This window comes from Petralouisia sp. (genome assembly GCF_056822245.1).
The window spans coordinates 1-57,499 of the sequence record NZ_JBQIOP010000010.1 but is presented as its reverse complement, the minus strand read 5'-3'; the positions used below and the strand labels follow the sequence as shown (position 1 = coordinate 57,499).

The window sequence follows — 57,499 nt, the reverse complement described above, 5'->3', positions numbered from 1 at the left end:
TTTCATAACCGTCTGCCGTAATCTTTTCTCTTTAACACTACTTTCTTAATATAGCGGAAGGTGTAATCTTCTCCATGTTCCGCCAACATACGCAGCAGCCTTTCCAACAGGATTCTGGTATCGGGATGGAGCATATGGTATGCTTTTCCATTCTCGTAATATTCCAGAGGGCTGCTGTCTGTATAATTCTCTTTCTGATAATTCTTAGAGGCGGACATCCGATCAATGAACATTTCCACCACATACCGGATGGGCATTTTCATGCCTGTCATGCCCTTCTTCTCTCCCACTCCATAATCGATCCAGTATTCCATGTGATGCTTGTTTCTTCCCTTGTGGTGCAGCCAGGCGGAGGAATAACCCCGCTCTTTCCGTTCCATATTATTAGGGCTTAAATTGCCCTGGAAATATTTGCAGCCCACCAAAAACTCCGTAGGCGTATATTTTGATAAATCATGCAGCAGCCCCTGCCGATACAAACCAATCTTAAAACAGCCTTTCATTACCAGCATCTTATGATGATTGATGGTTTTGAAATGCTCCCATGCCTTCATTTCTTCACGCTCCTGTCCAATTATTAATACATGATTTTACATATCAGCCAGAGAATCAGCAAATGCAGGGGATAAAACACATAAAAGAAATATTTCATGGACGGCCCCCGCGTTCCGTTGTAAAGCAGCATGGGCAGCGCCGCCAGTCCTGCATAAGCCTGCACTCCTGTTCCATACATCAAGAAATTGGCTGCCGCAAAGACAGCCTGCTTTCCCACCTTATACTGATATAAAAGATAAAATAACAGAACAAAAATGATTCCAACTGCGCCGTAATCTGTATTTAAAACTTCCGCAGCCGCCATTGCTGTTAGAAAAATTAAAAAAGAACTTAATTTCTCTCTGCGCTTCTGGTACTGTTCCACCACCAAAAGCCCCAGAAACAGTGTAAAAAATACGTTCTGGTGCCGAAAATCTATCCTGGTATAAAAGGCCAGATCAAAGGGAAGTTCTGACACCAGCGCAAACAGCAAAAGACGCAGTTCATATTTGCGGATATTGCCGGTATGCACGGCCCCCTCCACCAGAAGAAAACAGTAGATGGGAAAAGCCAGTCTCCCGATCATACGCAGTTGGATATATTGAGGGAACAGCACGGCTCCGGCATGATCAATCAGCATACTGATCATGGCAATCCATTTCAGGGCAAACCCGCTGAGCCCGAATTTCCCTTCTGTTATTTCTTCTGTCATTGTTTCTCTCCTTTGACACTGTCTGCAGATTCCTCTGGTTTTCTTCTCCTTTTCCGGGGTTTCTTCTCTGAAAACACTTCTCCCATCAGCAGGCAGACCGACTGTTCCTCAGCCTGAAATTCCCGGATATGTCCAAGTTCTCCCGGCTGCTCCAATACAGCCGGCTCCGCAGCCGTATTCAGTAAAAGTTTCCACTTCATTCCTCCCGGAAGGGCAAACTTCTGAGGAACCGTCTGAAAGTTCCAGGCTATATACAGGTTTTCCTTCTGCCCTGTATAGGCTCCGAAATAAAACATGCCCAAAAATCCCCGGTTCATACCAAAATCCATTTTCCATGCCCCGTCACTGTGATAGGACAGATCCGGGCAGCCCTTATTGTTATAATCCTGAAGATGGAAGGGATGGGCGCTGCGCAGCATGGGATATTCCCTCCTGAGCCCGGACAGCCTCTCCACATAGGAAATAAGCTGACGGCTTGCAGCCGTCCGTTTCCAGTCCTTCCAGCCGATTTCATTATCCTGGCAGTATGCGTTGTTATTCCCTCTCTGGCTGTTGCCGCATTCATCTCCCATCCAGAGCATGGGAATTCCCTGAGCCAGAAAAATAACGGCCAGGGCGTTTTTCACCTGCCTCCTGCGCAGCTCATTGACCTGCCGCCTGCGGCTGATCCCTTCCTGTCCGCAGTTGGCGCTGCAGTTCCAGTCAGTTCCGTCCCTGTTTTCTTCCAGATTCTGATCATTGTGCTTGTGCTCATAGGAAAACACATCCCAAAGGGTAAATCCATTGTTTTCTGCGATAAAATTCACATAGCCCTGGCACTCCTGCTGTCTCCGCATCTGACAGGCAAATTCGTATATGCTGCCTCCCTGGCGGTTCAGCATCTTCCGCGTCTCATAGAGAAATTCCTCATTATAAGTAAACAGACTTGGACCGAACCGCTGACGATCCTGAGCCAGATCCTCCGAAAAGCCCTCAAAAAACAGCTTGCAGCCGCTCAGCCTGCTGTCCTGGGCCAATAATTCCGCCACGGCGGGGCAGCCCAACACCCGAAATCCATCTACATGATATTCCCTGTTCCAATAACGCAATACATCAATAATTAAATGTGGATTTATCTTTCTTGGGAAATAAAACTCCAGAATGCACTCCATTTGCTTCTCATGCATCTTCTGAATCAGCCGTTTCAGATTATCCGGATTGTTTCCTTTTCCCAGATAGGAAGCTTTCGGTGCAAAGTAGCTTCCCACTGTATACCCCCAGCAGTTGATCAAATCCTTCCTCTGGGTCTGCTGTTTGCTTTTGTCCAGCAAAAGGAGCTCTTCAAATTCATACATCGGCATAAACAAAAGCGTTGTAATCCCCAGCTCCTTAAAATAATCCAGTTTCCGCTCTACGGCTTCCACCGTTCCCCGCCGGCTGCCATTTCCCGGCATCCCCATGGAAAATCCTCGGACATGGAGCTTATAAATTACCATGTCCTCCTTCTTAACGCCTTCATACACCTTATCTTTCCATTTAAAATCCGAAAAGTAAAATGAGCTTTTAACTTTTTCTGCATGATTCTCTTCTTTCTGCCTCTTCTCTGCCAGAATACTCTTCCCCTGAAGCTGCTCCATCTTCCGCTTTTCTTTCTGCGGTATAAACGGTTCGCTTTTTAACTCTTTGGGCCTGCGGGCTTCGTCCCCCCAGACTTCTCTCCCGGTAATTTTACGGGCATAAAGATCCGTTACTTCTTCCCCGTTTATTTCAAAATTGTAATCATAATTCTTCCAGTCTAATCCCTGAATTCCAACTGTGTACACCGTATCACAATTCCCCTGGGTTTTCATAGGAATCTTCAGAGCCGGACTGTTATCTTTGGGATATAGCAGCAGATAGCAGATAGAATTTCTCGCCGCCTGTTTGGAAAATGAAATGATGTCCTTCTTCTTAGTTACGCCTGCTTCTTCGTGATTTCCGGAACAGATTTGAAAATTCATATATGCCTCCCTTGATGTCTCTTCCTCTTTCTGTAACGTCCTGTCTCTTCCCTGTTCCGTATGAGAATTGACTCTACGGAACAGGTTCATGAACAATTTCTATGCTTCTTTTTCATTATAGCAACTTCTAAGGGTTTTGGAAAGATATTTTTCCAGGAGTTTTATATTTTTACAAAAATTGTGAGAATTCTTTCATGATTTCAGACACATGTTCCATTTTTTCTGCCCGCCATGCGTTGGCGCCGCAGAACACCAGGCCATGATCTGTATTTCCTTTGACTGCATGAATTAATGCATCTGTGATACAATAAGGAATTTCTTTTGGATTGCATTTTTCCAGGCATTGATGGCAGTTCCATTCCCTGGCTTCCTCCAAAGGCCTTCCATGCTCCAACAGGGATGCTCCTGCCGCCTGTTCCTCTGTTTTTTTGATAAATGCATTGCGGATGGCCCGTCCCGGCATACCCACAGGACTTTTTACAATCTGAATATCATCTTTCCCGGCCTTCAGATATGCGTCTTTGTAGGGCTGACTGGCGTCGCATTCCCAGGTAGTTACAAAACGGGTAGCCACCTGCACGCCGTCTGCGCCCAGTTCCAGGATACGCTTCATATCCTCCCCGTCATAAATCCCTCCGGCCACCACCACCGGAATATGGTACTGATATTTTTCACTGTACTGACCAACCAGTTCCAGGATTTGTTTGATTTCTGATTCATAGTCCTCTGGCTGAATATGCTCTAATTCATCCAGGGAAAATCCCAGGTGCCCTCCTGCTTTCGGCCCTTCAATGACCACAAGATCCGGGCACCGCCTGTATTTCCGATCCCACATCTTACAGATCACTGACGCCGATTTCCGGGAAGATACGATAGGGGCTATCTTTGTCTGAAAGGGTTCCACAAGAGCGGGAAGCTCCGCAGGCAGACCTGCGCCGGAAATAATCAAATCCGCTCCGGCTTCTGCAGCAGCGCGGACATAATCCCCGTACCGCCTGGTGGCCACCATAATATTTACGCCCACAATCCCGCCTTCTGCAATTTCCTTTGCACGGCTGATTTGGGTTTTGATTGCTTTTAAGTTGGTCTCGATGGGATGCCTGTCAAATTCCGGCTCCTGATAACCAATCTGGGCCGTGGAAATAACTCCTATCCCGCCGCATTTTGCCACAGCTCCGGCCAGGCCGGCCAGGCTGACTCCCACGCCCATACCTCCCTGTATAACAGGAAGCTCTGCCTTTAAATCTCTGATTACCAATGGTCTGCTCATGATTTCCTCCTGTAGCTTTGGGCATGTTACATATTCCGGAACCTTTCATACCGCTGTTTGGCCAGTTTCTCTCCCTCCATGGGCAGATACTGATGGAGAAATCTGCGGATTTCCTCCTGCATGGTTTCTGCAATTTTTGCCGCATTCTGGGAATTTGCCGGCTGAGGCTCCGGAATCACCTTTTCAATAATTCCAAGTTCCTTTAAATCTTCCGCTGTTACGCGCATCTGTTCCGCCGCCTCCGGCGCTCTGGAAGCATCCTTCCACATAATGGAGGCAAATCCTTCCGGTGAAAGAATGGTGTAGGTGGAATTCTCCATCATCCACACCTCATTTCCCACTGCAAGAGCAAGAGCTCCGCCGCTGCCTCCTTCTCCGATGACAATGCTTAAAACAGGAACCTTCAGATCAGACATTTCAAAAAGATTTCTTGCAATGGCTTCTCCCTGTCCCCGTTCCTCTGCTTCCATGCCGCAGAAAGCGCCCGGCGTGTCCACAAAACAAATAATGGGACGGCGGAATTTTTCTGCCTGCTTCATCAGGCGCAGCGCTTTCCGGTATCCTTCCGGAGAGGGCATTCCGAAATTCCTGGTAATGTTTTCTCTGGTAGTTTTGCCCTTCTGCTGTCCGATTACGGTTACCGGACAGCCGTCCAGGTATCCGATCCCGCCTACCACGGCTCCGTCGTCCGCAAAGTGGCGATCTCCGTGAAGCTCTGTAAAATCTGTGAAAATCTCCTGTATATACTCCAATGCTCCCGGTCTGTCCTGGGCTCTGGCGCGCAGAACACGTTCCCAGGCTGATACTCTGTCATAGCGTCTGGAGCCGTCTGCTTCCCTGGCATGTTTTCTGCGGTTTGGAATCAGCGCCTCTTTCGGCTCTACCCGCCGGTGCATCACAATCAGCTTCACCAGCGTTTCTTTCAAATCTTCCCGTTCTACCACATTGTCAATCAGTCCATGCTCTAACAGAAATTCTGCCCGCTGAAATCCTTCCGGCAGTTTCTGGCGTATGGTCTGTTCAATTACCCTTGGGCCTGCAAATCCCACCAATGCCCCCGGTTCCGCCAGAATAATATCTCCCAGCATGGCAAAACTGGCGGTAACGCCTCCGGTGGTGGGATCGGTCAGGACAGAAACGTAAAGAAGCCCCGCTTCAGAATGACGTTTCAGCGCAGCAGAGGTCTTGGCCATCTGCATCAGGGAAACCATTCCCTCCTGCATTCTGGCTCCGCCGGAACAGGTGAAAATAATCACCGGCAGGTATTCTTCGGTGGCGCGTTCCACTGCCCTGGTAATCTTTTCCCCCACCACATAGCCCATGCTGCCCATCAAAAACCGTCCGTCGCAGACACACACCACAGCCTGTTCTCCGTGAATGGTGCATTTACCGCAGGTAACAGCCTCGTCAATCCGGTAACGCTCTTTCAGGGAAGCTGTTTTCTCCTGATATTCCGGATATTCCAGGGGATCTTTATTTTCGATTCCTTCGTCCCATTTCTCGTAAGTGCCTTTATCCGCCACCATACGCAGACGTTTCTTGGTGCTGACGCGGAAATATTTTCCGCATTTATAACAAACATAATGATTCTGCCTTACATCCTCTTTGTAGAGAAGTTCTCCGCAGCCCTCGCATTTGATCCATAACCCTTCGGGTACGGTTGGCTCTTTTGCAGAAGTAAACACAGAACCGGTCTTTTTAAACTTCAGCATCTATTTCCCTACTTTCCTGTGATTCATAATATTCCGGAATAAAATGTGTGGTGATATTTCCTGACAAAAATACCGGATGGTCTAACATATCGTACTGAAAGTCCAGATTTGTGGTGATTCCGTCCACCACCACTTCCCCCAGCGCGCTGCGCATTTTCCGGATGGCGTCTGCCCTGTTCTCTCCATGGACAATCACTTTGGCCACCATGGAATCGTAAAAAGGCGGAATAGTATATCCGTTATACAGAGCGGATTCAATGCGGACGCCGTTTCCTCCCGGAAAATGCAGATCTTTCACAGTTCCCGGACAGGGCATGAAATTCCGCTCCGGATCTTCTGCATTAATCCTGCATTCAATGGCATGGCCTTTCAGCACAATGTCCTCCTGACGCAGATGCAGAGGCTCTCCCGCCGCAATCCGAATCTGTTCTTTCACCAAATCAATTCCTGTCACCATCTCTGTCACCGGATGCTCCACCTGAATTCTGGTATTCATCTCCATAAAATAGAAATTCATGTGCTTATCCAGCAAAAATTCTATGGTTCCTGCATTTTCATAATGGGCGGCTTTCGCTGCCAGGGCCGCTGTCTCACCCATGCGCTGACGCAGATCATCTGTCATAATGGCGCAGGGGGACTCTTCTATCATTTTCTGATGGCGTCTCTGAATGGAGCAGTCCCGTTCCCCTAACCAGAGTACGTTTCCGAATTTATCCGCAAGGATCTGTATCTCAATATGCCTGGGTTCTTCGATGTATTTCTCAATATACATGGTATTGTCCCCAAAAGCATTGATGGATTCCTGCTGCGCCAGGCGGAAATGATTCTCAAATTCCGAAAGGTCTGCGGCAATCCGCATTCCCTTTCCGCCGCCTCCGGAGGAAGCCTTGATCATCACCGGAAATCCTATCTCTTTTGCAAGCTCCAGGCCCCGTTCCCATTCATACACCGGCTCTTTCGTTCCAGGTACCACCGGAACCCCTGCTTCCATCATGGTCAGCCTTGCCTGTGATTTATTGCCCATCTTTCCGATGATGTCGCCGGAAGGGCCGATAAATGCAATGCCGCAGCTTTCACACATGGCTGCAAAATGTTCGTTTTCTGACAAAAATCCAAATCCCGGATGAATCGCCTGGGCTTTGGTGGCAATGGCTGCGCTTAAGACACGCTCCATATTTAAATAGCTGTCTGCCACCGGAGCTTTCCCGATGCAGACTGCTTCGTCTGCAAGCTGTGTATGCAGCGATTCCCGGTCTGCCTCTGAATATACTGCAACCGAAAGGATTCCCATTTCCCTGCAGGCACGGATAATCCGCACAGCAATTTCTCCCCGGTTGGCAATTAATATTTTCTGAAACATATAAAATGCTCCTTTAACTTTAAAAAAAGGCTTTCGTTTTCTGTTCTAATTTACAGCGAAGGTAAGTTCTGCAGCGACGGCAACTTTCCCGTTTACCGTGGCTTTCGCGCTTCCCACGCCTACCGGCCCTTTTTGCTTTACAATTTCCAGTTCCAGTGTCAGCACATCCCCCGGAACTACCTTCTGTTTGAACCGGGCATTGTTGATAGCTCCGAAATAAGCTGTTTTCCCCTTGAACTCCGGCTGGCTTAAAATGGCAACCGCTCCGGTCTGAGCCAGAGCCTCCACAATCAGCACTCCCGGCATTACCGGTTCTCCTGGAAAATGACCTGCAAAAAACGGCTCATTATAGGTGACGCATTTTTTCCCCACTGCCCGTTTTCCCGGTTCTAACTCCTCTATCGTATCGATCAGTAAAAACGGCTGACGGTGCGGAATAATTTCCATAATCTCCTTTGTTCCCATCAGTGACATAACAGTCCCTCCTGACAATTTAATATCATCCAAATTTCATATCATCTGAATTTCATTGATTGCATTTATGCTGAAATTATGGTTTACCCAATGACAAATAACGGCTGGCCATATTCAATGACGTCCTCATTGGAAACCAGGATCTGCCTGACAATGCCGTCGTAATCACTTTCAATTTCATTCATCAGCTTCATGGCCTCCACAATGCCGAGCACCTGGCCTTTGGACACGGGATCTCCCACCTTCACAAAGGGCTCTGCTTCCGGTCCCGGCGCGCTGTAGAAGGTTCCCACCAACGGAGATTTTACCACATTTCCCTCTGTCTGCGGGGCTGCATTTTGACCTGCCGGCATTTCCGCCGCCGTAAGAACCGGCGCCCCGCTTCCTGCCGTCTCCGCCACATTATTGATGGTGACCAGCTTCTGCTTCTTATCCTTTTTCATGGAAATGGACACCCCGTTTTCTTCATAGGAGAACCGGGTCAGCTCTGATTCGGAAACTGCCTGAATCAATTTCACAAGATTATCAAATTCCATATCTTTACTCCTGTTCTTCAAACTTTTTCACCAGAAGGCTGGCATTATGTCCTCCAAAGCCCAGTGAATTTGTTAAAGCATAATGAAACTTTTTGTCTATTCCGCTGCCTTTCATATAATCCAGATCTAATTCTTCCTCTGATTCCTGCAATCCCACGGTTGCATGGATATACTCATGCTGCATTTGCAGAATACACGCAATTACTTCCACTGCGCCGGCCGCTCCAAGCAGATGCCCAATCATGGATTTGGTAGAGTTAATTTTCATCTGATATGCATGTTCTCCAAAAACCTGTTTGATGGCTCTTGTCTCAAACAAATCGTTGTGATGGGTACTGGTGCCGTGGGCATTGATATATTCAATCTCTTCCGGCGACGCGCCTGCATCTCTTATGGCATACTGCATTGCCATGGCAGCTCCCATGCCGTCCTCTGCCGGAGAAGTGATATGATAAGCGTCACTGGTGGCTCCGTATCCTGCAAGTTCCGCCAGAATATGGGCGCCGCGCTTTTTGGCATGTTCTAATTCTTCCAAAACTACAACCCCGGCTCCTTCTCCCATGACAAATCCGCTGCGGTCTTTGTCAAAAGGAATGGAGCACCGGTTCACATCATTACTGGAGGATAATGCTGTCAGCGCTGTAAATCCGCCTATTCCAATGGGTGTAATGGCGCTCTCTGTTCCTCCGGCCACCATCACGTCTGCGTCTCCTGCCTGGATGGTGCGGAATGCCTCTCCGATGGAGTGGGTGCCGGTGGCGCAGGCAGTTACCACATTCAGGCTTTTTCCTTTTAATCCAAACTGGATAGAAACATTTCCTGCCGCCATATTGGTAATCATCAGAGGAACCAGAAGCGGATTGATTCTGCCCGGCCCCCGTTCCAGCATTTTCTTATGCTCCCGTTCCATGGCCTGCAGACTTCCCACGCCGGAACCGATGGCGCAGCCTACCCGGTAAGGATCTTCCTGTTCCATCTGAATGCCGGACTGTTCCAAAGCCTCTTTTGCAGCCGCAACTGCATACTGGCAGAACAATTCCATACGCTTGGCAGATTTCACATCCATATAGTTCTTTCCTTCAAAGCCTTTGACGCTTGCCGCCACCTTTACTTTGAAATCTGTTGTATCAAACTGGGTGATCTCGCTGAATCCGGTTTTCCCTTCTCTCAGACCTTCCCAAAATTCTTCTGTATTTAATCCGATGGGCGTAACAGCGCCCATACCGGTAACTACAACTCTTCTCATTCCTGCTCCTTCCTTACATTCCCATGCCGCCGTCTGCCTGCAAAACCTGACCGGTAATATAAGAGGCTTCCTCAGAGACTAAAAAGCAAACTGCATTGGCCACCTCTTCGGCTCTGCCGAAACGTCCGAAAGGAATCTGGGCTTTACCGGCCTCAACCGCCGATTCCGGCAGCTTCTCTGTCATTTCTGTTTCAATAAATCCAGGGGCTACGGCATTGACGCGGATCTCCCGGGAAGCAAGCTCCCTGGCCAATGATTTGGTGAACCCAATGACTCCTGCCTTAGAAGCGGCATAATTGGTCTGTCCCGGATTGCCCAGAATGCCGGAAATGGAAGAAATATTTACAATACATCCTGATTTCTGCTTTAACATCTGCCTTGCCGCATGTTTGCAGGTATGGAATACCCCCTTTAAATTCGTATCAAGAACTGCGTCAAATTCCTCTTCTTTCATCTTAAGAATCAGGTTGTCTCTGGCAATTCCTGCATTATTCACCAGGATATCCAAACGTTTCTGCTCTGAAATAATCTGCTTCATCATAGCTTCCACCGCCTGGGGATCAGACACGCTGCAGCCGAAGCTTACCGCTTTTCCTCCATGCTCCAGAATTTCAGCCACCACCTGTTCTGCCGCCTCCCTGGAACCGTTATAATTTACGATTACCATGGCGCCTTCTGCTGCCAGCTTCAGGGCAATGGCCCTGCCGATTCCCCGGGAAGCTCCGGTAACCAGAGCTGTTTTTCCTTCTAATCTCATATTAATTCCAGCCTTCCTATTTTGCATCTGTTTTCAGTATTTCCAGAAGCTTTTCCATATCTTCCACGGTCTCCACATGGTAGCTTTCGAGCTGCGGCACAATCTTTTTCAGAAAACCGGACAACGTTTTCTTGGGGCCGATTTCAATAAAGGTATTTACCCCTTCCGCCGCCATCAGTTCCACGCTCTGCTGCCAGCGCACAGGAGAAGAAATCTGCCGCTTTAGCAATCCTTTTACCTCTTCCCGATCCAGTACGTATTCCGCTGTCACATTGGAAATATAAGGAGCTGTAAGCTCTCCCACTGTCACATGCTCCAGTTCTTCTGCCAGTTTCTTTCCGGCTTCCTCAAGCATACTGGTATGGAACGGCCCGCTGACCTTTAAGGGCATGCACCGTTTTGCACCGGCTTCCTTCATCTTTTCCGCTGCCTGATTTACCGCTTTTTCTTCTCCGCTGATAACAATCTGTCCCGGACAGTTGTAATTCGCCACAGATACGATTCCTTTTGTTTCTTCACAGATTTTTTCCACTGCATCTGCCTCCAGGCCCAGCACTGCCGTCATTGCGCCGCCGGTGGGAACTGCCTCCTGCATAAATTCTCCCCGTTTTACCACCAGCTCTAAGGCGTCGCGGATACTCAGGCCGCCGGACGCTGTCAGCGCGGCATATTCTCCTAAACTTAAACCTGCATTTACAAAAGAGGTTACGCCTTTTTCTTCCAATACTCTTAAAATCGCAAGCTCCACCGTCAGCATTGCAATCTGCGTATATTTTGTAATATGAAGATCTTCATTTTCCCGGAAAATCAGTTCTTCCATGGATCTTCCTGATACTTTTCCTGCAATGGCAAATACTTCTTTTGCCCTGTCAAAATTCTCGTAAAAATCCCTTCCCATGCCGGTGTACTGCGCACCCTGGCCCGGAAAAATAAAAGCAATTTTTCTCATATCATACTCCTCGCATCAAAGCCTGTGCTTCCTTCACAATTTCTTCTACAATCTCCTGGCAGGTCTGTTCTTTTTTGATCATTCCTGCAATCTGTCCTGCCATTACAGTTCCATGCTTCACATCCCCCTCCATCACTGCATTGCGCAGGGAGCCTACAGTTAAAAGCTCCAGTTCTTCAAAGGGAACCCCTTCCTGTTCTTTCTGTATGTATTCTTTGGTCATCTGGTTGCGAAGCTGACGGATGGGATGTCCATGGCTTCTTCCCGTTACTGCGGAATCAATATCCTTCGCCTTGATAATCCGTTCCTTATAATTGGGATGGCAGATGGATTCCTCTGCAACTACAAACCGGGTTCCAAGCTGCACTGCCTCTGCCCCAAGCATAAAGGCCGCCGCCATTCCTCTCCCGTCTCCGATTCCGCCTGCGGCTATCACAGGCACTGTTACTGCATCCACAACCTGGGGCACCAGTGTCATGGTGGTGGCTGCTCCGATGTGTCCGCCGGATTCTGTCCCTTCTGCGATAACTGCGTCTGCACCGCCCCGCTCCATCATCCTTGCCAATGCCACGCTTGCCACAACCGGTATTACCTTTGCGCCGGCTGCTTTCCACATTTCCATATATTTTCCCGGATTTCCTGCTCCGGTGGTAATTACCGGCACTTTTTCATCCACAAGCACCTGCGCCACTTCATCTGCATAGGGGCTTAAAAGCATTACATTTACGCCGATTGGTTTATCTGTCAATTCTCTTGCCTTACGGATTTCATCTCTTACCCAGTCTGCCGGAGCGTTGGCGGCGCCGATAATTCCAAGACCGCCGGCGGCAGATACCGCGGCAGCCAGATGGTGCTCTGCCACCCATGCCATTCCGCCCTGAATCACAGGAACTTCTATCTGCAGCAGATCTGTAATTCTTGTTTTAAACTGCGACATCTCTTATTCCACACCTTTTTCTTTCAAATATTCTACCACATCTCCCACAGTTGCCAGTTTCTCCAAATCTTCTGAAGGAATTTCCACAGAGTACTCATCCTCCAGCGCCATTACCAGCTCAAATAAATCCAGAGAATCTGCGCCCAGGTCATCCTTAAAGGAAGTTTCCAGGGTAATTCCATCTGCTTCTGTGCTCAGCTGCTCTGCAATAATTTCTTTCATTCTTTCAAACATTTCTATAATCTCCTTTTAATCTTCAAATATTTTGATAATCAAAGTATATCATAAAATAAACCTTTGTCAATCAAAATTTATGAATTTTTTCATATGACAGTAGAAATTTTTCTCAGCATATGATATGCTAGTTTTATTGAGATCATATGACAGAGCTCTTCAAACGGGAATCTGCTGCTGTCACAATAAAGGGGGAACCATAATGATAAAAACAGCCACAAAAGATCTGTCCGCAGGAATGGTGACTGCCGAACCTGTGTACAGTAAAACAGGGCAGCTTCTCTTCCCTGCAAACACCATACTGACCTCCCAGCAAATTACTTATCTGGAATTCTATGGTGTGGAAAGCATCAAGATTATTCCGGAACAGGATATCAACGATGCTTCACTGGACACCGGAGCTTCTGCGTTGGAGGCAGAGCAGGAAACTTATGCCCAGAAAGTAAAGAAAAGCCGGAAATTCCATGAATTTAAAGTGGACTACAACAAGAAAGCAACTATGCTGAAGGATTGTTACCAGCAATTAATCGATAAGAAAGAACCTTTGGATTCTGACGCACTTCTGGATCAGGTCAGCAGTCTCTATTCCAATCATCTGACGTCTCTTTCTGTTTTTGATATGCTGCACAATATGCGCCAGATTGACGACACCACCTATGCCCATTGTATTAATGTTGCAATTATTTCCCGGATGATGGGAGAATGGCTGAATATTACCGGCGAAGATCTGGAAGATCTGACCCTTGCAGGGCTCCTCCACGATATCGGAAAATGTCTGGTTGATCCGGAACTCCTGAACAAACCCTCATTGACAGATGAAGAATTCCGGTATGTGAAGGAGCATCCCAATCTGGGACTGAAGATTCTCACTGACAGCAACAGCCAGATAGACAAACGGATTCGCTCTGCCGTCCTTATGCACCATGAGCGCTGCGACGGTTCGGGTTATCCTTCCGGACGAAAAGGGGACACGATTACAGATTTTGCCAAAATTGTTGCCATCGCCGATGTGTACGACGCAATGACCAGCAAACGCTGCTATCGGAAAGGCATCTGTCCCTTTGAAGTAATCGCCACTTTTGAACGGAAAGGATTTGAGCGGTACGAAACCAAATATCTGCTGCCTTTCCTCCACCATATTATTGATACCTACATCGGCAATTCCGTGCTGTTAAACGACGGCTCCACCGGGAAAATTATTATGATTAACCGGCAGTTTCTCTCCCGTCCTGTGGTCAGCACTGCCACTGTTACCTATTTGGATTTATCCAAGCATTTTGAACTCTATATACAGGCTATTATATAGGAAAGGAGACACCCGCAATGAGCAACAAGCCAAATACACGGCCGGAACAGGAAGCCCTGGAAGCAGATGAGGACGACGAGGAAATCCGCGTCACATTATCCATGGACGACGACTCTGAGGTAGAGTGCCGTATCCTGACAATCTTTGAAATGGAGGAGCAGGATTACATTGTACTGCTTCCGTTAGATGAAGAGGGCAACGACAACGAAGAGGGAGAAGTCTTTATTTATCGTTATCAGGAAGATGAGGACGGCAATCCTTCTCTGGAAAATATTGAAGATGAAGAAGAATTCGAGGCGGTTTCTGACTGCTTTGACGAGCTTTTGGATGAGGCGGAATGGGATGCCTTACTGGAAGATGATGACTAATTAGAATTGCCGTTTGTTTTCAAAGACATTGGAATTTGGGGACGAACGGCAGTTTTGCATTTCTTCTACAAACCGGGAAACATCCACTTCTCTCCCATTGTATTTCTTTACGCTGTGAATATACAGATTTTCTTTTGCCCTGGTAATGCCTACGTAAAACATTCTGCGCTCCTCCTGCAAATCTGCGTCCAGAACGGCTTTTTTATAGGGCATCAGCTCCTCATTCACATCCAGAATATGCACGTTTTTATATTCCAGTCCTTTTGCGCTGTGAAGAGTGGCAAGGGAGACGCACTCTGTCATGGTTTCCTGCTGCTTTTTCTGCCGTTTCAATTCCCCGGTATATTCTTCCATATGCGCAAACCATTCTTCATAGGTGCGGAATGCCCGGGCCCCGTCCTGCAGTTCATCCAGCACCTCTATCAGATTATCTTCGCTGATTCTCCGATACCCGGCATACTCTCTCAGATATTCCTCGTATCCGATTCCCATGCGGATATAATTGATGGCGGCATAGGGACCTGTTCTGCTCAATACCCGCAAGTCTCCTTCCAGCTGTTCAATCCGCTCTGCCACCCAATGCTGTTTTTTCTCATAGAAAAAATCTGCCCATACATCAAAGGCAATGGTGTCAGCTTCCAGGCTCTCTCTGGTAATATAGCGGTTGGGGCGGTTCATAATCTGCAGAATATCTCTTCTGCTGCGGCTCCCCTCAGACAGCCGTATGTAGGTTAAAATATCCCTGGCAATCCAATGTTCGTAGATATTGGGAATGTTGTCTTTGGTGCGGAAAGGAATATTATAGGCCATAAGCTGAGACATAAACAGCCTGGGCTGAGTATTGGTGCGAAACAGTACCGCACAGTCATTATAACTGCCTCCTGCCCTGCAGTCTTTCAGAATCTGTTCAATAATTGCTTTTCCTTCCTGCTGCTGATTCTCCCAGAGAAAATATTCCGTTCCCTGCTTCGGTTCCCGGTCATCTCTGTCCCGCCGGGGCCGTATCTTTTTTTCAAACCGCTTTTGATTATGGGAAATCAGCCGCAGAGAGGCTTCCACCACAGAGGGGCAGGAACGGTAATTGATATCCAACAGCACCCGCGCGGCTTTGGGGTATGCTTTTTCAAATCCAAGCATCAGCTCCGGCTTTGCGCCCCGGAACCGGTAAATGGATTGATCGTCGTCCCCCACCACAAACAGATTATTTTCCGGCAATGCCAGCATCTTTACAATATCAAACTGCAGGCGGTTAATGTCCTGAAACTCGTCAATCAGGATATACTGATACTTGTTCTGCCAGGCCGAGAGAATATCTTTGCGCTGATCAAACAGCTCATAACAGTACACCAGCATATCGTCAAAATCAATCAGACGATGCTGCTTCATCCTGCTGTCATAGCCTCGGTAAATCTGTTCGAAAATCTCCTTACCGCAGTTTTTGGGATAATAATGCTCCAGGGAAACCCCTGTGTTTTTCATCAGAGAGATCTCTCCCAGCAAGTCCCCGGCAAATTCATTCTCATCTTCATATTCCAGGCGCATGTTCTGAATCATCTCTTTCATAAACTGAAATCTCTGTTCTTCCCGGATGATGTTGCCCCCATGGAATCCATAAGCATGCTTCAGGATTTGAAAAAACACGGCATGAAACGTGCCGAAGGTAACCGGAACCTTCTTTTGGCCCATCAGGCGGTGAAAACGCTCTTTCATCTCTGATGCGGCCGCTTTGGTAAATGTTATTACAAGAATATGGGACGGAGCAATCCCCTGACTGGAAATCAAGCGTCTGGTTCGCTCTGTGATGACCGTGGTTTTCCCAGACCCCGGGCCCGCTAATACAAGCATAGGCCCGTTGACATGGTTTACCGCCTCCGTCTGAGATTTGTTTAAACTCATAAATTACAGTTCCCTCTCCAGTTTTGCGATGGCTGCTTTCAGTCTTGCCACAGATTCCTCTTTGCCAAGGACTTCCATCAGCTCTGTAGCTCCGCCCGGCGTCATCTGTTTGCCGGAAACTGCTGTACGCACCGGCCACATGGCATAACCGTTCTTACAGCCTTTTTCTTTGACGTAGCTGCAGAGCGTCTCATAAAGCGCGTCGTTGGAATAATCTTCCTGGGCTTCAAAGATCGGAAGAAGCTCCCGCAGCGTTTCAAGGGAAGATTCCGGCGTAGTTTTCATTTTCTTATGGGCGTACATGGAAATCTCATATTCAGGCACAGCCTCAAAGAAATCCACATGTTCCGCAATATCAGGGAAAATCTCAATTCTGGTCTTTACCATGGCCGCAATCTTTTTCAGGTCGTATGCTTTTTTCACGGATTCCTTCAGATAAGGCTCCGCCATCTCATAAAACCGGTCAAAGTCCATGGCCTTTAAATATTCTCCATTCATCCATTTTAACTTCACCATATCAAATACGGCAGGGGATTTGCTGATTCTGCGATAGTCAAATTCCTGTATCAGTTCTTCCAGAGAGAAAATCTCCCTGTTTTCCTCCGGACTCCAGCCCAAAAGGGCGATAAAATTCACCACTGCTTCTGTAACAAATCCCTGGTCAAGCAAATCTTCAAAGGAAGCATGTCCGCTCCGCTTTGAAAGCTTCTTATGGTTTTCGTCGGTAATCAGGGGCAGATGGATATAGACCGGAGATTCCCATCCAAAAGCATCATAGAGACGCTGATATTTGGGAGATGAAGAAAGGTATTCGTTTCCCCGGACTACATGGGTGATATTCATGGTATGGTCATCCACCACATTTGCAAAATTATAAGTGGGATATCCGTCGGATTTGATCAGGATCATATCGTCCAGTTCTGCGTTTTCCACGGTGATATCTCCGTACAATTCATCATGGAAGGTGGTAGTGCCTTCCTTTGGAATATTCTGACGGATCACAAAAGGCTTACCAGCCGCCAGATTTGCTTCCACTTCTTCTTTGGATAAGGACAGGCAATGCTTGTCATACATCATGATTTCCTTGCCTTCCACAACCTCCGTTTTCAGAGATTCCAGTCTTTCCTTATCACAGAAGCAGTAATATGCCTCTCCTTTTTCCACTAATTCTCTGGCATATTTCATATAAATCCCTGTCTGCATCCGTTCACTCTGCACATAGGGGCCGAACCCTCCGTCCCGGTCCGGGCCTTCGTCATGTTTTAATCCGGCCTGATCCAGCGTGCGGTAAATAATCTCTGTGGCCCCCTCCACAAAACGCTCCTGATCCGTATCCTCAATCCGAAGCATGAAATCCCCGCCGTCATGTTTCGCAATCAAAAATTCATACAGCGCGGAACGCAGGTTGCCCACATGCATTTTTCCTGTGGGGCTTGGCGCATATCTTGTTCTGACTTTACTCATCTATTTTCTCCTTTACCGGGAATCCCCTTTATGACTTTAAATTTCAACATTAAAAAAATCCAGCATATATGTTATCTCAGACAAACTGATGGCGGCATCATGAATGGCGCTTAAATCTTTTTGCTGAAAGCCATCCTCTAATTGCCGTCTGGAAACTTCAAACATTTCCCTCAGATCCTCTTCTTTGATATCCATATCCATGATCAAGCTCTCCTTTCTTCTGCCTGCTGCACAGAACTTTTCGCTACAATTCTTTATTATACAACGATTCTCCCATAATAAAAAGAGTTTCCTGCAAGAAAAATAAAAAAATCCCGGTTTTGTCCTTAAGAGCAAAACCAGGATTTTCCTGAACAATCTTATTCTTAGTTTTTTCACAGATTTGAGACTAAATCTGCGGCGGGCAATTTATTTAATTGGAATGTACTTTCTGTCCTCCACCGCCGCAATCTCTTTCTTGGGAACGGTAAGTTTCAGAATGCCGTTTTCAAAGCTGGCATGAATGTCCTCCTGCCGCACGTCTTTTCCAACGAAAAAGCTTCTCTGACAGCTTCCCATGTAACGCTCCCGACGTACAAATTTCCCTTTTTCATCTTTCTCTTCTTTATTGATATTGCGCTCCGCTGAAATCGTCAGATAGCCGTCCTTCAAATCTGCTTTCAAATCTTTCTTCTCATACCCCGGCAATTCCACTTCCAACTGGTATTTATCTCCCAGATCCTGGATATCTGTGGACATATAAGAAGCGCTGTTCATGCTGCCGAAGGGTGAACGGAATGCATCCCGGAACATATGGTCAAAAGAATCGTTGAAAAAGTCGTTGCTTAAATTGGAATTAAAAATACTTGGTACTAACATAGGGCCTTCCTCCTTACAAATGGTTCTATCTTTATTATTTGTTATTATAATAATTTTATCCCCGTTGGCAGCGGGTCAGGCTGCCGCGGAGCTTTTGGAGCCAAAGCAAAATCCATTAGGTGAATGTCTTTTGTTTTGTTCTAGTTGTAATATAGCACTTATTGTTAGCACTGTCAATAGGTGAGTGCTAATATTAGATGGAAATTTTATGAAGTGGTGATAAAATGGGCATTTGTAATGTATAACCAATTTTAAACATCTATATTTTCTACCTTTTCTGTGACTTTTTTTGAAAAATCCTGCTGCACGTAGCATTTTATAGCAGATGCAGCAGGCAAATATCATTTACCCAATCTTCATATTCTCTTGTACTTTTTCCATTTTCTTCTGAACCATTGTAAAATCCGCCAAGAAAAGCTGATAGGACAAGGCACATTGATCGCCTTAAAAAATGGAACTGGCGGACTTGACAGCAAAACCATATCACGGCTTTGTGAATTTCTTAACTGTCAGCCGGGGGATTTAATGGCGTACGTGCCGGATAATAAAATGGAATAAGGCAGCAGGTGGCATGACTGTATTTTCCCCCATTTGTGGACGAATATTAACGGAACATCCTGCTGCCAGTCTGTATACTTTCCTGAAATCCGCATATAATATCTACGTAAAATACGTATATTTTTTATGTTTTTCTCTTTATAATACGTAAAATACGTGTTATTATATAATTGTAAGGAGGAAACATACATGAGATTCAGAGAAGCTGACCGAATGCTAAAGGATGATGGATGGTACGTGTCAGACATAAGCGGCTCACATTACCAATACAAGCACCCAACAAAGCCCGGAAAAGTAAGCGTTCCGAATCATCCCGGTGACATCCCGAAAAGTATTGTTAAATCCATACGCAATCAGGCGGGGCTGAAATAAGCCCTGCCCCTTGCAAATAATATAGATTACACGGAAAGGAGCAATGATTTATGAATTATGTATACCCGGCTGTTTTCTATGAGGAAGAGGGCAAAATATCAGTCCTTTTCCCCGACTTAGGGAATCTTGCAACTTTTGGGGATAATGTGGCGGACGCTATGCGCATGGCGGGGGATGCCTGCGGTCTGTATCTGTTTACCGCCCTGCGTGACGGTGAATCCCTCCCGGCTCCCAGTGCATTAAGCGAAATCAATCCTGCTGCCGTCCTGAAAGATTTTGAAATGGAATCCGCTTCGGATAGTGCTTTCGTCAATATGGTACTGGTGGATATGACCGAATACGCAAAGCAGCACAGTGACAAGGCAGTAAAAAAGACTTTAAGTATCCCCATGTGGCTGAATACTCTTTGTGAGGAAAAAAGCATCAACTTTTCAAAAGTATTGCAGGATGCTTTATTGGCAAAAGTACAGTCGCTTTGACTGGCAGCAGTCCAAAACAGAATATGCTTTACTTGATAAGAAAACCGCCCTGACACTCGCCAAAGTACAAAGGGCGGTTTTCTTCTGTCTATTCATGTTTTAAAGCCTATTTCCGCCCTTTATCCCCCTGTAAACCGCTGTGTAGGATTTATCTTTATCCACGCAACCGGGATATGGGCGCACAAGCTGCCGTCCTGATTTTCCGCCACAATCACACACTCCTCCGGGCGTTCTGCTGCCAGTTTCTTAATACGGCTCTTATAGCGCCCCTGACAGAAAATGACTGCTGCCCTCCCGCTGTCCTTTATGAACTCAATCACATTTGCCACATTGCCAGTGATTTCCGCCAGCAAAATTTCCCCATGCCGCGTTATCGTGTCCACTAATTTTATTCTGGCCCGGTCAATCAAGGTTTTTTGCTTCCTGCGCATATCGTGTAAAGAAATTCCTTTTTTGTTTGTATTTTTGTGCATTTCCCTCGCACATATATCGTGTCTACAAACTCCCTCATGCCCTATTGATACGTCTGAACCTTTTACTGAAAAGGAAAAGGCCATCAAGCAAGCCAAGAAACTAAAGTGCGCCATTTATGGGCTGTCCTCTGCTTTCTTTCACAGTATAATTTCTATAAATCCTTACACAACAAAACCCCCGTTCCTTCAGGAACCGGGGCCTTCATCTGCCGCTGACTGGCTGCTTGGTCATTCAATTAAAAGTTCTTCCCATTCCAACCCCATTTGCTGACTTCCTCATACTTCACATAAATGCGGTCTTTCTTAATCTGAAGTTCTTCCTCATAAAGCCCGCAGATAGCTGCTGTCATCTTATTTGCAGCCTCGTCTGAAAAGCCTCCGAACACCTTCACCTCAAGAAAAGCCGCGGGCTGATCTCCTGTACCCTGAAAGTACAATTCGCAGTTATCTGCAAACTCAATCATCAGCCAGTCCTCAGTCTTGCCGGGAATCAGGGAAATGGCCTGTCCCAGCTTTTCTTTCAGGGATTCTTTCTGTCCCTGGGACATGGATACGCTTACTCTGGAATTAATAAACGGCATAATTTTTCTCCTTTTCAAATGCAGTGTTTTTCTTCTCTATCCTATCAGAAAAACACTGCATTTGCAACTAATACCAGCGAATCCGGCAGTTCAGGCCAGAATTTCCGCTATCTCTTCTGCCAGAGCCTCCGCAAGCTGATGGTGCCCCTCCTCTGTGAGATGCATAAAATCCACATCGTTGGGCGGCGCGGTGATTACCTTATTTCCATCCAGATAGCGGCAGCCTGTAAGCTCTGCAATTTTCCGGAATTCTTCTGCAAGCATCTCTGATTTTTCTGCGCATCCCCGGCCCATGGTAGGCCCTACATCCGTGCCCTGGTATTTGGGGTCAATATTCTGAGGGGTTACAATCAGGATATTGACCTTGCCGCCTGCCCAGCAATCCCTGGTGGCGGCGGCTTTATCCACTAACTGCTTCAGCCCCAGGGCAATGCACTGCGCTGAAGCAGAAAATCGTTCCTTGGTGTCATTGGTGCCAAGCATAATCACCAATAAATCCACCGGTTCATGGCTCATCAGGCAGGAATAAATCACATCCATGCCGGAACGCTCTTCAAAGATGGGATCGGAAAAACAAGTAGTCCGCCCGCTCAGCCCTTCCTCCAGAATAAGATAGTCATCGCCTAATTTTTTCTGCAAAAGACAGGTCCAGCGCTGTTCTTCATCAAAACGCCCTCCGGTTTTTGCACAATATCCATGGGTATTGGAATCCCCAAAACAAACAATATGTTTTTTCATAACTTACCTGCCCTCTACTGCTTTCATAAAACGCTGGGCAATTTCCAGGGGCCTTGTGATGGCTCCGCCCACTACTACCGCAAAAGCTCCTGTTTCCAACATTTTCACTGCCTGCTCCGGGCTGTGGACTCTGCCTTCTCCAATCACCGGAACGTCTATGGTTTCTGATAATTTCCGCACCAGCTCATAGTCCGGGCCGTCTGTTTTTTGCGTATATCCGGTATAGCCGCTCATGGTGGTTCCTACCAGATCCATTCCCAGCTTCCAGGCATTTACGCCTTCCTCATAAGTGGAAATATCAGCCATAAGAATTGCCTCCGGATATTTTTCACGGACCTCTGTGATAAATTCACTGACCGTTTTTCCATCCCCCCGCTTCTGGTTGGTACAGTCCAGGGCAATAATGTCTGAGCCTGCCTCCACCAAATCATCCACTTCTTTCATGGTTGGTGTAATGTAGCTCTCAAATCCTTCGTACTGAACCTTAACCAGCCCAATAACCGGAAGCCCTGTTTCTTCTTTAATGGCAACCACATCACGGATGCTGCTGGTACGGATCGCCGGAGTTCCCGCCTGCTTCGCAGCCCGCGCCATCAGATACATAATGGATTTCTCCTCCACATACAGAGGTTCCCCCGGCACTGCCTGGCAGGATACGATAATTTTCCCCTTGATTTTTTGAAATAATTCTTCTTTCTTCATGTCTGCCTCCTTATAAAATTATTTTCATATTGTAAAAAGCGGCCGTTTCTGCAGCCGCTTTTTACAATGGTATTATGACTTACTCAAATCAGCAAAACTCTTTCATTGCTTTATCAATCATAGCTGCACATTTTTCTACCTGTTCCATATCCTCCGGAATCAATGCCGGAAGAGGTTTTCTTACGCCGCCCAAATCAAGCCCTTCTCTGATTTTCAGAATTGCTTTTATGACGCCGTACAGATTCCCATGGCAGGCGCACATTGCATAAATGATTTCATTGGCTGCATACTGGATTTTTCCGGCTTCTTCCATATTGCCTGCTTTTACCAGTTCTTCAATCTTCAGGTAAAGCTCCGGCATTACGCCATAAGTTCCGCCGATTCCTCCGTCTGCCCCAATGGCAAGGCCCGATACTAACTGCTCGTCCGGGCCGTTGAATACAATAAAGTCTTCCCCGCCCTCTGCCTTAAACATCTGAATATCCTGTGTGGGCATGGAACTGTTCTTTACCGCAGCCACCCGGGGATTTTTCTTCATCTCCCGAAACAGCGGCATGGTCAGCGCAACCCCTGCAAGCTGAGGAATATTATAAATAACAAAATCCGTGTTGGGAGCCGCTGAGGAAATATCATTCCAGTATTCTGCAATGGCATATTCCGGCAAATGGAAATAAATGGGCGGAATTGCTGCAATCGCATCCACTCCAAGGCTTTCTGCATGGGCAGCCAGTTCTTTGCTCTCTGCTGTGTTATTGCAGGCCACATGGGCAATCACAGTCAGTTTTCCCTCTGCCGCCTTCATCACATGTTCCAGGGTCAGCTTCCGATCAGCAACTGTCTGATAAATGCATTCTCCGGAAGAACCGCCCACATAAACGCCCTTGACGCCTTTTTTCAGCATATATTTTGTTAAAAGCTCCACACGTTCGCCGTCAACTTCTCCGTGCTCATTGTAGCACGCATAAAATGCGGGAATAATTCCCTGATATTTGTCTTTTTTATTCATCGTTTTCCCTTCTTTCCTTTTGCTCCATAACAATGCTCCATTAACAGTAATACTCCCCGTACATTATACCACATTTTTTACCGGCGAGTCTGTGAAACTGCTGAAACCTGCTTCTCTTTCCCGGAATTTCACAGCGGCTTTCACTTTATCAGAAACTCCCACCATTCCTTCTTCCGCCGCTGCCATAAATTCCGTATACCTTCCAGAAACCTGAAAAAAGCAGAACCAGCTGAAACGCCCGCGCTTTATGCTTAGCCCTTTACTGCGCCCATGGTAATTCCCTTTGTAAAATACTTCTGGAAAATCAGGAAAATGACAATAATCGGGATTGCAGCCAGGGACGCGCCTGCCATAATCAAACCGAAATCTGTTGCATTCTCCGCCTGCAGTTTTGCAATACCAAGGGATATAGTAAGGGTGTCCGTGCTGCTCAACATAATCAACTGCATGAAGTAATCATTCCATGAATTGATAAATGTAAAGATTGCCAGCGCACCAATCCCCGGTTTAATCAACGGAAGGGCAATGGTATAAAATGTTTTCCATTCTCCCGCGCCGTCAATTCTTGCTGCTTCCATCATTTCTCCCGGAATTCCCTCTGCAAACTGCTTCATCAGAAATACGCCGAAGGGCCATCCCACAATTGGAAAAATAACTGCCCATATCGTATTATACAGCTCTAAGGATGACATTTCACGCAGCAATGGAATTAAAATCACCTGTTTCGGAAGCGCCATCGCGCAGACAATCAGAGAAAACATCACGGTACGTCCGATGAAGCGTTTCTTTGCAAGGGCATAACCTGCCATAGCTGCGGTAATACAGGTAAGAATCATAGATGCCACTGCCATAAACACAGTGTTAACCAGCCAGCGCATTGCAGCCGGCATTTCCGGTCCTGCAAAAGAAACATCCGTAAATGGAACATGTATCTCCCAAAGGGGAGCAACCTGTCTGCTGAACAGTTTCTGATAATTATCCATTACCCACTCTGTCGGCCACCACTGGGGCGTTGTTGAATTGATAGCTGCAGGCGTCTTAAAGGAGCCTGTAATAATCCAGTACAGAGGAAACGCAAACAGAAATGCAAAAATAGCGATTGCTGCAACGGATACCATTTTATATGCGGTAGAACGGTTAAAATTTGTATTCTTCATATCTGCTTCCTCCTCTCCTATTCTGACTTGGCCATCTTAAACTGCACTGCAGAAAGAACTGCAATAATAATTGCCAGAACCACGCCCATGGCATTTCCATAACCATAGCGATACAGTTTAAACGCATTGTAATAAATGTAAAACATAATTGTATCGGTACTGTGGTTTGGCCCGCCGCTGGTTAACAGCTGAATCAGCGCAAAGCACTGGAAACTGTTAATGGTGGTAATCACCAGTATGTACAGAGTAGTGGGCATAATCTGCGGCCATTTAATCTTCCAGAAACACTGCATCTTTGTTGCGCCGTCCACTTCTGCCGCTTCCACCAGGGACTGATCTACATTATTCAATGCAGACACGTACAGCACGATGGGCTGGCCCACAGAGGTTGTGAGAAGAATCAGAATAATACATCCCAGAGCAAACCTCTCGTCTCCCAGCCAGTTGATATTCTGATCCAGGATACCGGCTTTATTCCCAACATAGTTGAAAATGCCATAATAGTTATTGAACATCCACTTCCATACTACCGTAACCGCAACGGAACCTGTTACCACCGGAAGATAAAAGATACATCTGAATGCAGAGCATACCGGCCCTTTCAAATCATAGATAACAGAACTTACCCACAATGAGAAAATACATACCACTGGCACGGATACTACTACGATGATAACCGTATTCCATAACGCTCCGCGGAAAATAGGATCCTGAAACAGCTCTTTATAATTATCCAACCCTATAAAAATATCTTCACGGTTCATGGTTGAATCAAAAAAGCTTGTAAATACACACTGTACCATGGGATAAATAACAAATCCCAGAAAGAAAATCAAACTTGGCAGCATAAATGCATAGCCTGCGATGGTTTCCCGGCGCACTAACGCCCTGCTCATGGGATTCTTCTTCGTCATAAGATTTCCCCCTTCCTGTCCTTTCCTAATCCATAATTATTCATAAATTACTCTGTAAGATTACATAAAACGCCCCTTCCCGCATACCTCGGGAAGGGGCGCAGGTTTCAGGCCTATCACTTAATTCGGCTCTGGTTCCTAGTTAGCTGCTGCGGCTGCCGCATTTGCGGTAGTCACAAACTCCTCTACTGCTGTCTTTACATCTGTTCCTGTTCCAATCTGCTGCAGCATATTCCACCATGCGGTACGCGCTTCTGCCCATCCGCCTACTACCTGATAGTAGTCGCCCATAAATGGGATAAATTTGGAATATTCAGTCATCAGTTCATCGCCTTCATAGATATTGCCCAGGTCTTTTACCGGCCAGTAGCTGGAAGCTTTTACGCTTTCTACTACCTGTGTTTCATCATTTGCCATAAAGTCGATAAATGTCTTAGCTGCTTCAATCTTAGCTGCATCGCCGTTATCAAAGATACCGAATCCCCAGATACCGCCGCAAAGCTTAGGATCGCCGCTTTCTGTCGGAAACGCCATAGGCAGAACGTCAAAACCGATGGTTTCTGCATTGTTCTTCTCCTGGGATACGTTCCAGCAGAATGCCATTGCCAATGTGCCGTTGCTGAACAGGTTCACTTCATCTCCGCCCTGGATAGACGCGTCGAAGCTGATTCCTTCCATTCCCTTTAACAGTTCAAGCGCTTTAACGTTCTCTTCACTGCTTGCTGTATATTCTGTATGTTCCGGATTGGTGAAAGTTCCGCCGTACAGGTTGTTGATCAGGGCGCGTGTTCCCTGGTCTCCGCCCTGGCCGCCGCAGTACACTGCTCCAACCTGAGCCTGGCCGGAAGCTGCAACAGCTTCTACTGCCTTCTGGAATCCTTCCGTTGTCCAGGTTCCTTTTTCTTCATCCAAATATTGAAGTGCGTCTGCCGCTTCAAATACGTCTCTGTTGATTGCCATGGTATGCGCTGTCATACATAATGGATATTCATAGAATACGCCTTCGTTGTTCTGGCATGCGCTCTCTACAGAATCGTAAATTGCTTCTTTCGCTTCATCTGTCCATAAATCAGAAAGATCTACCATAAGTCCTTTTGCACCCCAGTTTGCAACCAGTCTTTCCGGGCCTTCCATAACCAGGTCCGGCGCTTTTCCGCCTTCAATGGCTGTGTTGATCTGATCATCGCCGTTGGTGTAATCCAGATATTCCACACTTACATTGATATTGGGATTTGCTGCAGTAAAGCTGGAAATCAGACCGTCTACCGTAGCAGAATCTCCCCAATTGCCAATGGGATAAGTCCACAGTGTAATGTCTGTCATCTCTCCGGAAGCTTCAGGAGCTTCCTCACCATCTGCAGCGTCGCTGCCTTCCTCTTCGGCATTGGCGTCTCCGGCATTGTCCTGTTCTGTCTTGGTATCTTCTTTCTGTTCTTCCTTCCCGCCGGAATTGCCGCAGGCTGCAACAGAAAATGCCATTACACAGCTCAATGCCAGTGCTAAGATTTTGCGATACTTCATAGATTCATCCTCCTTCTTTATACATGCTCTTTTTCTTATGTGCACATGTATGTATTTTGTAGTTTTATAATATATTTGATATGGTTATTTGTCAATAGATTTTTGAAAATATTTTTCAAGTTATTTTATTTTTGAAAATTTCTAACATAATGATTGAAAGAACTTCTGTTTTATGATACTATTTTTATATAGCTGCTTTAAAACAATTTTTTAAATTTAAGGAGGTTTCTATGAAAATCTACAGAACAAAAGACTACGACGCCATGAGCCGCAAAGCTGCCGGCATTATTTCTTCCCAGGTTATTCTCAAGCCCAACTGCGTATTGGGCCTTGCCACCGGCTCCAGCCCCATCGGCACTTACAAAAACCTGGTGGAATGGTATCAGCAGGGAGATCTTGATTTTTCAGAAGTTACTACCGTGAACTTAGATGAATACAAAGGACTTCCTCGGGACAACGATCAGAGTTACTATTATTTTATGAATGAGCATCTGTTCAGCAAAGTGAATATCAACAAAGACCGGACATTCCTGCCGGATGGAACAGAAACCGACAGCGATGCTGCCTGCAGAAAATACAACGAAACCATCCATTCCGCAGGCGGCGTGGATCTGCAGCTTCTGGGTCTTGGCCACAACGGCCACATCGGCTTCAATGAGCCTGCTGACACCTTTGAAAAAGAAACCCACTGCGTTACCTTATCCGAACGCACCATCCAGGCCAATACCAGATTCTTTGCTTCTGAAAAAGATGTTCCCCGTCAGGCATACACCATGGGCATCAAGACCATCATGTCCGCCCGCAAAATTCTCGTAGTAGTCTCCGGCGAAGATAAAGCTGACGCTGTCAAAGCCGCATTTTTCGGCCCGGTAACCCCTCAGGTTCCAGGTTCCATCCTGCAGTTCCACAAAGATGTTGTTTTAGTGGCGGATGAAGCTGCTTTATCAAAATGTTCCGAGCTCCTAGCGCAGAAAGGCGGGATCGCATGACACATAAGCGCCGAATTATCCACGGACTAATTTTTCAGGAACAGGGAGAGTTCGTCCCGGGAACTGTCTATCTCTGTAATGACAGAATCGTATCAGAAGCCGCTTACCAGAATACGGAAGGAGAAGAATCTGTCACAGACGCCCGGGACCAGTATGTAATTCCCGGACTGACCGACATTCATTTCCATGGCTGTATGGGCAGCGACTGCTGCGACGGCACACAGGAAGCTTTCCGCACCATTGCGGAATACCAGTTAAAACAGGGGGTCACTTCCATTACCCCTGCTACCATGACAATGCCGGAAGAAACTTTATCAGAAATCTGCCGCGCAGCCAGAGATTTTGACTGCCCCAATGGAGCAGATTTCTGCGGCCTGTACATGGAAGGGCCTTTTATCAGCCCTGCTAAAAAAGGCGCGCAGAATGAATCTTACATCCATCCGGCGGACACTGCCATGTTAAAACGCCTGCAGGAAATATCCGGCGGCAAAATCCGCACGGTGGTAATAGCGCCGGAAACTGAGGGCGCCATGGAGTTTATTCAGGAAAACCGGGATACCATCAATATTTCCCTGGCACACACCACTGCAGACTATGACACTGCAAAGAAAGCCCTTTCCCTGGGCGCTTCCCAGTTAACCCATATGTACAATGCCATGCCGCCCTTCAGCCACCGGGCTCCCGGCCCCATTGGAGCTGCCGCTGAAGATAAGCATTGTATGGCAGAATTGATTTGCGACGGCGTCCATATCCACCCTTCCGTGGTACGGGCGTCCCTGCAGCTGTTTGGTGACGACAGAATTATCTTTATCAGCGACAGTATGCGTGCCGCCGGCATGGAGGACGGAACATATGACCTGGGCGGACAGGCGGTGACAGTAACGGGCAATCTGGCTGTTCTTTCCGACGGCACCATTGCAGGCTCTGCCACCAATCTGATGGAATGCATGCGCACTGCCGTTTTAAAGATGGATATTCCTCTGGCCAGCGCTGTCAAATGCGCCGCTGTCAATCCGGTAAAGGCCATCGGGCTTTGGGAGGATTACGGCAGCCTGACCCCGGGCAAATATGCGAATATTGTAATTTTAAATAAAGATCTGGGGCTTGAGACTGTATTTCACCGGGGAACCCCCATCGGGTAAAGGAGGATTATTATGGCAACTATGGTACTTGACATTGGCGGAACCGCCATTAAATCAGGGCTTTATGACAACGGAGCTTTGTCTGAAATCAGAGAAACCGCCACAGAAGCCAGTCAGGGCGGCCCCCATGTGGTAGCCAAAGCCAAAGAGATTATTGCCGGTTACAGGACCTTCTGCTCCTTTGAAAAAATCGGCATCAGCACCGCCGGACAGGTAGATCCTGCCCGCGGCTGCATCATTTACGCCAATGAAAATATTCCGGGCTATACGGGAACCATGTTAAAGGAAATTATGGAACAGGAATTTCAGGTTCCTGCTGCTGTGCAGAACGATGTCAATGCAGCAGCCATTGGAGAGTCTGTATTCGGAGCCGGCAGGGATCAGAAGGATTTTGTCTGCCTGACTTATGGAACCGGCGTGGGAGGCGCAGTGTTTACCGGTGGGAAGCTATACTCAGGAAGCAGTTTTTCTGCCGGTGAATTCGGAGGCGTGATTGTGCACCCTGAACACCGGAATTTAAAAGAGGACATGTTTTCCGGCTGTTATGAGCGGTATGCTTCCACCACCGCTCTTGTTCAGAGCGCCAGGGCAATGAATCCTGCCCTGTCCAACGGCAGGATTTTGTTTGAACATATGCAGGAACCGGAAGTAAAGCAACTGATTGACCAGTGGATTATGGAAATCGTATACGGGCTGATAACCATTATTCACATGATGAATCCCGCCTGCGCTATCTTAGGCGGCGGAATTATGGAACAGCCTTATGTTATTGAACAGATACAGGAGCAGCTTTATCCCAACCTGATTCCCAGTTTCCGGCATGTGAAGATCAAAAAGGCAGAACTGGGCAATCAGGCCGGCATGTTAGGCGCCGCAGTGTTAGACAAACTCTCAGTTTAAACATCCGGGGCCCAAATCACACATAATTCAAGAAAGGTGGAGATATTTTGAACGGCAATATTTTAGAATACATCACGGAACAATATCATTCCCTCACCCGCTCCGGAAAAAAACTGGCAGACTATATTTTTGCCAATACTTCCACAACCCAGTACTTATCTATTTCTTCACTGGCAGAACGAAGCGGCGTTTCCGAGGCTTCCATTACGAGGTTCTGCCACGGACTGGGCCTGTCGGGGTATAATGATTTCAAACTGGCGCTGGCAAAAGCAGATTATGTCACTGATTTGGGCGATCCCTCCTACGCTCCGGAAACCATCACCTCAGACGATACCTTAAGCAGCATTTTCCAAAAGCTCCATGCTTCCAATATTCTATCATTAAACGAAACACTGGAGCTTCTGGACGAACAAAACGTGGAAAAAGCCGTAGATCTGCTTTCCTCTGCGAACCGTGTCTTTTGCTTCGGCCAGGGCGGAAGCATGGTGATGGCAATGGAGGCATGGGCCCGTTTCTCCACTGCTTCTTCCCGCTTTATCCATATTGAGGATTCCCATATGCAGGCCATGAGCGTTTCATTGGCAACTTCTCAGGATGTGATTTTGTTTTTCTCCTATTCCGGTTCCACCAAGGATATGGAGGACATTATGAATATTGCCAAAAAACAGGGCATTCCCATTATACTGATCACCCACTTTTCCAAGTCACGGGCTGCGGAATTCGCTGATGTGATTCTTCTTTGCGGCTACAACGAAAGCCCGCTCCAGTCCGGCTCTGTGGCCGCCAAAGTGGGACAGCTTTTTCTCATCGAATGCCTGTTTTATGTGTTCTGCAAACGCAATCCGGAGCTGTTTGCAGCAGCCCGCTCCGCTACGGCAGAAGCTATTGCCCAGAAGCTGCTGTAGACGTACTAGTACATCGAACATTAAATAACTGCTATATTCACGCTGGCTCTGCTTTCGATGGTACAGACAAGTGAAAATAGCAGTTATTAATGATTCCATGTACCAGAACCTTTCCAAACGGGAAGTTATTAGATATATTTAACTCCCCCTATGCTTTCTTATGCAGCTTTGCACCAATACAATTCTCTCATCGTTATAATCACAGGTCCTCAAAATATCACAGGCCAACACCCTGTTGATAAATTTCTGAAAGCGTTCCATTTCGGATACCTTCTTAAAAGTCTCGATTTGAATATAGATTTTCAGAGAGCAAAAACGAACACAGCAAAATTAACGTAGCAACAGCAATCATACCGCCATTTACTAAAAGCACATTTGTACTGGCATATTCCAGCGCATTGAAAAGCAAATATTCATTTCCTGGCAAAGATGAAACAATCACCCACGCACAATACAGCGCTGCAAAAAGAGCGTTCGGCACAAGCATTCCCCAAAACTTTCCTTTACTATAACCCATCTTAAATAAGATTGGAAACATACACAGATTGAAAATTGAAAACAGCAGATAGCTTATGGTCACAACAGGTAAAAACCATCCAATTGGACCATAATAATGCGATAGGGAAAAGCGGTCTGCAAGAATAGCCAGAGGGATGCCCGTAACTAATCCAGCTACTCCCATGCAAATGGATAAAACATATCTGCCGGCCACTACGGCGGAACGCTTGACAGGGAGTGTTAAATACAGCTTATTCAAATCTCCTTTTTCTTCTACCGCAAAAGTATTGACCGAAAAAAACAGAAACATAAAAACATTGGTAGGGACAACCAATAGCGCCGAGATAAAACCGGCAGCCAACGAAATGATAGGGATCAGAAAGAGCCGCAGATGAAAGCACTTCATCGCATTCCAATCAAACATTGCCATTCGCTTCATCAAACTTCAACCTCCTTGCTCATTCGTACCATAATATCATCAAGAGAAACCATTTCTGTAATTACACTTCCTGGAAAGCCTGCAATATCTTTTATTTCAATCATACCATCGAAGCCGCCGGGATACTCACGCAATCCAATCACCTGTTTACGTTTTGACTTTGGTAAATCCCCAGTTCCACCTTTAACTAAACAATATTTTTCAATTAATTCATCCATTAGTCCACTGTGCAAAATTTTGCCGTTTTGGATGTAGGTAATATAGTCGGCAATCTTTTCAAGGTCACTGGTTATGTGGGTAGAAAAGAATATTGTTCTATCTTCTTCAACCATATAATCACGGAGAATTTCAAGCATTTCTTCACGGCCAACGGGATCAAGGCCCGAAGTCGGTTCATCAAGCAATAACAACTTTGCATCATGGGCCAACGTGACTGCCATGCCTAATTTCATTTTCATACCCCGCGACATTGTTTTATACTTCTGCTTAGGGTCAAGAGAAAATCGTTCCAGGTGTTGATGAAAGGCTTTGCTGCTCCATTTCTTGTAGAAAAGACGCATAGATTTTTCTACATCAATGGGTGTCCAGTCCTCTTGATAATAAGGCTGTTCAAACAAAACACCTATATCTTCTTTCAGGGAAACATCATCCGCAGTTTTGCCGAATAACTTAATGCTGCCGCCAGCTTTTCTAACCATGCCTAAGATCAGCTTTAAGGTGGTAGTTTTTCCTGCGCCGTTTTCACCGATAAAGCCGCAGACAAAACCACCGGGAACGGAAAAGCTGATATTATCCAGCAAAAAATTTTTATATTCTTTTCTAAGGTTCAATACTTCAATTACATTGTTCATTTTATTGTCCTTTCAATGGTATCCAGCATTTCATGCAGGTCATTTACTGATAAACCAGCCAATTTTCCCCGCTGGACAGCAGTAGTTAAGGCAGCTTCAGCCTCCTTCAAGTATTTATTACGAACAAAAGCATCATTGATTTTCTTTACATACACGCCTTTTCCAGGCATTGTCTGGACGAACCCTTCCAGCTCTAATTCACTGTATGCTCTGGCAGTAGTGACCAAACTTACCTGCAAATCACGGGCAAGCTGACGAAGTGAAGGAAGCGGCGCGTTTTCAGATAATTCACCTGTCAAAATAGATATTTTGATTTGTTCTTTGATTTGCTCATAAATCGGTATTCCCGTTTGGTTGGATATAACAATATTCATTACTTGTGTTCCTTCTCCCAGTGTATTCCTTCCGTCGTCCCGCGTCTTACTGTTATTGTACGGTAAGTACAGTATAGTATAAAAAGTGTTTTCTGTCAATCGTAATCTACGCAAAAAGAAACTGTCAGTATCATTTCGTCCTCACTTATGGTGCGGCTGTCCATAACATGTCTAAGTGCGTAAATTGCTTAAAAATGAATCTTTTTGACATATTATCATCTCGCATAAATGTGAAATGCAATAAGGCAGAACATTTTGGTATGTTCTGCCTGTTACTTTCTCTCTTAACTAATATGATATTCCTCATAAAGCTCCTGACGGTATTCCTCATCCTGTGATACTCTGATGATATCTGATAACCGACCGTCTTCATTTAATAATATTATCAGTTTAGCCATCTTTTTTTCTCCAATTTTTTGATTCTCCTGGTCACGCATTAACAACATCATATATTCATGAGGCCATTCCCTATCTTTTTTTGCTTCCTTTACTGCTTCTTTCGGTTTCTCCACATTGGAACCTTTTATTTTATCCTTATGTGTTTTCAAAGCATAATCATAATAAAATTTTGCGTCATCTTTATCAAAATGAAATTTATCCTGTATCTTTGATATAATAGTATCATCATCTGCGTTTATCTTTTTCAAATCTGATATTATTTCACACAGGCTTTTTATAAAAACACTATACTTGTCTATTTCTTTTATAGCTTCTTCTGCTTCCTCAAGATACCTCTTGGCACTTTCTTCAGATAATTTCTTTTTTTCCTGCAATATTTTCATAATGCTTTCTTCTGAAAAATTGTTTTTCCTACACACCTTAATAATGCCATATATTTCTCCAATTTTTTGATTCTCTCTATCCCGCATTTCTAATGTCATAATATTCGGCTCCTATCACATTCCATTTTTATTGAATTATCCGCATTACAAATTTTAAGGCAAAACATTTTGAAATGCTTTGCCTGCGACTTTCTCCTCTAACTAATATGATATTCCTCATAAAGCTCCTGACGGTATTCTTTATCCTGTGATACTCTGAGAATATCAGATAACCGTCCGTCTTCATTTAATAACATTATCAGTTTAGCCATCTTATCTTCTCCAATTTCCTGATTCTCCTGGTCTCTCATTAACAACGTCATATATTCATGTCTCCATTCCCTGTTTCTTTTTGCTTCTTTTACCGCTTCTTCCAGTTTTTTTACATAAGAATCCTCTGTATCATCCGACTTCCTCCCCGCCACATAATCCAGAAATGCCATTAACTTTTCACTGACATCATCCAGTGTCCCTTCCGTGTTGAGGAATATTTTTACCGCTTCATCCCCCATGAAAACACTTTTATCCTCTTTACAGATATTTTCAAAAGTATAGATATGCCGCCCTTTATCGTATAAATCAAACGGACAGATAAATATGATGTAGCTCCGGTTCAGCCTTTTATAATGCTGTTTCTTATCAATGAGCTGTAAATCTATCATGCTCTGATAATATCTGCTCCTTTTGGGAAGCTCCTTTGTATTGCTTACCTGCATTTCTATGTCATAAACTGTTTCTTTATCATCCTTTACATACACATCCAGCCTTACTCCGTGGGCGTCCCTGTCCTGCTCAATGCTTTTCTGCAACTCCGGATATTCCACATGGTCAATATCCAAATCCGGCAGAATCCTCTGCAGTAATTCTTTACACAGTTCCGGGTTCTGCATGACTTTCCCAAACAGGAAATCATTGGATATGCCTAATTCTTCCCAGCTTCTTTGTCTGTCTTCCATACTTTCCATCTGCTCTTTTTCATTGCCATTCATTTTATTTTAACCTGCTTTCCTTTATGATTCTATTATACACAGTCCCCAGCTAAATTACAATCATCTATGCCTTTGCTTTTATGGTTTTTATTCTTTCAAAATAACCAGCTTATTGGGGAAGCACTCCACACGCATACTGCACCCCGCTTCAAATCCCCACTTCTTTACCCAGTTTCCCAGAAGCATAATCTGCGGCACAATTTTCCCACTTCCTGTTGTGGCTGCACATGCCTTTACTCTGCGTGTAATGGCGGTATAGTCCGTATCTTCCGCCAGCCATTCATCCATATGGAACTTTTCCATGACCTGGAACATCTGGGACAGCATGGTGTCTTTCCCAATCCTGCTGATTTCCGTAAAATCCGGTTTCTTTCGGTATTCTGTGCCTCTCTGTGTTTCCTGAAATAAAACGTGTTTCCTGAAATAAAACCTGCTGGTTCTGGGGGATAAATTCTGACAGCATCCAAAGGTTATTCAGCTCATAAAGCGTGTCAATTACGGAATAAAATTCCCGGCGCATAAAAGCAGACGGCGCACCGTCTGGTGGCATGCCGCCATTGTTCTGTAAAAACCGGATAATTTCTGGCTGATTAAAACTCTTATTCCCTTTTTTGTCTGAACTTCCGTTCCCTTTCGTCCTCACTTGTGGTATGGCTGCTTCGAAAGAATCCGGCAGCTTCGATAAATCTGTTCCAGCAGAATCACCCTCATCAGCTGATGAGGAAACGTCATCTTTGAAAAACTCAGCAAATAATCCGTCCGCTTCAATACCTGCTCCGCCAGCCCCAGGGAACCGCCGATGACAAATATGATATGGCTGGTTCCGGACACTCCCAGGCTTTCTATCTTTTCAGAAAGCTCCACAGAATCCAGCATTTTTCCGTTGATTGCCAGGGCGCAGATCCAGGCGTCGTCACGGACATGTTTCAAAAGCCTCTGCCCTTCTTTTTCTTTAATCAGCAATTCTTCTGCTTCACTGGCATGATCCGGCGTTTTCTCATCTGCAACTTCAACAATTTCCAGTTTACAATAACGGCTGAGGCGTTTTTCAAACTCTTCTATGGCCTGCCGGTAGAATTTTTCCTTTATTTTTCCGACTGCTAATATGGTAATCTTCATAAATCTCCCTTCAATAGATATTGTAATGTGATTCCTTTTCCTTTATAATAATAGCAGTGAGTTAAATTTTAGTCAAACCAATCCCAGAGGTGAATCATCCATGAAATTATTAGAAGAAAAAATCAGACAGGACGGCAATGCCGTAAATGAACATATTCTGAAAGTAGACAGCTTTATCAACCATCAGGTAGACCCCGCATTGATGCAGGAAATGGGGAAAGAAATTGCCGAGCATTTCCGGGGCAGGGGAATCACCAAAGTCGCCACCATTGAAAGCTCCGGCATCTCTCCCGCATTGATGACGGCTCTTGCTTTAGAGGTTCCCATGGTAATTTTAAAAAAACAGCCCTCCAAGATTTTGAACCAGGATTTGTACCAGACTGTGGTCACATCTTTTACAAAAGAAACAAACTACGAACTGACCCTCTCCAAAAAATTCATGACTGCAGAGGATCATGTTCTTCTGGTGGACGATTTTCTGGCAAACGGGGAAGCCGCTACCGCCGCAATCCGGCTGATACGCATGTCCCATGCCACTATTGCAGGCCTCGGCGTTTTAATTGAGAAATCTTTTCAGCCCGGACGGGAAAAACTGAAATCCCAGGGCATTGAAGTCTATGCCCTGGCCCGGATTGGAAAGATGGAAGAAAATTATATTGAATTTATAGACTGAAATTCCTGTATTGGGGACAAACAGCAGTTTTAAGCTGCCCTCTTTCACTTTCAAACCGCCTGTGCCGCAATATACACAAAAGAGGATATCGGAAAATGGCAGAGTTCCGCAATATATGGCTGCTGTATCGCAGCCATATATTGTGTGTAAATCTCATTTTCTGATATCCCCTTTTCATTACATCGAATAAATTATTTCTTTTTCCCGCCGATTAAACTTTTCAGCTTCAGCGCTTTATCAATATTTCCTTCCACCTTCAGCTTCTTTAAGGTTACGGCCAGAATCGGATCTAATTTTCCATTGGCAATCTTCATCAGATTCTCGGCGGAGCAGGTGAACATGGCGTCTCTGTCATGATAGTCATACGGCTCCACATAGAGTTTTCCTTCTTTTACCTCCACATAGAAAATGCCCTCTGCCTCTCCGGTAATGTTAAACTGATACGCAAGATGTTCTGTCATCCCGCTGACATCCGCGTCTGCAAACGCTTCTTTCACCTTTTTAAAAAATTCTTCGTACGTCATAATTCCCATCCTCTCTTTCCCAAAAATATGCGGCAGTCTGTATCTGTCCTCATCTTATGCTCTTTAGAATCTCCGGCACAAGTCTGCACAGGATGCTTTACAGATACAATACTGCTATTAACATACCACTTTTCCCACTTGCGGTCAACCCAGCTTAAAAATCAAACAGCGAAAGCTGATTGGATTCAGGCAGATTTCCCAGAATTCCCAAATCTCCCATCAGATCAATAACAGATTTAGACACTTTCGTCCGCTGGCGGAAATCATCCTTTGACAGAAAAGGTCCGTCTTTTGCCGCCTCTACCACGGCCTCTGCCGCCTTGTCTCCCAATCCCTCAATGCTGTCCAACGAGGGCATAAGCTTTCCTTCCACAATCTGAAAAGCATGCGCCTGAGCAGAAAACAAATCCATGGGCAGAAATTCAAAGCCCCGGGCGTACATTTCCTGTACGATTTTCATATCTTTTACGGTATCCTGCTCTTTTTTGGTTAAGGAATCTTTTCTGCGCTCATAATCCGCCATAAAATACTCCAGTTTTTCCTTGCCCTGGCACATCAGCTCATAGCTGAAAGAAGTGGCGCGGATACTGAAAAACGCCGCATAATAAGCCAGGGGATAGAAAATTTTGCAGTAGGCAATCCGCCATGCCATCATCACATATGCCGCAGCGTGGGCTTTCGGGAACATATATTTAATTTTCTTGCAGGACCAGATATACCAGTCCGGTACGTTATGGCTGGTCATCGCTTCTTCCCAGTCCGGTTTTAAGCCCTTGCCCTTTCTGACGCTTTCCATAATGGTAAAGCTCAATTCACTTTCCATCCCCATACTAATGAGATACGTCATAATATCGTCACGGGTGCAGATTGCCGTGGAAATGGTGGCCTTTCCCTCCTGAATCAAGGTCTGGGCATTTCCAAGCCACACATCCGTCCCATGAGACAAGCCGGAGATACGCACCAAATCAGAAAAAGACTGAGGATTGGTGTCAATCAGCATCTGAATTACGAATTCTGTCCCAAATTCCGGAATTCCAAGAGAACCCAGCTTACATCCGCCGATATCCTCCGGTTCAATTCCAAGGGCTTTCGTACTTTGGAACAGGGACATCACATCTTTATCGTCCAGAGGAATTTCACGGGCATCAATTCCCGTTAAATCCTCCAGCATACGGATCATGGTAGGATCGTCGTGCCCCAGTATATCCAACTTCAGCAGATTGTGATCAATGGAGTGATAATCAAAATGGGTAGTGACAATATCTGTGCTCATATCATTAGCCGGATGCTGAATCGGGGTGAAGGAATGGATCTCCTCTCCTAAAGGAAGCACAATAATTCCCCCCGGATGCTGCCCGGTAGTCCGCCGGATGCCCACACACCCCTGGACAATCCGCTCAATTTCACAATTCCGTTTCCGAACGCCCCGCTCTTCGTAGTAATTCCGAATATATCCGAAGGCCGTCTTATCGGCCAGAGTGCCGATGGTTCCGGCACGGTAAGTCTGCCCATATCCGAAAATCACTTCGCAGTAGGCATGAGCCTTACTCTGATATTCTCCGGAAAAATTCAAATCAATATCCGGTTCTTTGTTCCCCTTAAATCCCAGAAACGTTTCAAAGGGGATGTCAAATCCTTCTTTCCGCAGCGGCTCCCCGCACACCGGACAATTTTTGTCCTGCATATCACAGCCGGCCCGGCCGGCGTCTGCATAGGCTTTAACCTCCTCCGATTCAAAGTCACAATAATGGCATTTGCTGCAGTAATAATGGGGTACTAAAGGATTCACCTCGGTAATTCCCGCCATGGTGGCCACAAAGGAAGAGCCTACCGACCCTCTGGAGCCTACCAGATAGCCGTCCTCATTGGATTTCCACACCAGTTTCTGGGCAATAATATACATCACCGCATAGCCGTTGCTGATAATGGAGTTCAGTTCCCGCTCCAAACGCTCGTAAACAACCCTGGGAAGCTCCTCACCGTATATTTCATGGGCCTTATTGTAGCAGATATCCCGAAGCATCTGATCCGAATTTTCAATGACAGGAGGGCACTTATCCGGCCGCACCGGAGAAATTTTCTCACACATATCAGCAATTTTGCCCGGATTTACAATGACCACTTCCTCAGCTTTTTCACTGCCCAGATATTGGAATTCCTCCAGCATTTCCTCTGTGGTGCGCAAATAAAGGGGCGCCTGGTTGTCCGCGTCCTTAAAGCCTTTTCCTGCCATAATAATCCGGCGGTACACTTCATCCTCTGGATCAAGAAAATGCACGTCGCAGGTTGCCACCACCGGCTTGTGGAATTCTTCTCCCAGACGAACAATCCTGCGGTTGATTTTTTTCAGCTCTTCCCAGGAAGCAGCGGCCGGATTATCTCCCCGGAGCATAAATTCATTATTTCCCAAAGGCTGAATTTCCAGATAATCATAAAAACGCGCCAATCTTGCAATCTCTTCCTCTGAATTGCCCCGCAAAATCGCCTGATACAGCTCTCCTGCCTCACAGGCGGAGCCTATCAGCAATCCTTCCCGGTGCTTGATAAATTCACTTTTGGGAATCCTGGGCTGCCTGTGGAAATAAGTCAGATGGGAATCTGACACCAGACGGTAGAGATTAATTCTTCCCGTATCATTGGCTGCAAGAATAATGGCATGGTGACTGGGCAGTTTTCTGATATTTTCCACAGAAGTATTTCCCAGTTCATTGGCCCCATCCAGATCCCGGATGCCCCGCTCTTTTAGCATCTCTATGAATTTTACAAAAATTTCTGCCGTACAGGCCGCATCATCCACTGCCCGGTGGTGATTTTCCAGAGAAATTTTCAGCGCTTTTGCCACCGTATCCAGTTTAAAACGGTTTAACTGGGGCATCAGCACCCGGGCCAGGGCGACTGTGTCAACCACAGTATATTCACAGGGAAGTCCCTGCCGCTCACAGTTTTTGCTGATAAAGCTCATATCAAAGCCAGCGTTGTGAGCCACCATAATGGCCCCGCTGCAGAATTCCAGGAACTCCGGCAGTGCATCTTCAATCAGCGGCGCATCTAAAACCATATCATCCCGAATATTGGTCAGCTCCTCAATTTTATAAGGAATAGGCACCTGCGGATTTACAAAGGTGGAAAAACGGTCTGTAATTTTCCCCTGGCACACCTTTACCGCGCCGATTTCGATAATCCGGTTATTTACCGGAGAAAAACCTGTGGTCTCCAAATCAAACACCACATATGTGTCATCCAGGCTCTGGCCTCTGGGATTTTCAATTACCTGTTTCAAATCATCCACCAAATAAGCTTCCACCCCGTAAATCACCTTAAAATCATCCTCGGGAGAAACTGCGTGGTTGGCGTCGGGGAATGACTGGACATCCCCGTGATCCGTTATAGCTATAGCCTTATGTCCCCATTTCATGGCCCGTTTGATAATATCCTTTACTTCGGAAACTCCGTCCATGTCGCTCATCTTGGTATGGCAGTGGAGTTCCACCCGTTTTTCCGGGCTGTTGTCCATCCTTGTGGTGGTAAAATCCGGGATTTTCTTCATGCCGGTGACAGAACCTATCGTAAGCTCCCCGTCAAACCGGTCGATGGTGGTAATCCCTTTGATTTTCAGAAAAGCCCCTTTTTTCACATTGGAAGTAATCTCAGGAACATTTTCATTTTTGGCGAACATTTTAATCATAATGGTATCTGTAAAATCCGTCACGCTGAACATAATAATGGTTTTCTCATTGCGGATTTCCCTGGTATCCAGGCTCAGCACTTTGCCCCGGATTACCACCTCGCCGATTTCTCCTGCAATCTGCTCCATGGAAATGGGCTCTTCCTCAAAATCCCGCCCGTATACCACATCCGGATTGTCCGATTTCTTAATACCGCCGTAGGATTGACCCCGCCTGTTTCCATAACCTCTTGGGGAAAATTCTCCTTTTTTGCCGCCGTAAGATTGGCCCGATTGCTTTTTGCCCCGCCCTGGATTTCCGGACTGGCCGGCGGCCATATTTTGAGAAATTCCGGCGTCTCCTGCAGGCTGCGCCGCTGCTGAATCGTCCGAATTCCAGGGTACGCCGGTCTCTCCCGGATTCTGGGGCATGGCTCCCGATTCCAGGTTCCAGGGCGCTCCGGTCTCTCCCGGATTCTGATTCATAGCTCCCGGTTCCGGATTCCAGGGCGCTCCGGTCTCTCCCGGATTCTGATTCATAGCTCCTGATTCCGGATTCCAGGGAACCTGCCCTTCGCCTGATTCTCCGAAAACCTGCCCTCCTTTACGGGCTCCTGCAGACGACTGGCTGATAATATTATGTATCTCATTCTGTAACTGGATATCGCTGTTCTTCTTATGTTTGTTCTCTTTCGGCTCCTGATAATCTACCTGAATCTTCACATTCAGGCCGCAGCGTTCACAGATAATTTTTTCTAAAATCTGCACCACCTCTTCTGATTTCTGTCTGGCAATGACTGAATCTTCAAAAGTGAGATGCATCCTGTCCTCCTCTGGAAATTCCATCTGAGCCATGCGAAGTACATTGTATTCCAACAGACTGTAGGAGCGGAATTCTTCCAACACACTGTCTTTGTAGACATCCATCAGCTTTCTGGGATTATACTGGCCGGAAAGCTGAAATTTCTCAATGATTTTGACGGAAATGTCATGATTGGGAAAAAGCTGTTTTCGAATGTCCGATTCCAGACGGTAAATATTCCCCTTATTAATCAGCCGGCTGCTTAAAAGATACACCCGGAGGTGATCCCTTCTGCGGTTGGAGGAAACTTTGGTCACCTCCACCTCTGTCATCAGATTTTCTAACCCGGAAGCAACTTTTAAATCCGGGAACACCTCAAAAAACAGCTTGTTCATATTTATTCACTCCAATGCAGCAGTTCATACCGAAGGGCCTCTAACAGCTCTTCTTCTTTTACTTTTTTATAGATTTCACCGCGCTTGATAATCAGTCCTTCCCCGATTCCGCCGGCAATGCCGATGTCTGCTTCTTTCGCCTCTCCCGGCCCGTTGACCACGCAGCCCATCACTGCAACCTTGAGATCCAGGGGAATTGCGCTTACCATAGTTTCCACCTGATTGGCCAGTCCAATCAAATCAATCTGGGTTCTTCCGCAGGTGGGGCAGGACACCACTTCAATGCCGCCTGTTCTAAGGCCCAGCGTTCTTAATATAATCTTTGCGGATTTGATTTCTTCCAGGGGATCTCCCGTCAAAGACACCCGGATGGTATCTCCGATGCCCTGGCCTAAAATCATACCCAGCCCCATCGCCGACTTGATATTTCCGCTGGTAACAGTTCCGGATTCTGTAATTCCCACATGCAGCGGATAATCAGTCTGAGCTGCAATCAGTTCATGGGCTTTGACGCACATCAGCACATCCGAAGATTTAATGCTGATCACCAGATTGTCATATCCCAGTTCTTCAATCAGATGCACCTTATCCATGGCGCTTTCCACAATTCCTTCTGCAGTGACGCCCTGATATTTTTCCACCAGTTCCTTTTCCAGAGAACCGCTGTTGACGCCTACCCGAATGGGGATATTCCTCTCCCTGGCTACGTCAATCACCGCCTGAATTCTATCTTTTGTCCCAATATTTCCCGGATTGATCCGGATTTTATCGGCTCCGTGCTCCATAGCCGCAATGGCAAGGCGGTAATCAAAATGAATATCCGCCACTAGCGGAATGGTAATTCCTTTCTTAATCTCAGAAAGGGCTTCAGCCGCCTCCATAGTGGGAACTGCGCACCGGATAATTTCACAGCCTGCATCTGTCAGCTTTTGAATCTGCGCGATGGTTCCTTTGATGTCCTCCGTTCTGGTATTGGTCATGGACTGAATCAGGATGGGGTGAAAAGCGCCGATGACTTTGTTTCCAATGCGGACTTCTCTTGTTTTTTTGCGAATGATTTTCTCTTCCATAAGTTAGATCTCCAATCTGATTTTAGGGATTAAAAATGAATCGATAGATATCGGGATACGGACGGCAATTCAAAATGGTCTTTCCCCACATAAACCGGGCTGCGTTCCGGCAAACTAATTGCTAACGGAATCTGTGAAAGTCAGGAGAACCTTCCTTTCTAAGATTCCGTAAGCAATGGATTTTGCCTTCACTAAGAACGCCCGTGAACTGTTTACTTTGGGGAAAGACCGTTCTGAATTGCCTGGGTATCACTCTATCTACTTTTAATAAACACAACACTACAGCGAACCATTAATATTTCGATACACAGGAACTACCGGATTGCCCTTTGGCTAAACAAACAATTCAGGGGCGCCCTTAGCACAGGCGAAATCCACTGCTTACGCAGACTTAGGAAGGAAGGCTATCCTGACTTCCCTAGTCGAAGTTGGCGGTTAGTTCGCCGGAGCGTTGCCCCGTTTGTGTGTCAAAGGGCTATCCGGTAGTTCCGTCCGTATCCAAATATTCAACTTTCCCTGCAGCGTTGCCCCGTTTGTGTGCCAAAGGACTATCCAGTAGTTCCGTCCGTATCCAAATATTTAACCTTCCCTGCAGCGTTGCCCCGTTTGTGTGCCAAAGGGCTATCCGGTAGTTCCGTCCGTATCCAAATATTCAACTTTCCCTGCAGCGTTGCCCCGTTTGTGTGCCAAAGGGCTATCCAGTAGTTCCGTCCGTATCCAAATATTCAACCTTCTCTGTAATACTTAAAAAAAATCTCTCCTAAAAAATATTCCTAATATCATTGAACATTACAAAAACCATCAACGCCATCAATGCCATCAGCCCCACAAAATGCACCATGCCCTCTTTTTCCGGCGAAATCCTTTTCCGGCGGACTGCCTCAATGAGAAGAAACACCAGCCTTCCGCCGTCTAAGGCAGGAATAGGCAGCAGGTTCATGATGCCCAGATTGGCGGACAGGAAAATAGAGAAATTCACCATACTTAAAATTGCGCTTGCCGTACCGCCTATGGACTGGCTGTTGTCATAGGTATCTCCCATAATCTTTACAAGACCCACCGGGCCGGACAAATCCTGAACGCCCACTTTTCCTGTTACCAGCATTTTTAAACTTTCGATGGTATTTACAATCCAGTACCGGACTTCATAGACGCTGTTGACAAGCACCTGGCCGGCATTGCCTTTTTCCCGGTCAAGGGGCCGTCCCATCAGTCCAAGCATTTCTCTGCCGGATTCTTCATCCATTTTTGGGGTCAATTTCACCTTATGGCGCTCTCCCCCTCTTTTATACACCAGTTCCACATCCTCACCCGGATGAAAAAGGGAATAGCTGCTGACTTCCCGATAAAAATGGGTGCGGTAGCCGTTCATGGAAATAATTTCATCTCCTGCCATAAGCCCCGCTTCCTCTGCCGGAAATCCCTCTGTCACGCCAGATAACACCGGGCGGTCATAACCGGTAATTCCAACCACAATCAGCGCAAAAATCCAGGCCATAATAAAATTAAAGACAGGGCCGGCAGCCACCACGCTGATCCGCGCCCAGACGGATTTGCTGTTAAAAGACCGGGCGTCGCTGCTGTCTGCGTCCTCGCCCTCCATCATGCAGGCGCCGCCAAAGGGCAAAAGCTTCACGGAATATTTTGTCTCGCCTTTGGTAAAGCCAATCAACGTGGGCCCCATGCCCAGACAGAATTCATTTACTTTGATTCCATTCCATTTTGCCAGAAGAAAATGACCCAGTTCATGAAATAAAATAATAATACTAAAAATAATAATTGCGATTATAATATTCAATTTACCACCTGCTCTCTATCAGTGCATACACTTCCGCTTCCGTCTCAAGGATCTCTGAAACATCCGGTTCATTTACAAACTTACATTGTTCCATACATGTATTTATGATTTCCGGAATCTCCAGAAATGATATTTTTCTATTCAAAAACAGGGACACCGCCTTCTCATTGGCCGCATTATAAGCCGTTGGAATATTCCCGCCCCGCTCCATGGCGCGAAACGCCAGCTTTAAACCAAAAAAAGTCTCAAGATCCGGCTCTTCAAAAGTCAGGCTGGAAAGCTGGTAAAAATCAAGCCTTTTTCCGGACAGATTCCGCCGATTGGGATAATAAAGGGCATACTGGATGGGCAGGCGCATATCCGGCGTGCCAAGCTGCGCCAGTACCGCTCCGTCCTCATATTCCACCATGGAATGGATCACGCTCTGGGGATGCACCACCACCTGAATCTGCTCCGGCGCAACCTCAAACAGCCATTTTGCTTCCATCACCTCCAGGCCCTTATTTACCATGGTTGCAGAATCAATGGTAATCTTCCTGCCCATGGACCAGTTGGGATGCTTTAAAGCGTCCTCCACCTGAACCTGAACCAATTCCTCTCTTTTCTTTCCCCGGAAAGGCCCGCCGGAAGCAGTCAGCAGAATCTTCTGAATCCGGTTTCCCCGTTCCCCGTGAAGAGACTGAAAAATTGCACTGTGCTCACTGTCCACAGGCAGAATGGACACCTGCTTCTCTTTTGCCATAGGCATAATAATGTGGCCGGCAGTCACCAGCGTCTCTTTATTGGCAAGGGCAATGGTTTTCCCCGCTTCAATGGCAGCGATGGTAGGACGGATTCCAAGCATGCCTACAATGGCCGTCACCAGAATTTCTGTTTCTTCCATTCGGGCAATCTCCAACAGCCCTTCCATTCCGGACACAATCCGCACCGGCAGATCCCTGACCCGCTGCCGCAGAGAACAGGCTGATTTTTCCTCCCAAAGAGCCGCCAGTTTGGGCCGAAACTCCCGAATCTGGGCTTCCAGCAGCGTTTCATTGCTGCCCGCCGCTAAAGCTGTAATTTCAATGTCCTTCTGCTCCCGTACAATCTCAAGAGTCTGAGTTCCAATGGAGCCGGTGGAACCCAGTACCGCAATTTTCTTCATAACTTATCCTCTTATAATATATAGTGGGCCAGATAGTAAATAATCGGCGCCGTAAAAATCACACTGTCAAACCGATCCAGAATCCCTCCGTGGCCCGGAATCAGTCTGCCGTAATCTTTGATTTCATAATTGCGCTTAATGGCGGAAGCCGCCAGATCCCCAATCATGGAAATCAATCCTCCCGCAGCGGTAATCCCTGCCAGGATGAAAATTTCCTCTCTGGTAATCTGCATCTGTTTCTGAAAGGCAAAGCTGTAGAGAATTGTAAGCAGTATTGTGCCCAAAATACCGCCCGCCGCCCCTTCCACTGATTTCTTAGGGCTTAATTTCGGCGCCATTTTATGCTTTCCCAGCAGCACTCCCACACAGTAGGCGCAGGTGTCGCATCCCCAGGAACAGAGAAAAATCAGCCAGACAATATATGCGCCTCCAAAAAGCATTCTGGTCTGGTAAACGCAGGAAAGCATCACCGCCACGTAAAAGACGCCCAAAAATCCGGCAAAAACCTGTTCTGCCCTGTATTTTGGAAAAGACAGCACATAAACTGCCATCAGAAGAATCAGCAGTCCAAGTACAAATACTTCAAAATCCGGAATAAAAGAAAATTTCAGATTCAGATAATACACCGCCGCTCCCAGATAGCCTCCGCAGCCCAACAGAGATTTTTCCATCTGAAACACCCGGTACAGCTCGAACAGTCCAATGACAGAAACCGCCAAAAGGCCGGATAAAAGGATATCTCCCCCGGCAATGATAAGGACAAGGGCTGCAATTACCAGTACAATTCCGCTTAACAACCGTGTCTTGAACACCTCTAAGCCTCCTCTAATTCTGCAGAATCTCTGACTCCGCCAAATCGTCTGTCTCTTTTATTATAGTCCCGGACAGCTTTTTCTAATTCCTCTTTTGTAAAATCAGGCCAGGCCACATCTGTAAAATAAAGTTCGCTATACGCAAGCTGCCAGAGCAGATAATTGGACAGCCTTTGTTCCCCGCTGGTCCGAATCAGTAAATCCGGCGCGGGAATATCCCTGGTATCCAGATAGCTTTCAAACTTCCGCTCGTTTAATTCCTCCAGAGAAAATTTATCCGCTTTGTAATCGGCAAGCATCTGCTTCATTCCCCGAAGCATTTCATCCCTGCTGCCGTAATTGATTGCAATCTGAAAGTTGAGCCCGTCCTGATCTTTGGAAAATTCTTCCAGCCGCCGGATACTCTCCTGTATGTCAGAATCCAGTTTAGAAGTATCTCCGATCACTCTGACTCTCATATGGTTCTTCTCTGCCGTCTTAATACAGTTTTTCATATAATTGCGCAGCAATTTCATCAGGGCGCTGACTTCCTCCCTGGGACGGCTCCAGTTTTCTGTAGAAAAAGCGTAGACAGTCAGATATTTGATCCCCATATTCCAGGCTTCCCGGCAGATTGTCTCTACATTTTTCGCCCCCTGGGTATGACCGTAATTCCTGGGCATTTTATGCTGTTTGGCCCACCTTCCGTTTCCGTCCAAAATAATTGCTACATGCTGTGGAATATTCATAAAATCCTCCAATGATATGAAGAAAAGGACAGACGCTGACGCCATGCCCCTTTCAAACATTAGATATTAAACCGTAAGAATTTCTTTTGATTTTTCTTCTACTGCTTTATCTACTTTTTTGATGTACTGATCTGTTAATTTCTGTACCTGATCTTCCAATTCTTTCACTTCGTCCTCAGAAACGTCGCTGTTTTTGCCCAGCTTCTTGAACGAGTCGTTGGCGTCTCTGCGGATATTGCGGACTGCAACTTTGGCTGCCTCGCCCTTTTTCTTCACTTCCTTGGCCAGCTCTTTTCTGCGCTCCTCAGTCAATTCCGGGAAAGACAGACGGATGACTTTGCCGTCGTTGGTGGGATTGATCCCCAAATCAGAAGTGAGAATCGCTTTCTCAATCTCACGTACCATTTTAGCCTCCCAGGGCTGAATCAAAAGCATCCTGGGCTCCGGAACAGAAATATTTGCCACCTGCTGCAAACCGGTAGGCGTTCCGTAATAGTCTACTTTTATTTTATCCAGTACATGGGGATTTGCCCGCCCTGCACGGATAGAGCCAAATTCTTCTAACAGATTTTCGAATGATTTCTGCATCTTATTGTCATACTTCTGCAATCTTTCATCCATACTAAAACCCTCCCATTTTTATCAAATTCCCCAAGGCGTTCAGGGAAAGACCTTTGTTCCGGAAAAGTCTCCGCCGACTGCCCTCACAATGCTTTTTTCTTCATTCAGGCCAAACACATACATGGGCATTTTATTTTCCATACACAGAATAGACGCCGTCAGGTCAATCACTGCAAGCTTCCGGGCAATGACTTCCTGAATGGAAATTTCATCATATTTCACGGCAGAGGGATTCAGCTTCGGATCGCTGTCGTATACGCCGTCAATGGCTTTCGCCAGGAAGATTCCTTCCGCCTCAATCTCAACCGCCCGCAGCACGGTCGCCGTATCTGTGGAAAAATAGGGATGCCCGGTTCCTCCGGCAAAGAAACACACCATGCCTTTGGAAAAATATTTATTTGCCCTGTCTTTGGAAAAAAGTTTTGTAAAAGCTCCGCAGGTAAAGGGGGTCAGAATCTGAGTTTTCATTCCAACGGAACGGAAAATCTCAGAAACATAAATACAGTTCATTACCGTGGCAAGCATTCCAATCTGATCTGCCCTGGTACGGTCAATTGTCTCACTGGTTCTTCCCCGCCAGAAATTGCCGCCGCCAATGACGATTCCCACTTCCACTCCGTCCTCTGTAAGCCTTTTCACCTGTTCGGCCACCCGGGTGACGGTAGGTTCGTCAAATCCGGTGTGCTTTTCTCCTGCCAGCGCCTCTCCGCTTAACTTTAATAATATTCTTTTCATTGAATGCCTTTCTTATTTATCAAAAAAAGTCTCCATATCCACATCTGCATAACACTGGGAGCAGAAGCCTTCGATCACTGCGCCGTTGTTAATCTGTACGGAACGTGATTTGATATTGCCCATTACTACTGCGGAGGTGTCTACCACAACCGGCCCCTGTACGTCAATATCTCCCTTGATAGCGCCTGCGATTACTGCGCTGGTTGCGGTGATATTTCCAACCACTACAGAGCCAAGGCCAATCTTAACGGTTCCGCTGGTGGAAATTTCTCCCTCCACCTTAGCAGCGTCTGCAAAAAATTCAGATGCTTCCGCATTGCCGTGGATGCTTCCGGTAATGGTTACCTTGCCGTTGCAGCGTACATTTCCTTCGATTTTTCCTCTTAACTCAAAAGAACCGGTGGATTCCAAATCACCCTTCAGAGAAGTTCCTTCTGTAATCACCGTCACTTCGTCTGAAATTTCAGCGGAAAGACCTGCAATAATCTTAGCCTCTGCGGTTTTCTCTGCATCTGCGTTTACTTCCTCATTGGTAATATTTTCCTCATTTACAACAGCTTTTGTAGTCACAATCGTTTCCTCCTTATGCTCCGGCTCTTTTACCGGGATTTCTTCTGTTCTGATTTCTTTTTTAACTTCTTTTCTGGGTTCTGGAATTGCTCTTTCTATGGGTTTCTCCGGCTCAGCCTTCACCTTTGGTTCTTCCGGCGTCAGAACAATCGGTTTCTCTGACTGCTTAGCCGCCACTTCATCCACTTTTTCAAACAATCCTTCTAATTTCTTCAACTCAGACTGCACGTCCACTTCCTGCTCCAGAGTGTTTACAACCAGTTCCGGACGCTCCGGCGCGGCTGCTTTCAGCTCTTCTTCTCCAGGAAGCAGCTCGTTCACTGCCTGAGATAAATCTTCTTTGAAATCTTTAAAAAAGCTCATATATGTACCTCCATAAATTATTTGCTTTTTACCTGGGCTGCCATAAGACAGCCTTTGTTCATTGAACACTCTCCGCCGGAATCTGCTGAATCGGCGTTGTATTTTCATCAATTGGCAGCAGCTCAGCTCCCAACTCCTGTAATTTGTCAATCATTACAGGAAGCGCTTCCACTGTTCCTGATTTGTTGGAAGCATCGTGCATCAATACAATGGATGTCTCATATCTTCCCACGTCATTCATTACATTCTGCACCAGTTCATCCGGCGTGTAAGCCTGGCTTGTAGCGTCTCCGCTTGCCACATTCCAGTCATAGTAGGTGATCCCTTTCTCCTTCAGAAAACGAATAAATTCTGTCATATCTGTGTTGCTGACCTGGTTGCTGCTGCCGCCGGGAAACCGGAGAATCTCGGGAGTCACCCCCGTTACCTCCGACAAATACGCCTGTAAATGGGCCATATCTTCTGAAAATGATTCCAAAGACTGATAAATCACGCTGTATTTATGTGAAAAAGAATGCATTCCAAGTGTGTGCCCCTCAGCCACAATTCTCTGATACAATTCTTTGGATTCCTCATCTTCCTGCCCGATGACAAAAAAGGTGGCTTTTACATTTTTTTCTTTTAAAATATCCAGAATCTTGGCCGTATTCTCGCTTGGACCGTCGTCAAAGGTCAGATATACCTTCCGGCTCTCTCCTTCTTCCAGTGCATTTTCCAAAATGGTGCCGTTCTTGACCGAATCTGACGTCTTGGCCGTTCCGTCCGGAGAAGCTGCGCTTTTCTCATTCACATTCTCCACCACCTGCTCCACAGAAATCACAGACTCTGCCAGCTTGTCCAGCCGCTCTTCCAGATGAAGAAGCTTGACCAAAAGTGTGACAGACAGAACGCTTGTCCCTAAAATCCAGATTGCCACGCCTGCAACAATGGTTGATTTTATCTTTCTGATCCGTTTGCGCCTTAACTGCTGCTCACGTAATCCACTGGTTGTATTATCTTCCATATACGGACCTCCCCAGTATTTATACCCGTGAGCCAAATGATTTGCCAGCCGAACCCTGCTCTTTTTAAGAAGAACTGCAAATCGTCCGACAGATCAGTATGCTCTCAAGTATAAGCATCACTCTAGATTATTGTAACACATTTTTTTAAAATTACATTAAAAATATGTGAAAAAATAGTGGTATTTTTTCACATATTTTATTTTATTTTCCATATTTTTATATTTTTTGACTTATATTATCAGAAAATTTACGGTTTTTTCTGATGATTTGAAAATCAGTTTTCTTCTTCAGCGGATCTGTTCCAGGCTGTCAGCCACTTTCGCATGGTTTCCATCAGAAGCTGAATATCCAGCGGCTTGGCCAGATGTCCGTCCATGCCTGCCTCTTTGGACATCTGAATGTCCTCCAGAAAAGCGTTGGCCGTCACTGCCACCACAGGCACCCTTCTCTTCCTTGTATGTTCCAGTTTCCTTATGTTCCGGGCCGCCTCATGGCCGTTCATCACCGGCATCTGAATATCCATAAAAATCAAATCATAATATCCTTCCGGCACATGTTCAAACATTTCCACCGCTTCCTGACCGTTTTCAGCAGTCTCAATAACAACGCCGGTAGAACCGATAATTTCCATTGCAATCTCCCGGTTTAATTCATTGTCCTCCACAAGCAGAATCCGCTTTCCCTCAAAGGAAGGAATCTCGTCTTTTGGCTCATCTGCCGGAACGTTTTCTTCTTCCTGCTCTTTTACCGAAGAGTCCTCCGGCTCCGGAAGCTTCAGGAAAACCGTCACTGTAACGCAGGTGCCCTGGTTCAGCCCGCTTTCCACATGTATGGTTCCGTTCATCATCTGTACAATATTCTGGGTGATTGTCATTCCAAGGCCGGTTCCCTGAACTTTGCTGACTCTGGAATCCTCTGCCCGCTCAAAAGGTTCAAACATTCTGGGAATAAATTCCGGCTCCATTCCTATCCCGGTATCCTCAAAAACAAATTCATAACAGCCGGCCCGATCTACCGTTGTCTGTTTCTCACAGACACGCAGTGTAATTTTCCCGCCGTTGGGCGTATATTTGATGGCGTTGGAAAGCAGGTTTAAAAATATTTGCTGCAGCCGCAGCGGGTCTCCAAGCACATCCTCATGCTGCAGTATTCCAAAATCTGTCTGCAGCTCCAGGGATTTCAGGGCAAGCTCCGGCTTTATCTGCTCCAGAACACTGTAAACCGCATCCGGCAGATGAATTTCTTCCTCATTCAGTGAAATATTTCCGTTTTCTACTTTTGACATATCCAGAACCTCATTAATCAGGTTCAGCAGCAGTTTGCCGGAGGAAGAAATCTTTTCCAGGCATTCTCTGATCCGGGCCGGTTCTTCCAGGTGCGCCCCGGCGATGGCCGTCATTCCGATAATTGCGTTCAGCGGCGTTCTGATATCATGAGACATTCTGGACAGAAACAGGCTTTTTGCTTCATTGGCCCGGTTGGCCGCCTGATATGCCTCTGTGATGGCTTCCCGGTTTTTCTGCTCCCTCTCCAGATTTTCCAGTTCCCTCCGTTTACGGGCGTCCACGTTTTTCTCAAACACCAGCACTCTTTTTCCCTCGCCGCGTACAACCGAACGCAGGATAAAAGAAATCCATTCATAGTCCCCTTCTTGTGTTTTCATCAGAAATTCGCAGTATTCTTCTCCCAGACGGTTCTCATGTTCCAACCGGCGCAGCCGCTCCAGATCAATCTGTTCCATATATTCTTTTCTGGAATCCGGATGAATACTTTTTTCCAGATTTGCCAGAACAATCTCTGAAAAACTTTTGGAATATTTTTTCCGCGAAATCTGTTTCCCATCAAACATCACCCGGTATACGGCTTCCTGCTCCAGTTCCACTTCATAAATGGCATCATAAGAATCTGAGATTGCATAGCCCAGCAGTGCATTATCATATTCCCTTTTTAACGCTTTACGTTTCTCACCGGTAATATCCAGAAAATTAATGGTCACAAATTCCGGTTCATTCTGTCTGCAGGATACCAGGTTGATTTCCAGACGGTTCCACACCGGCTTGTTCTGCTCCCGGCGCACACACCGGTATTCCACTTCCATATGACTGGCCTTGGGGCTTAAATTCTGAATGAGATACTCGGGATCTATGATTGCTTTCACTTTTCTCCGATCTTCAAAGGCAATCTGGGTATCCACATAATGCTCTATAACTTCTGTGTAATCTCCCCGTTTGGGAATCATGCTTCTCAAATGCTCTGGGATACGCACGGCATAGTATGTATTAGCCCGAAGATTCACATAGTGAATGCCGGTGTAGGAATGACTCAGGGATTTTATGGCCAAACGGTTGATTTTCAGTTCCTCCAGATGGCTCTGATTCTCCCGGCGCATCTTTTTCATCTCATGGATATCCCGCATGGTTCCTACGATTTTTGCCCTGCATCCGTGTTCCAGTATCTTCCGCCCCGTCATCTGATACCAGCGGGCGCTTCCGTCCAGTTTCAGCTGCAGTTCCATATGCTCCTCGGTACCGTTTTTCAGCAAATTACCCAGTTTGGAAATATCTCCGGAATGAACCGCTTCCCCTGTCATCACTTTCTTCCGGTAATCCTCCACAACTTTTCGTCCGGTAAACAGGTTCCCATCTTCATCCGTATCCGACACATGCATGACAAAACGGTCTTTTTCCATATCATATTCATACAGAATGTCCTCGCTGCTTTCCACGGCAATCTGATACAGCTCCCGTTCCTGGCGCAGCTGCAGCTCCAACTGCTTTTTCTCTGTAATATCTGTCATTGTCCGCTGGATGACCGGGCGGTTCTTCTCATCCCTTTTCAAAAAATGGGAACTGGCTAAAATCCAACGGTCATCTCCTCTTTTTCCTTTTGCCTGATACTCAAATTTCACCATGTCCCCAGGCTTTTCCAGCGTTTTTGTCAGCGATAAAATTTTCTCCCGGTCCTTTTTTATCACATGGCCTGCCGTGCCGTCAAAACCATCCGCCATACATTCCTGCATGGTTTCATAATCCAACATATGCAGCGCGGCCTGATTCATGGACAGCAGTTCAAATCTGTCCTCCCCTGTCTTAACATAACGGATAATTCCGCATTCCATTGTATGATAAATACTTTCCAGAAGCATTTCCTGCTCCCGGGCTTTGTTTTCAAATGTCCTGTCGCCCATCAAAAAACATTCTCCTTCGTTTGCGTGCCTGTCTTTTTTTCTATCATACCCTTTCATGGTCAGAAAGTCAAACCTCTGCTGCATTTGAAAAACGGAGCGGGACTGCCGCATTAAGAAGCAAATATACGAGATACAATATTTTGTAAATAGAAATTATACCATATCTTGCAGTTGTATTACTCAATGCAGCAACCCCACTCCGGCTTTCTAAAACGTGATGCAGTTATTCGATGGAAAGCACCTTATAATCTTTGTCCTCCACTGCTTTTTTCAGGATTTCCTCTGAAATTTCTTCTGTCAGCGTCACCACCGCCGTTCCTGCTTCATGGCTCACAGAAGCTTCCGACACCTCTTTCAGCTCCTCTAAGCATTTCTTAACTGCCGCTTCACAGTGACCGCACATCATACCTTCGATTTTCATTGTTTTTACCATTTTCTTTTCCTCCTTGATTTCTGTTTTCTGATACGTCTGGACGGAATCTTCTTTGACCGCCTGTTTTATGTTTCCATGGGCGCCCTTTTTCTTCGGCCTGTCTTTGGTCCCGTCGTGAATATTCTTAAAGTTCAGACGCAGCGCATTTGTCACTACGCAGAAACTGGACAGGCTCATAGCCGCCGCCCCGAACATGGGGTTCAGCTGCCATCCCAACAGGGGAATCCATATCCCTGCCGCCAGGGGAATTCCAATCACATTGTAGATAAAGGCCCAGAACAGATTCTCATGAATATTGGTGAGAGCCGCCCGGCTTAACCGGATCGCGGCTGCCACATCGCTGAGACGGCTTTTCATCAGCACGATATCGGCTGCATCAATGGCAATATCTGTTCCGGCGCCGATGGCAATTCCCATATCCGCCCGGGTCAGGGCCGGAGCGTCGTTGATTCCGTCCCCTACCATAGCGACCTTTCCCTTTTCCTGCAGGGTGCGTATCACGCTTTCTTTTCCATCCGGCAGCACTCCGGCCACCACTTCATCCACTCCGGCCTGGCGGCCGATGGCATTGGCTGTTTTCTCATTGTCTCCGGTCAGCATCACCACATGGATTCCCATTTGCTTCAGCTGTCGGATTGCCTTTGCGCTGTCGTCTTTCATCACATCTGCAACGGCAATCATTCCAAGCATTTTCCCGTTTTTTGCAAAAAACAGCGGTGTTTTTCCTTCCTCTGACAGGGCTTCTGACTGGGCTTTCAATTCCGGCAGAACCTCCGCACGGCTGCTGATAAATCTGTAATTCCCGCCGCACACTTCCATGCCTTCGATTATACCTGAAAGGCCGTTTCCGGGCAATGCCTGGAATTCCGTTACCTCCGGCAGTTTTCCTTTGACATATTCCAGAACCGCTTTCGCCAGAGGATGTTCGCTTTTCTGCTCCAATCCTGCGGCCATCTTAAGCAGCTCTTCCTCAGAAATCCCTTCTGCCGGCAGAATATCCGTGACCTTCGGCTCCCCGTTTGTGATGGTTCCCGTTTTATCCAGGGCCACAATATCCACCTTGCCTGTCTCTTCCAGGGAAACGGCTGTTTTAAACATAATTCCGTTTTTGGCTCCCATGCCGTTTCCTACCATAATAGCTACCGGAGTTGCAAGTCCCAGGGCGCAGGGGCAGCTGATTACCAGTACCGAAATGCTTCGGGCCAGGGCAAATCCTATGGTTTCTCCTGCCAGAAGCCAGGCTGCCAATGTAACAACGGCAATTCCAATTACTGCGGGGACAAAGACATATGATACCTGATCCGCCACTTTTGCAATGGGGGCTTTGGTAGCGGCGGCGTCGCTTACCATCTGGATAATCTGGGACAATGTGGTGTCCTCCCCTACCCTTGACGCCTGGCACTTCAGGAAACCGGACTGATTGGTGGTAGCCGCCGATACTGTATCTCCCACAGTTTTGTCACTGGGAATGCTCTCTCCTGTCAGCGCCGCTTCATTGACAGCGCTGTTTCCCTCCAGTACAACCCCGTCCACCGGAATATTTTCTCCTGGACGAACCAGGAAAATATCTCCTTTTGCCACCTGCTCAATGGGCGCCACTGTTTCTGTTCCATCCCGCAGCAGAGTCGCCGTCTTAGGGGCAAGCCTCATCAGGCTTTTTAAGGCGTCTGTGGTGCGGCCCTTGGATCTGGCTTCCAGCATCTTTCCTACGGTAATCAGCGTCAGAATCATGGCTGCCGACTCAAAATAGAATTCATGCATATAAGCCATAACTCCGGCCCCGTCTCCCTTCATCTGCGCATCTGTCATGGCAAAAAGAGCATATGTGCTGTAGACAAACGCCGCACCGGAACCCAGAGCCACCAGCGTATCCATATTGGGGGATTTATGCAGCAGGCTCTTACAGCCGCTGATGAAAAACTTCTGGTTGATCACCATAATCGCAGCTGTCAAAAGCAGCTGCAGCAGCCCCATAGCCACATGGTTTCCCTTTAAAAACCAGGGGACAGGCCATCCCCACATCATGGTTCCCATGGAAAAATACATCAGTACTATTAAAAATCCAAGAGAAGCATACAATCTCTGTTTCAAAAGCGGGGTTTCTTTGTCTTTTAACATATCCTCTGCCCCGCCGGCAGTATTGCTTCCGGCTTCTGCGCCTTTGACTGAGGCTCCGTATCCTGCCTCCTCCACTGCTTTGATAATCTCCTGCGCCTTTGCCGTTCCCTCCACACCCATGGAATTGGTCAGCAGACTGACGGAACAGGAAGTAACGCCCTCAATCCCGGATACTGCTCTTTCCACCCGGGCGCTGCAGGCGGCGCAGCTCATGCCGGTTACGGTATACTGTTCCATATTATCACCTCTTTATTTCATCAATTTCTGAAGGACTGTCAGCAGTTCATCCACAGTTTCCTCCCGCCCTTTCCGAATATCATCGGTCACGCAGGTCTTTATATGATTCGCCAGCAGAACTTTATTAAAACTGTTTAAGGCCGCATTGGCCGCCGCCACCTGAATCAGAATGTCCGGACAGTACACATCTTTTTCCACCATCCCTTTGATGCCGCGGATCTGTCCTTCGATCCGGTTCAGACGGTTGATTAAATCTTTATATTCTTTTTCAGAACGTTCTTTGGTTCTGTGACAACTGCAGGATTCCATTTCTTCTGCCATCTGTATTCCTCCTTCCTGAAACCATTATATACCCTATGGGGGTATATTGCAAGGAAAATTTTTAAGCTGACAAAAAGAAATTACACCACTTTACAAGTTTTTATAGAAAAAAATGCCGTATGAGACACTTGGGTGTATAATAAGTTTGCACACTAAAATATACGAAAGAAGTGATCCCAT

At 46.4% G+C, this 57,499-nt stretch carries 58 protein-coding genes (1 of these 58 cut by a window edge); 11 read left to right on the top strand and 47 right to left on the bottom strand.

Annotation, left to right across the window (positions count from 1 at the left end):
- A protein-coding gene (locus tag ACTO17_RS05865) for a DUF4250 domain-containing protein (protein ID WP_172537526.1) crosses the window boundary here: on the top strand, nt 1-8 show its end. It extends 169 nt beyond the left edge of the window; 8 of the gene's 177 nt are visible here — the last part of the coding sequence; its start codon lies off the left edge, out of view; the stop codon is at nt 6-8.
- On the opposite strand, the gene ACTO17_RS05860 is transcribed toward ACTO17_RS05865, so the two are convergent.
- The 13 genes from ACTO17_RS05860 to acpP all read right to left on the bottom strand — a co-directional run bounded on the left by ACTO17_RS05860 (nt 3) and on the right by acpP (nt 12,700).
- On the bottom strand, nt 3-554 hold the full coding sequence (locus tag ACTO17_RS05860; protein WP_172537527.1) for a DUF5662 family protein: 552 nt from the start codon (nt 552-554) through the stop codon (nt 3-5). The genes ACTO17_RS05865 and ACTO17_RS05860 overlap by 6 nt on opposite strands.
- 23 nt (nt 555-577) lie before the next feature.
- Complete coding sequence (locus ACTO17_RS05855; RefSeq protein ID WP_172537528.1) at nt 578-1,246, bottom strand: TraX family protein; 669 nt, start codon at nt 1,244-1,246, stop codon at nt 578-580.
- On the bottom strand, nt 1,243-3,225 hold the full coding sequence (locus tag ACTO17_RS05850; RefSeq protein WP_482557252.1) for a glycogen operon protein GlgX: 1,983 nt from the start codon (nt 3,223-3,225) through the stop codon (nt 1,243-1,245). Before ACTO17_RS05850 ends, ACTO17_RS05855 begins: the two co-directional genes overlap by 4 nt.
- Before the next feature lie 169 nt (nt 3,226-3,394).
- A complete protein-coding gene (locus ACTO17_RS05845) occupies nt 3,395-4,495 on the bottom strand; it encodes an NAD(P)H-dependent flavin oxidoreductase (protein WP_482557251.1) in 1,101 nt (366 codons plus the stop codon).
- A 26-nt stretch (nt 4,496-4,521) separates the two neighbouring features.
- The gene (locus tag ACTO17_RS05840; protein ID WP_482557250.1) at nt 4,522-6,207 is read right to left on the bottom strand and encodes an acetyl-CoA carboxylase carboxyltransferase subunit alpha; all 1,686 of its coding nucleotides are present in this window, start codon (nt 6,205-6,207) and stop codon (nt 4,522-4,524) included.
- A complete protein-coding gene (locus tag ACTO17_RS05835; protein ID WP_482557249.1) occupies nt 6,194-7,567 on the bottom strand; it encodes an acetyl-CoA carboxylase biotin carboxylase subunit in 1,374 nt (457 codons plus the stop codon). The genes ACTO17_RS05840 and ACTO17_RS05835 overlap by 14 nt, the downstream gene beginning before the upstream one ends.
- Before the next feature lie 45 nt (nt 7,568-7,612).
- Nucleotides 7,613-8,041, bottom strand: a complete 429-nt coding sequence (fabZ, locus tag ACTO17_RS05830; protein ID WP_482557248.1) for a 3-hydroxyacyl-ACP dehydratase FabZ — start codon at nt 8,039-8,041, stop codon at nt 7,613-7,615.
- An 83-nt stretch (nt 8,042-8,124) separates the two neighbouring features.
- Complete coding sequence (gene accB / locus ACTO17_RS05825; protein WP_482557247.1) at nt 8,125-8,577, bottom strand: acetyl-CoA carboxylase biotin carboxyl carrier protein; 453 nt, start codon at nt 8,575-8,577, stop codon at nt 8,125-8,127.
- Nucleotides 8,578-8,581: 4 nt separating this feature from the next.
- On the bottom strand, nt 8,582-9,823 hold the full coding sequence (gene fabF / locus ACTO17_RS05820) for a beta-ketoacyl-ACP synthase II (RefSeq protein ID WP_482557246.1): 1,242 nt from the start codon (nt 9,821-9,823) through the stop codon (nt 8,582-8,584).
- Nucleotides 9,824-9,836: 13 nt separating this feature from the next.
- Nucleotides 9,837-10,580: a 3-oxoacyl-[acyl-carrier-protein] reductase gene (fabG, locus tag ACTO17_RS05815; protein ID WP_482557245.1), complete on the bottom strand. Its 744-nt coding sequence runs from the start codon at nt 10,578-10,580 to the stop codon at nt 9,837-9,839.
- Nucleotides 10,581-10,596: 16 nt separating this feature from the next.
- Entirely contained in the window at nt 10,597-11,529 is a 933-nt protein-coding gene (gene fabD / locus ACTO17_RS05810) for an ACP S-malonyltransferase (RefSeq protein WP_482557244.1), read from the bottom strand.
- Between the two features lies 1 nt (nt 11,530).
- The gene (gene fabK, locus ACTO17_RS05805) at nt 11,531-12,466 is read right to left on the bottom strand and encodes an enoyl-[acyl-carrier-protein] reductase FabK (RefSeq protein WP_482557243.1); all 936 of its coding nucleotides are present in this window, start codon (nt 12,464-12,466) and stop codon (nt 11,531-11,533) included.
- A 3-nt stretch (nt 12,467-12,469) separates the two neighbouring features.
- Nucleotides 12,470-12,700, bottom strand: coding sequence for an acyl carrier protein (gene acpP, locus ACTO17_RS05800; RefSeq protein ID WP_135988987.1), 231 nt, complete (start codon nt 12,698-12,700; stop codon nt 12,470-12,472).
- A gap of 202 nt (nt 12,701-12,902) precedes the next feature.
- Here acpP and ACTO17_RS05795 point away from each other — a divergent pair, with 202 nt between their 5' ends.
- The gene (locus tag ACTO17_RS05795) at nt 12,903-14,006 is read left to right on the top strand and encodes an HD-GYP domain-containing protein (protein ID WP_482557242.1); all 1,104 of its coding nucleotides are present in this window, start codon (nt 12,903-12,905) and stop codon (nt 14,004-14,006) included.
- Nucleotides 14,007-14,023: 17 nt separating this feature from the next.
- The gene (locus ACTO17_RS05790) at nt 14,024-14,374 is read left to right on the top strand and encodes a DUF1292 domain-containing protein (protein WP_482557241.1); all 351 of its coding nucleotides are present in this window, start codon (nt 14,024-14,026) and stop codon (nt 14,372-14,374) included.
- Here ACTO17_RS05790 and ACTO17_RS05785 read toward each other — a convergent pair whose 3' ends face one another.
- From ACTO17_RS05785 to ACTO17_RS05770, 4 genes are all read right to left on the bottom strand, one after another.
- On the bottom strand, nt 14,375-16,270 hold the full coding sequence (locus tag ACTO17_RS05785) for an ATP-dependent helicase (RefSeq protein ID WP_482557240.1): 1,896 nt from the start codon (nt 16,268-16,270) through the stop codon (nt 14,375-14,377).
- Between the two features lie 3 nt (nt 16,271-16,273).
- Nucleotides 16,274-17,734: a glutamate--tRNA ligase gene (gltX, locus tag ACTO17_RS05780; protein ID WP_482557239.1), complete on the bottom strand. Its 1,461-nt coding sequence runs from the start codon at nt 17,732-17,734 to the stop codon at nt 16,274-16,276.
- A 36-nt stretch (nt 17,735-17,770) separates the two neighbouring features.
- Entirely contained in the window at nt 17,771-17,935 is a 165-nt protein-coding gene (locus ACTO17_RS05775; RefSeq protein ID WP_482557238.1) for a hypothetical protein, read from the bottom strand.
- Nucleotides 17,936-18,142: 207 nt separating this feature from the next.
- The gene (locus ACTO17_RS05770) at nt 18,143-18,592 is read right to left on the bottom strand and encodes an Hsp20/alpha crystallin family protein (protein ID WP_482557237.1); all 450 of its coding nucleotides are present in this window, start codon (nt 18,590-18,592) and stop codon (nt 18,143-18,145) included.
- A 366-nt stretch (nt 18,593-18,958) separates the two neighbouring features.
- Between ACTO17_RS05770 and ACTO17_RS05765 the strand changes: the two genes are divergently transcribed.
- The 3 genes from ACTO17_RS05765 to ACTO17_RS05755 all read left to right on the top strand — a co-directional run bounded on the left by ACTO17_RS05765 (nt 18,959) and on the right by ACTO17_RS05755 (nt 20,001).
- A complete protein-coding gene (locus tag ACTO17_RS05765) occupies nt 18,959-19,150 on the top strand; it encodes a helix-turn-helix domain-containing protein (protein WP_482557236.1) in 192 nt (63 codons plus the stop codon).
- A 189-nt stretch (nt 19,151-19,339) separates the two neighbouring features.
- Nucleotides 19,340-19,522: a type II toxin-antitoxin system HicA family toxin gene (locus ACTO17_RS05760; RefSeq protein ID WP_482557235.1), complete on the top strand. Its 183-nt coding sequence runs from the start codon at nt 19,340-19,342 to the stop codon at nt 19,520-19,522.
- Between the two features lie 50 nt (nt 19,523-19,572).
- Nucleotides 19,573-20,001: a type II toxin-antitoxin system HicB family antitoxin gene (locus ACTO17_RS05755; protein ID WP_482557234.1), complete on the top strand. Its 429-nt coding sequence runs from the start codon at nt 19,573-19,575 to the stop codon at nt 19,999-20,001.
- A 119-nt stretch (nt 20,002-20,120) separates the two neighbouring features.
- Here the strand turns inward: ACTO17_RS05755 and ACTO17_RS05750 are convergent, their stop codons facing one another.
- The 9 genes from ACTO17_RS05750 to ACTO17_RS05710 form a co-directional block, all read right to left on the bottom strand.
- A complete protein-coding gene (locus ACTO17_RS05750; RefSeq protein ID WP_482557233.1) occupies nt 20,121-20,474 on the bottom strand; it encodes a hypothetical protein in 354 nt (117 codons plus the stop codon).
- 236 nt (nt 20,475-20,710) lie between these two features.
- Entirely contained in the window at nt 20,711-21,055 is a 345-nt protein-coding gene (locus ACTO17_RS05745; RefSeq protein WP_482557232.1) for a phenylpyruvate tautomerase MIF-related protein, read from the bottom strand.
- Between the two features lie 90 nt (nt 21,056-21,145).
- Entirely contained in the window at nt 21,146-21,793 is a 648-nt protein-coding gene (locus ACTO17_RS05740; protein WP_482557231.1) for a GDSL-type esterase/lipase family protein, read from the bottom strand.
- Nucleotides 21,794-21,796: 3 nt separating this feature from the next.
- Nucleotides 21,797-22,495 carry an N-acetylmannosamine-6-phosphate 2-epimerase gene (locus tag ACTO17_RS05735; RefSeq protein WP_482557230.1) on the bottom strand — a complete coding sequence of 233 codons (699 nt, stop codon included), beginning with the start codon at nt 22,493-22,495 and terminating at the stop codon, nt 21,797-21,799.
- Between the two features lie 88 nt (nt 22,496-22,583).
- Entirely contained in the window at nt 22,584-23,501 is a 918-nt protein-coding gene (locus tag ACTO17_RS05730) for a dihydrodipicolinate synthase family protein (RefSeq protein WP_482557229.1), read from the bottom strand.
- Nucleotides 23,502-23,564: 63 nt separating this feature from the next.
- Nucleotides 23,565-23,687, bottom strand: a complete 123-nt coding sequence (locus ACTO17_RS05725; protein WP_482557228.1) for a hypothetical protein — start codon at nt 23,685-23,687, stop codon at nt 23,565-23,567.
- A 65-nt stretch (nt 23,688-23,752) separates the two neighbouring features.
- Nucleotides 23,753-24,658, bottom strand: coding sequence for a carbohydrate ABC transporter permease (locus tag ACTO17_RS05720; protein ID WP_482557227.1), 906 nt, complete (start codon nt 24,656-24,658; stop codon nt 23,753-23,755).
- Nucleotides 24,659-24,675: 17 nt separating this feature from the next.
- Nucleotides 24,676-25,572 (bottom strand): carbohydrate ABC transporter permease, encoded by an 897-nt coding sequence (locus tag ACTO17_RS05715; RefSeq protein WP_482557226.1) that lies wholly within the window; start codon nt 25,570-25,572, stop codon nt 24,676-24,678.
- A gap of 138 nt (nt 25,573-25,710) precedes the next feature.
- The gene (locus ACTO17_RS05710) at nt 25,711-27,093 is read right to left on the bottom strand and encodes an extracellular solute-binding protein (protein ID WP_482557225.1); all 1,383 of its coding nucleotides are present in this window, start codon (nt 27,091-27,093) and stop codon (nt 25,711-25,713) included.
- Between the two features lie 230 nt (nt 27,094-27,323).
- Between ACTO17_RS05710 and nagB the strand changes: the two genes are divergently transcribed.
- From nagB to ACTO17_RS05690, 4 genes are read left to right on the top strand one after another with little or no spacing between them, the layout of a single operon-like run.
- Nucleotides 27,324-28,082, top strand: coding sequence for a glucosamine-6-phosphate deaminase (nagB, locus tag ACTO17_RS05705; RefSeq protein WP_482557224.1), 759 nt, complete (start codon nt 27,324-27,326; stop codon nt 28,080-28,082).
- Nucleotides 28,079-29,224, top strand: coding sequence for an N-acetylglucosamine-6-phosphate deacetylase (gene nagA, locus ACTO17_RS05700; protein ID WP_482557223.1), 1,146 nt, complete (start codon nt 28,079-28,081; stop codon nt 29,222-29,224). The genes nagB and nagA overlap by 4 nt, the downstream gene beginning before the upstream one ends.
- 12 nt (nt 29,225-29,236) lie before the next feature.
- The gene (locus tag ACTO17_RS05695) at nt 29,237-30,124 is read left to right on the top strand and encodes an ROK family protein (protein WP_482557222.1); all 888 of its coding nucleotides are present in this window, start codon (nt 29,237-29,239) and stop codon (nt 30,122-30,124) included.
- Between the two features lie 47 nt (nt 30,125-30,171).
- On the top strand, nt 30,172-31,029 hold the full coding sequence (locus ACTO17_RS05690; RefSeq protein ID WP_482557221.1) for a MurR/RpiR family transcriptional regulator: 858 nt from the start codon (nt 30,172-30,174) through the stop codon (nt 31,027-31,029).
- Between the two features lie 274 nt (nt 31,030-31,303).
- Here the strand turns inward: ACTO17_RS05690 and ACTO17_RS05685 are convergent, their stop codons facing one another.
- The 7 genes from ACTO17_RS05685 to rlmH form a co-directional block, all read right to left on the bottom strand.
- Entirely contained in the window at nt 31,304-31,966 is a 663-nt protein-coding gene (locus ACTO17_RS05685) for an ABC-2 transporter permease (RefSeq protein ID WP_482557220.1), read from the bottom strand.
- Nucleotides 31,966-32,817 (bottom strand): ABC transporter ATP-binding protein, encoded by an 852-nt coding sequence (locus ACTO17_RS05680; RefSeq protein WP_482557219.1) that lies wholly within the window; start codon nt 32,815-32,817, stop codon nt 31,966-31,968. The genes ACTO17_RS05685 and ACTO17_RS05680 overlap by 1 nt, the downstream gene beginning before the upstream one ends.
- Nucleotides 32,814-33,191, bottom strand: a complete 378-nt coding sequence (locus ACTO17_RS05675) for a GntR family transcriptional regulator (protein WP_482557218.1) — start codon at nt 33,189-33,191, stop codon at nt 32,814-32,816. The genes ACTO17_RS05680 and ACTO17_RS05675 overlap by 4 nt, the downstream gene beginning before the upstream one ends.
- A gap of 284 nt (nt 33,192-33,475) precedes the next feature.
- Nucleotides 33,476-34,072, bottom strand: a complete 597-nt coding sequence (locus ACTO17_RS05670; protein ID WP_482557217.1) for a hypothetical protein — start codon at nt 34,070-34,072, stop codon at nt 33,476-33,478.
- Between the two features lie 98 nt (nt 34,073-34,170).
- The gene (locus ACTO17_RS05665) at nt 34,171-35,001 is read right to left on the bottom strand and encodes an Rpn family recombination-promoting nuclease/putative transposase (protein ID WP_482557216.1); all 831 of its coding nucleotides are present in this window, start codon (nt 34,999-35,001) and stop codon (nt 34,171-34,173) included.
- Nucleotides 35,002-35,088: 87 nt separating this feature from the next.
- Nucleotides 35,089-35,328 carry a SymE family type I addiction module toxin gene (locus ACTO17_RS05660; protein ID WP_482557215.1) on the bottom strand — a complete coding sequence of 80 codons (240 nt, stop codon included), beginning with the start codon at nt 35,326-35,328 and terminating at the stop codon, nt 35,089-35,091.
- A 312-nt stretch (nt 35,329-35,640) separates the two neighbouring features.
- Nucleotides 35,641-36,120: a 23S rRNA (pseudouridine(1915)-N(3))-methyltransferase RlmH gene (rlmH, locus tag ACTO17_RS05655; RefSeq protein ID WP_482557214.1), complete on the bottom strand. Its 480-nt coding sequence runs from the start codon at nt 36,118-36,120 to the stop codon at nt 35,641-35,643.
- A gap of 100 nt (nt 36,121-36,220) precedes the next feature.
- Here rlmH and ACTO17_RS05650 point away from each other — a divergent pair, with 100 nt between their 5' ends.
- Entirely contained in the window at nt 36,221-36,793 is a 573-nt protein-coding gene (locus tag ACTO17_RS05650) for a xanthine phosphoribosyltransferase (protein WP_482557213.1), read from the top strand.
- Between the two features lie 191 nt (nt 36,794-36,984).
- Here ACTO17_RS05650 and ACTO17_RS05645 read toward each other — a convergent pair whose 3' ends face one another.
- The 14 genes from ACTO17_RS05645 to ACTO17_RS05580 all read right to left on the bottom strand — a co-directional run bounded on the left by ACTO17_RS05645 (nt 36,985) and on the right by ACTO17_RS05580 (nt 57,319).
- Nucleotides 36,985-37,317 carry an SCP2 sterol-binding domain-containing protein gene (locus ACTO17_RS05645; protein WP_482557212.1) on the bottom strand — a complete coding sequence of 111 codons (333 nt, stop codon included), beginning with the start codon at nt 37,315-37,317 and terminating at the stop codon, nt 36,985-36,987.
- Between the two features lie 154 nt (nt 37,318-37,471).
- Entirely contained in the window at nt 37,472-42,178 is a 4,707-nt protein-coding gene (locus ACTO17_RS05640; protein ID WP_482557211.1) for a PolC-type DNA polymerase III, read from the bottom strand.
- Nucleotides 42,179-42,180: 2 nt separating this feature from the next.
- A complete protein-coding gene (gene ispG / locus ACTO17_RS05635) occupies nt 42,181-43,248 on the bottom strand; it encodes a flavodoxin-dependent (E)-4-hydroxy-3-methylbut-2-enyl-diphosphate synthase (RefSeq protein WP_482557210.1) in 1,068 nt (355 codons plus the stop codon).
- A 760-nt stretch (nt 43,249-44,008) separates the two neighbouring features.
- Nucleotides 44,009-45,046, bottom strand: coding sequence for an RIP metalloprotease RseP (gene rseP / locus ACTO17_RS05630; RefSeq protein WP_482557209.1), 1,038 nt, complete (start codon nt 45,044-45,046; stop codon nt 44,009-44,011).
- 1 nt (nt 45,047) lies between these two features.
- Nucleotides 45,048-46,190 carry a 1-deoxy-D-xylulose-5-phosphate reductoisomerase gene (gene dxr, locus ACTO17_RS05625; RefSeq protein ID WP_482557208.1) on the bottom strand — a complete coding sequence of 381 codons (1,143 nt, stop codon included), beginning with the start codon at nt 46,188-46,190 and terminating at the stop codon, nt 45,048-45,050.
- An 11-nt stretch (nt 46,191-46,201) separates the two neighbouring features.
- The gene (locus ACTO17_RS05620) at nt 46,202-47,002 is read right to left on the bottom strand and encodes a phosphatidate cytidylyltransferase (protein WP_482557207.1); all 801 of its coding nucleotides are present in this window, start codon (nt 47,000-47,002) and stop codon (nt 46,202-46,204) included.
- Between the two features lie 2 nt (nt 47,003-47,004).
- Nucleotides 47,005-47,730, bottom strand: coding sequence for an undecaprenyl pyrophosphate synthase (gene uppS / locus ACTO17_RS05615; RefSeq protein WP_482557206.1), 726 nt, complete (start codon nt 47,728-47,730; stop codon nt 47,005-47,007).
- 66 nt (nt 47,731-47,796) lie between these two features.
- Nucleotides 47,797-48,351 (bottom strand): ribosome recycling factor, encoded by a 555-nt coding sequence (frr, locus tag ACTO17_RS05610; protein WP_482557205.1) that lies wholly within the window; start codon nt 48,349-48,351, stop codon nt 47,797-47,799.
- Between the two features lie 39 nt (nt 48,352-48,390).
- Nucleotides 48,391-49,086 carry a UMP kinase gene (gene pyrH, locus ACTO17_RS05605; protein ID WP_482557204.1) on the bottom strand — a complete coding sequence of 232 codons (696 nt, stop codon included), beginning with the start codon at nt 49,084-49,086 and terminating at the stop codon, nt 48,391-48,393.
- Nucleotides 49,087-49,098: 12 nt separating this feature from the next.
- Nucleotides 49,099-50,019: a polymer-forming cytoskeletal protein gene (locus ACTO17_RS05600; protein ID WP_482557203.1), complete on the bottom strand. Its 921-nt coding sequence runs from the start codon at nt 50,017-50,019 to the stop codon at nt 49,099-49,101.
- 58 nt (nt 50,020-50,077) lie between these two features.
- Complete coding sequence (locus tag ACTO17_RS05595) at nt 50,078-51,022, bottom strand: polysaccharide deacetylase family protein (protein ID WP_482557202.1); 945 nt, start codon at nt 51,020-51,022, stop codon at nt 50,078-50,080.
- A 275-nt stretch (nt 51,023-51,297) separates the two neighbouring features.
- A complete protein-coding gene (locus ACTO17_RS05590) occupies nt 51,298-54,210 on the bottom strand; it encodes a PAS domain-containing hybrid sensor histidine kinase/response regulator (protein WP_482557201.1) in 2,913 nt (970 codons plus the stop codon).
- A gap of 223 nt (nt 54,211-54,433) precedes the next feature.
- Nucleotides 54,434-56,998, bottom strand: coding sequence for a heavy metal translocating P-type ATPase (locus ACTO17_RS05585; protein ID WP_482557200.1), 2,565 nt, complete (start codon nt 56,996-56,998; stop codon nt 54,434-54,436).
- A gap of 12 nt (nt 56,999-57,010) precedes the next feature.
- Entirely contained in the window at nt 57,011-57,319 is a 309-nt protein-coding gene (locus tag ACTO17_RS05580) for a metal-sensing transcriptional repressor (protein WP_172538585.1), read from the bottom strand.
- Between the last annotated feature and the right edge of the window lie 180 nt (nt 57,320-57,499).

Coding starts and splice junctions, on each gene's coding strand:
- ACTO17_RS05640 (WP_482557211.1), bottom strand. CDS start 42,178: ATGAACAAGCTGTTTTTTGAGGTGTTCCCGGATTTAAAAGTTGCTTCC.
- ACTO17_RS05680 (WP_482557219.1), bottom strand. CDS start 32,817: ATGAACAATGTAATTGAAGTATTGAACCTTAGAAAAGAATATAAAAAT.
- dxr (WP_482557208.1), bottom strand. CDS start 46,190: ATGAAGAAAATTGCGGTACTGGGTTCCACCGGCTCCATTGGAACTCAG.
- pyrH (WP_482557204.1), bottom strand. CDS start 49,086: ATGAAAAGAATATTATTAAAGTTAAGCGGAGAGGCGCTGGCAGGAGAA.
- ACTO17_RS05725 (WP_482557228.1), bottom strand. CDS start 23,687: ATGGCAGCGGCGGAAGAAGGAATGGTGGGAGTTTCTGATAAAGTGAAA.
- ACTO17_RS05845 (WP_482557251.1), bottom strand. CDS start 4,495: ATGAGCAGACCATTGGTAATCAGAGATTTAAAGGCAGAGCTTCCTGTT.
- ACTO17_RS05580 (WP_172538585.1), bottom strand. CDS start 57,319: ATGGCAGAAGAAATGGAATCCTGCAGTTGTCACAGAACCAAAGAACGT.
- gltX (WP_482557239.1), bottom strand. CDS start 17,734: ATGAGTAAAGTCAGAACAAGATATGCGCCAAGCCCCACAGGAAAAATG.
- ACTO17_RS05585 (WP_482557200.1), bottom strand. CDS start 56,998: ATGGAACAGTATACCGTAACCGGCATGAGCTGCGCCGCCTGCAGCGCC.
- nagB (WP_482557224.1), top strand. CDS start 27,324: ATGAAAATCTACAGAACAAAAGACTACGACGCCATGAGCCGCAAAGCT.
- ACTO17_RS05665 (WP_482557216.1), bottom strand. CDS start 35,001: ATGAATGGCAATGAAAAAGAGCAGATGGAAAGTATGGAAGACAGACAA.
- ACTO17_RS05685 (WP_482557220.1), bottom strand. CDS start 31,966: ATGAAGCGAATGGCAATGTTTGATTGGAATGCGATGAAGTGCTTTCAT.
- ACTO17_RS05600 (WP_482557203.1), bottom strand. CDS start 50,019: ATGAGCTTTTTTAAAGATTTCAAAGAAGATTTATCTCAGGCAGTGAAC.
- ispG (WP_482557210.1), bottom strand. CDS start 43,248: ATGGAAGAGAAAATCATTCGCAAAAAAACAAGAGAAGTCCGCATTGGA.
- fabG (WP_482557245.1), bottom strand. CDS start 10,580: ATGAGATTAGAAGGAAAAACAGCTCTGGTTACCGGAGCTTCCCGGGGA.
- ACTO17_RS05770 (WP_482557237.1), bottom strand. CDS start 18,592: ATGTTAGTACCAAGTATTTTTAATTCCAATTTAAGCAACGACTTTTTC.
- ACTO17_RS05715 (WP_482557226.1), bottom strand. CDS start 25,572: ATGACGAAGAAGAATCCCATGAGCAGGGCGTTAGTGCGCCGGGAAACC.
- accB (WP_482557247.1), bottom strand. CDS start 8,577: ATGGAATTTGATAATCTTGTGAAATTGATTCAGGCAGTTTCCGAATCA.
- ACTO17_RS05760 (WP_482557235.1), top strand. CDS start 19,340: ATGAGATTCAGAGAAGCTGACCGAATGCTAAAGGATGATGGATGGTAC.
- ACTO17_RS05660 (WP_482557215.1), bottom strand. CDS start 35,328: ATGCTGTCCCAGATGTTCCAGGTCATGGAAAAGTTCCATATGGATGAA.
- ACTO17_RS05755 (WP_482557234.1), top strand. CDS start 19,573: ATGAATTATGTATACCCGGCTGTTTTCTATGAGGAAGAGGGCAAAATA.
- ACTO17_RS05735 (WP_482557230.1), bottom strand. CDS start 22,495: ATGAAGAAAGAAGAATTATTTCAAAAAATCAAGGGGAAAATTATCGTA.
- rlmH (WP_482557214.1), bottom strand. CDS start 36,120: ATGAAGATTACCATATTAGCAGTCGGAAAAATAAAGGAAAAATTCTAC.
- uppS (WP_482557206.1), bottom strand. CDS start 47,730: ATGAATATTCCACAGCATGTAGCAATTATTTTGGACGGAAACGGAAGG.
- ACTO17_RS05795 (WP_482557242.1), top strand. CDS start 12,903: ATGATAAAAACAGCCACAAAAGATCTGTCCGCAGGAATGGTGACTGCC.
- ACTO17_RS05860 (WP_172537527.1), bottom strand. CDS start 554: ATGAAGGCATGGGAGCATTTCAAAACCATCAATCATCATAAGATGCTG.
- frr (WP_482557205.1), bottom strand. CDS start 48,351: ATGGATGAAAGATTGCAGAAGTATGACAATAAGATGCAGAAATCATTC.
- ACTO17_RS05720 (WP_482557227.1), bottom strand. CDS start 24,658: ATGAAGAATACAAATTTTAACCGTTCTACCGCATATAAAATGGTATCC.
- ACTO17_RS05775 (WP_482557238.1), bottom strand. CDS start 17,935: ATGGATATGGATATCAAAGAAGAGGATCTGAGGGAAATGTTTGAAGTT.
- ACTO17_RS05650 (WP_482557213.1), top strand. CDS start 36,221: ATGAAATTATTAGAAGAAAAAATCAGACAGGACGGCAATGCCGTAAAT.
- ACTO17_RS05745 (WP_482557232.1), bottom strand. CDS start 21,055: ATGCCGTTTATTAATTCCAGAGTAAGCGTATCCATGTCCCAGGGACAG.
- ACTO17_RS05695 (WP_482557222.1), top strand. CDS start 29,237: ATGGCAACTATGGTACTTGACATTGGCGGAACCGCCATTAAATCAGGG.
- fabF (WP_482557246.1), bottom strand. CDS start 9,823: ATGAGAAGAGTTGTAGTTACCGGTATGGGCGCTGTTACGCCCATCGGA.
- acpP (WP_135988987.1), bottom strand. CDS start 12,700: ATGTTTGAAAGAATGAAAGAAATTATTGCAGAGCAGCTGAGCACAGAA.
- ACTO17_RS05855 (WP_172537528.1), bottom strand. CDS start 1,246: ATGACAGAAGAAATAACAGAAGGGAAATTCGGGCTCAGCGGGTTTGCC.
- ACTO17_RS05740 (WP_482557231.1), bottom strand. CDS start 21,793: ATGAAAAAACATATTGTTTGTTTTGGGGATTCCAATACCCATGGATAT.
- ACTO17_RS05710 (WP_482557225.1), bottom strand. CDS start 27,093: ATGAAGTATCGCAAAATCTTAGCACTGGCATTGAGCTGTGTAATGGCA.
- nagA (WP_482557223.1), top strand. CDS start 28,079: ATGACACATAAGCGCCGAATTATCCACGGACTAATTTTTCAGGAACAG.
- fabD (WP_482557244.1), bottom strand. CDS start 11,529: ATGAGAAAAATTGCTTTTATTTTTCCGGGCCAGGGTGCGCAGTACACC.
- ACTO17_RS05750 (WP_482557233.1), bottom strand. CDS start 20,474: ATGCACAAAAATACAAACAAAAAAGGAATTTCTTTACACGATATGCGC.
- ACTO17_RS05785 (WP_482557240.1), bottom strand. CDS start 16,270: ATGAGTTTAAACAAATCTCAGACGGAGGCGGTAAACCATGTCAACGGG.
- ACTO17_RS05670 (WP_482557217.1), bottom strand. CDS start 34,072: ATGACATTAGAAATGCGGGATAGAGAGAATCAAAAAATTGGAGAAATA.
- ACTO17_RS05835 (WP_482557249.1), bottom strand. CDS start 7,567: ATGTTTCAGAAAATATTAATTGCCAACCGGGGAGAAATTGCTGTGCGG.
- ACTO17_RS05840 (WP_482557250.1), bottom strand. CDS start 6,207: ATGCTGAAGTTTAAAAAGACCGGTTCTGTGTTTACTTCTGCAAAAGAG.
- ACTO17_RS05645 (WP_482557212.1), bottom strand. CDS start 37,317: ATGACGTACGAAGAATTTTTTAAAAAGGTGAAAGAAGCGTTTGCAGAC.
- ACTO17_RS05590 (WP_482557201.1), bottom strand. CDS start 54,210: ATGGGCGACAGGACATTTGAAAACAAAGCCCGGGAGCAGGAAATGCTT.
- ACTO17_RS05730 (WP_482557229.1), bottom strand. CDS start 23,501: ATGAATAAAAAAGACAAATATCAGGGAATTATTCCCGCATTTTATGCG.
- ACTO17_RS05595 (WP_482557202.1), bottom strand. CDS start 51,022: ATGGAAGATAATACAACCAGTGGATTACGTGAGCAGCAGTTAAGGCGC.
- fabZ (WP_482557248.1), bottom strand. CDS start 8,041: ATGTCACTGATGGGAACAAAGGAGATTATGGAAATTATTCCGCACCGT.
- fabK (WP_482557243.1), bottom strand. CDS start 12,466: ATGTCGCAGTTTAAAACAAGAATTACAGATCTGCTGCAGATAGAAGTT.
- ACTO17_RS05675 (WP_482557218.1), bottom strand. CDS start 33,191: ATGAATATTGTTATATCCAACCAAACGGGAATACCGATTTATGAGCAA.
- ACTO17_RS05790 (WP_482557241.1), top strand. CDS start 14,024: ATGAGCAACAAGCCAAATACACGGCCGGAACAGGAAGCCCTGGAAGCA.
- ACTO17_RS05850 (WP_482557252.1), bottom strand. CDS start 3,225: ATGAATTTTCAAATCTGTTCCGGAAATCACGAAGAAGCAGGCGTAACT.